The 57,671-nt window shown below is 64.7% G+C and carries 43 protein-coding genes and 2 rRNA genes (2 of these 45 cut by a window edge); 20 read left to right on the forward strand and 25 right to left on the reverse strand.

The genetic code is table 11. From position 1 onward, the window contains the following. Positions 1-1,163, forward strand: a 23S ribosomal RNA gene (locus LT988_RS15340) (it extends 1,724 nt beyond the left edge of the window). 99 nt (positions 1,164-1,262) lie between these two features. After that, positions 1,263-1,378 (forward strand): 5S ribosomal RNA (gene rrf / locus LT988_RS15345). Between the two features lie 183 nt (positions 1,379-1,561). Here rrf and LT988_RS15350 read toward each other — a convergent pair. From LT988_RS15350 to LT988_RS15390, 9 genes are all read right to left on the reverse strand, one after another. Next, the gene (locus tag LT988_RS15350) at positions 1,562-2,959 is read right to left on the reverse strand and encodes an FtsW/RodA/SpoVE family cell cycle protein (protein WP_232406418.1); all 1,398 of its coding nucleotides are present in this window, start codon (positions 2,957-2,959) and stop codon (positions 1,562-1,564) included. Next, entirely contained in the window at positions 2,956-4,536 is a 1,581-nt protein-coding gene (locus LT988_RS15355) for a peptidoglycan D,D-transpeptidase FtsI family protein (RefSeq protein WP_232406419.1), read from the reverse strand. Before LT988_RS15355 ends, LT988_RS15350 begins: the two co-directional genes overlap by 4 nt. Positions 4,537-4,668: 132 nt before the next feature. Further along, positions 4,669-5,784 carry an o-succinylbenzoate synthase gene (gene menC / locus LT988_RS15360; RefSeq protein ID WP_232406420.1) on the reverse strand — a complete coding sequence of 372 codons (1,116 nt, stop codon included), beginning with the start codon at positions 5,782-5,784 and terminating at the stop codon, positions 4,669-4,671. A gap of 1 nt (position 5,785) precedes the next feature. Next, positions 5,786-6,676: a 1,4-dihydroxy-2-naphthoate polyprenyltransferase gene (locus LT988_RS15365; protein WP_408648010.1), complete on the reverse strand. Its 891-nt coding sequence runs from the start codon at positions 6,674-6,676 to the stop codon at positions 5,786-5,788. 1 nt (position 6,677) lies between these two features. Further along, positions 6,678-7,514, reverse strand: a complete 837-nt coding sequence (gene menB, locus LT988_RS15370; protein WP_232410597.1) for a 1,4-dihydroxy-2-naphthoyl-CoA synthase — start codon at positions 7,512-7,514, stop codon at positions 6,678-6,680. 48 nt (positions 7,515-7,562) lie between these two features. Beyond that, a complete protein-coding gene (gene menD / locus LT988_RS15375) occupies positions 7,563-9,371 on the reverse strand; it encodes a 2-succinyl-5-enolpyruvyl-6-hydroxy-3-cyclohexene-1-carboxylic-acid synthase (protein ID WP_232406422.1) in 1,809 nt (602 codons plus the stop codon). Next, complete coding sequence (locus LT988_RS15380) at positions 9,368-10,756, reverse strand: isochorismate synthase (RefSeq protein WP_232406423.1); 1,389 nt, start codon at positions 10,754-10,756, stop codon at positions 9,368-9,370. The genes menD and LT988_RS15380 overlap by 4 nt, the downstream gene beginning before the upstream one ends. A gap of 86 nt (positions 10,757-10,842) precedes the next feature. Next, a complete protein-coding gene (locus LT988_RS15385; RefSeq protein ID WP_232406424.1) occupies positions 10,843-11,775 on the reverse strand; it encodes an alpha/beta fold hydrolase in 933 nt (310 codons plus the stop codon). A gap of 15 nt (positions 11,776-11,790) precedes the next feature. Next, on the reverse strand, positions 11,791-13,326 hold the full coding sequence (locus LT988_RS15390; protein WP_232406425.1) for an SDR family oxidoreductase: 1,536 nt from the start codon (positions 13,324-13,326) through the stop codon (positions 11,791-11,793). A 289-nt stretch (positions 13,327-13,615) separates the two neighbouring features. Between LT988_RS15390 and LT988_RS15395 the strand changes: the two genes are divergently transcribed. Continuing rightward, complete coding sequence (locus LT988_RS15395) at positions 13,616-14,383, forward strand: alpha/beta hydrolase family protein (protein ID WP_232406426.1); 768 nt, start codon at positions 13,616-13,618, stop codon at positions 14,381-14,383. 15 nt (positions 14,384-14,398) lie between these two features. On the opposite strand, the gene LT988_RS15400 is transcribed toward LT988_RS15395, so the two are convergent. Next, positions 14,399-14,848 (reverse strand): hypothetical protein, encoded by a 450-nt coding sequence (locus LT988_RS15400; RefSeq protein ID WP_232406427.1) that lies wholly within the window; start codon positions 14,846-14,848, stop codon positions 14,399-14,401. Between the two features lie 63 nt (positions 14,849-14,911). After that, positions 14,912-16,789, reverse strand: a complete 1,878-nt coding sequence (gene treZ / locus LT988_RS15405) for a malto-oligosyltrehalose trehalohydrolase (RefSeq protein WP_232406428.1) — start codon at positions 16,787-16,789, stop codon at positions 14,912-14,914. A gap of 460 nt (positions 16,790-17,249) precedes the next feature. Between treZ and LT988_RS15410 the strand changes: the two genes are divergently transcribed. Genes LT988_RS15410 through LT988_RS15420 form a run of 3 tightly spaced genes read left to right on the forward strand, consistent with a single transcriptional unit; the run spans position 17,250 to position 22,202 of the window. Then, entirely contained in the window at positions 17,250-18,347 is a 1,098-nt protein-coding gene (locus LT988_RS15410; protein ID WP_232406429.1) for an HlyD family secretion protein, read from the forward strand. Continuing rightward, complete coding sequence (gene rbbA, locus LT988_RS15415) at positions 18,311-21,064, forward strand: ribosome-associated ATPase/putative transporter RbbA (RefSeq protein WP_232406430.1); 2,754 nt, start codon at positions 18,311-18,313, stop codon at positions 21,062-21,064. The genes LT988_RS15410 and rbbA overlap by 37 nt, the downstream gene beginning before the upstream one ends. A 1-nt stretch (position 21,065) precedes the next feature. Further along, positions 21,066-22,202, forward strand: coding sequence for an ABC transporter permease (locus LT988_RS15420; RefSeq protein WP_232406431.1), 1,137 nt, complete (start codon positions 21,066-21,068; stop codon positions 22,200-22,202). A gap of 61 nt (positions 22,203-22,263) precedes the next feature. Here LT988_RS15420 and LT988_RS15425 read toward each other — a convergent pair whose 3' ends face one another. Both LT988_RS15425 and LT988_RS15430 read right to left on the reverse strand, forming a co-directional pair. Next, the gene (locus LT988_RS15425) at positions 22,264-23,859 is read right to left on the reverse strand and encodes an ABC-F family ATPase (protein WP_232406432.1); all 1,596 of its coding nucleotides are present in this window, start codon (positions 23,857-23,859) and stop codon (positions 22,264-22,266) included. A gap of 128 nt (positions 23,860-23,987) precedes the next feature. Next, complete coding sequence (locus LT988_RS15430; protein ID WP_007191453.1) at positions 23,988-24,191, reverse strand: cold-shock protein; 204 nt, start codon at positions 24,189-24,191, stop codon at positions 23,988-23,990. A 248-nt stretch (positions 24,192-24,439) separates the two neighbouring features. On the opposite strand from LT988_RS15430, the gene gloA reads away from it, so the two are divergent. Beyond that, positions 24,440-24,823 carry a lactoylglutathione lyase gene (gene gloA, locus LT988_RS15435; RefSeq protein ID WP_232406433.1) on the forward strand — a complete coding sequence of 128 codons (384 nt, stop codon included), beginning with the start codon at positions 24,440-24,442 and terminating at the stop codon, positions 24,821-24,823. Positions 24,824-25,031: 208 nt separating this feature from the next. Here gloA and LT988_RS15440 read toward each other — a convergent pair whose 3' ends face one another. Next, on the reverse strand, positions 25,032-25,433 hold the full coding sequence (locus tag LT988_RS15440) for an HIT family protein (RefSeq protein WP_232406434.1): 402 nt from the start codon (positions 25,431-25,433) through the stop codon (positions 25,032-25,034). Between the two features lie 67 nt (positions 25,434-25,500). On the opposite strand from LT988_RS15440, the gene LT988_RS15445 reads away from it, so the two are divergent. The 3 genes from LT988_RS15445 (at position 25,501) to LT988_RS15455 (ending at position 29,568) form a co-directional block, all read left to right on the forward strand. Then, the gene (locus LT988_RS15445; protein ID WP_232406435.1) at positions 25,501-26,211 is read left to right on the forward strand and encodes a class I SAM-dependent methyltransferase; all 711 of its coding nucleotides are present in this window, start codon (positions 25,501-25,503) and stop codon (positions 26,209-26,211) included. 65 nt (positions 26,212-26,276) lie between these two features. Beyond that, the gene (locus LT988_RS15450; protein WP_232406436.1) at positions 26,277-26,984 is read left to right on the forward strand and encodes a ParA family protein; all 708 of its coding nucleotides are present in this window, start codon (positions 26,277-26,279) and stop codon (positions 26,982-26,984) included. Positions 26,985-27,180: 196 nt separating this feature from the next. Next, positions 27,181-29,568 (forward strand): right-handed parallel beta-helix repeat-containing protein, encoded by a 2,388-nt coding sequence (locus LT988_RS15455; protein ID WP_232406437.1) that lies wholly within the window; start codon positions 27,181-27,183, stop codon positions 29,566-29,568. 556 nt (positions 29,569-30,124) lie between these two features. Here LT988_RS15455 and LT988_RS15460 read toward each other — a convergent pair. Further along, positions 30,125-31,411 (reverse strand): Coenzyme F420 hydrogenase/dehydrogenase, beta subunit C-terminal domain, encoded by a 1,287-nt coding sequence (locus LT988_RS15460; RefSeq protein WP_232406438.1) that lies wholly within the window; start codon positions 31,409-31,411, stop codon positions 30,125-30,127. A gap of 87 nt (positions 31,412-31,498) precedes the next feature. Between LT988_RS15460 and LT988_RS15465 the strand changes: the two genes are divergently transcribed. The 6 genes from LT988_RS15465 (at position 31,499) to LT988_RS15490 (ending at position 39,215) form a co-directional block, all read left to right on the forward strand. After that, complete coding sequence (locus tag LT988_RS15465; RefSeq protein ID WP_232406439.1) at positions 31,499-32,497, forward strand: alpha/beta fold hydrolase; 999 nt, start codon at positions 31,499-31,501, stop codon at positions 32,495-32,497. A 193-nt stretch (positions 32,498-32,690) separates the two neighbouring features. Continuing rightward, the gene (gene bchI, locus LT988_RS15470; protein WP_232406440.1) at positions 32,691-33,716 is read left to right on the forward strand and encodes a magnesium chelatase ATPase subunit I; all 1,026 of its coding nucleotides are present in this window, start codon (positions 32,691-32,693) and stop codon (positions 33,714-33,716) included. Then, a complete protein-coding gene (locus tag LT988_RS15475; protein ID WP_232406441.1) occupies positions 33,713-35,512 on the forward strand; it encodes a magnesium chelatase subunit D in 1,800 nt (599 codons plus the stop codon). The genes bchI and LT988_RS15475 overlap by 4 nt, the downstream gene beginning before the upstream one ends. A gap of 144 nt (positions 35,513-35,656) precedes the next feature. Then, entirely contained in the window at positions 35,657-36,562 is a 906-nt protein-coding gene (gene bchO / locus LT988_RS15480; RefSeq protein ID WP_232406442.1) for an alpha/beta fold hydrolase BchO, read from the forward strand. 75 nt (positions 36,563-36,637) lie between these two features. Continuing rightward, positions 36,638-38,167, forward strand: a complete 1,530-nt coding sequence (locus LT988_RS15485; RefSeq protein WP_232406443.1) for a phytoene desaturase — start codon at positions 36,638-36,640, stop codon at positions 38,165-38,167. After that, the gene (locus LT988_RS15490) at positions 38,148-39,215 is read left to right on the forward strand and encodes a phytoene/squalene synthase family protein (protein WP_232406444.1); all 1,068 of its coding nucleotides are present in this window, start codon (positions 38,148-38,150) and stop codon (positions 39,213-39,215) included. The genes LT988_RS15485 and LT988_RS15490 overlap by 20 nt, the downstream gene beginning before the upstream one ends. A 331-nt stretch (positions 39,216-39,546) precedes the next feature. On the opposite strand, the gene LT988_RS15495 is transcribed toward LT988_RS15490, so the two are convergent. From LT988_RS15495 to LT988_RS15525, 7 genes are all read right to left on the reverse strand, one after another. Beyond that, a complete protein-coding gene (locus LT988_RS15495) occupies positions 39,547-40,347 on the reverse strand; it encodes a DUF4412 domain-containing protein (protein ID WP_232406445.1) in 801 nt (266 codons plus the stop codon). A gap of 105 nt (positions 40,348-40,452) precedes the next feature. Continuing rightward, a complete protein-coding gene (locus LT988_RS15500; protein WP_232406446.1) occupies positions 40,453-41,796 on the reverse strand; it encodes a phenylacetate--CoA ligase family protein in 1,344 nt (447 codons plus the stop codon). Positions 41,797-42,186: 390 nt separating this feature from the next. Beyond that, on the reverse strand, positions 42,187-42,627 hold the full coding sequence (locus tag LT988_RS15505; RefSeq protein WP_093188302.1) for an ACT domain-containing protein: 441 nt from the start codon (positions 42,625-42,627) through the stop codon (positions 42,187-42,189). A gap of 256 nt (positions 42,628-42,883) precedes the next feature. Beyond that, positions 42,884-44,224 (reverse strand): phenylacetate--CoA ligase family protein, encoded by a 1,341-nt coding sequence (locus LT988_RS15510; protein WP_232406447.1) that lies wholly within the window; start codon positions 44,222-44,224, stop codon positions 42,884-42,886. 204 nt (positions 44,225-44,428) lie between these two features. Beyond that, positions 44,429-44,929, reverse strand: coding sequence for an indolepyruvate oxidoreductase subunit beta (locus tag LT988_RS15515; protein WP_232406448.1), 501 nt, complete (start codon positions 44,927-44,929; stop codon positions 44,429-44,431). 21 nt (positions 44,930-44,950) lie between these two features. After that, entirely contained in the window at positions 44,951-46,582 is a 1,632-nt protein-coding gene (locus LT988_RS15520; RefSeq protein WP_232406449.1) for a thiamine pyrophosphate-dependent enzyme, read from the reverse strand. A 140-nt stretch (positions 46,583-46,722) separates the two neighbouring features. After that, positions 46,723-48,021 carry an META domain-containing protein gene (locus LT988_RS15525; protein WP_232406450.1) on the reverse strand — a complete coding sequence of 433 codons (1,299 nt, stop codon included), beginning with the start codon at positions 48,019-48,021 and terminating at the stop codon, positions 46,723-46,725. Positions 48,022-48,283: 262 nt separating this feature from the next. Between LT988_RS15525 and LT988_RS15530 the strand changes: the two genes are divergently transcribed. Further along, complete coding sequence (locus LT988_RS15530) at positions 48,284-48,814, forward strand: HugZ family pyridoxamine 5'-phosphate oxidase (RefSeq protein WP_232406451.1); 531 nt, start codon at positions 48,284-48,286, stop codon at positions 48,812-48,814. Positions 48,815-48,879: 65 nt separating this feature from the next. Here the strand turns inward: LT988_RS15530 and folP are convergent, their stop codons facing one another. Further along, on the reverse strand, positions 48,880-49,716 hold the full coding sequence (folP, locus tag LT988_RS15535; protein ID WP_232406452.1) for a dihydropteroate synthase: 837 nt from the start codon (positions 49,714-49,716) through the stop codon (positions 48,880-48,882). Between the two features lie 233 nt (positions 49,717-49,949). Between folP and LT988_RS15540 the strand changes: the two genes are divergently transcribed. Then, entirely contained in the window at positions 49,950-50,291 is a 342-nt protein-coding gene (locus tag LT988_RS15540; protein ID WP_232406453.1) for a hypothetical protein, read from the forward strand. A 389-nt stretch (positions 50,292-50,680) separates the two neighbouring features. Here the strand turns inward: LT988_RS15540 and LT988_RS15545 are convergent, their stop codons facing one another. Together LT988_RS15545 and LT988_RS15555 are read right to left on the reverse strand one after the other, a co-directional pair. Next, positions 50,681-51,331, reverse strand: coding sequence for a pilin (locus tag LT988_RS15545; RefSeq protein WP_269752051.1), 651 nt, complete (start codon positions 51,329-51,331; stop codon positions 50,681-50,683). A 549-nt stretch (positions 51,332-51,880) separates the two neighbouring features. Beyond that, a complete protein-coding gene (locus LT988_RS15555; RefSeq protein WP_232406454.1) occupies positions 51,881-52,951 on the reverse strand; it encodes an FAD:protein FMN transferase in 1,071 nt (356 codons plus the stop codon). A gap of 641 nt (positions 52,952-53,592) precedes the next feature. Between LT988_RS15555 and LT988_RS15560 the strand changes: the two genes are divergently transcribed. Both LT988_RS15560 and LT988_RS15565 read left to right on the forward strand, forming a co-directional pair. Further along, complete coding sequence (locus LT988_RS15560; protein ID WP_232406455.1) at positions 53,593-57,369, forward strand: efflux RND transporter permease subunit; 3,777 nt, start codon at positions 53,593-53,595, stop codon at positions 57,367-57,369. 60 nt (positions 57,370-57,429) lie between these two features. Next, a protein-coding gene (locus LT988_RS15565; RefSeq protein ID WP_232410599.1) for a DUF29 domain-containing protein crosses the window boundary here: on the forward strand, positions 57,430-57,671 show its 5' portion. 196 nt of this gene lie beyond the right edge of the window; 242 of the gene's 438 nt are visible here — the first part of the coding sequence; its start codon is at positions 57,430-57,432; its stop codon lies beyond the right edge, outside the window.

Consider the following 57,671-nt stretch of genomic DNA (forward strand, 5'->3'; position numbering starts at 1 on the left):
CCAGAGGGGTTGCAGTGACCAGGCCGCTGCGACTGTTTATTAAAAACACAGCACTCTGCAAACGCGTAAGCGGACGTATAGGGTGTGACGCCTGCCCGGTGCCGGAAGGTTAAGTGATGGGGTCATCTTCGGAGAAGCTCTTGATCGAAGCCCCGGTAAACGGCGGCCGTAACTATAACGGTCCTAAGGTAGCGAAATTCCTTGTCGGGTAAGTTCCGACCTGCACGAATGGCGTAACGATGGCGGCGCTGTCTCCACCAGAGACTCAGTGAAATTGAAATCTCGGTTAAGATGCCGAGTACCCGCGGCTAGACGGAAAGACCCCGTGAACCTTTACTACAGCTTTGCACTGGACGTTGAACCGACTTGTGTAGGATAGGTGGGAGGCTTTGAAGCGGTGACGCCAGTTGCCGTGGAGCCGACCTTGAAATACCACCCTGGTCTGTTTGACGTTCTAACCTCGACCCGTCATCCGGGTCAGGGACAGTGCATGGTGGGTAGTTTGACTGGGGCGGTCTCCTCCCAAAGCGTAACGGAGGAGCACGAAGGTACCCTAATCCCGGTCGGAAATCGGGAGTTTAGTGCAAAGGCATAAGGGTGCTTGACTGCGAGACGCACACGTCGAGCAGGTACGAAAGTAGGTCTTAGTGATCCGGTGGTTCTGTATGGAAGGGCCATCGCTCAACGGATAAAAGGTACTCCGGGGATAACAGGCTGATACCGCCCAAGAGTTCATATCGACGGCGGTGTTTGGCACCTCGATGTCGGCTCATCACATCCTGGGGCTGAAGTCGGTCCCAAGGGTATGGCTGTTCGCCATTTAAAGTGGTACGCGAGCTGGGTTTAGAACGTCGTGAGACAGTTCGGTCCCTATCTGCCGTGGGCGTTGGAGACTTGAGGGAAGCTGCTCCTAGTACGAGAGGACCGGAGTGGACGAACCCCTGGTGTTCCGGTTGTCACGCCAGTGGCACTGCCGGGTAGCTATGTTCGGACGGGATAACCGCTGAAAGCATCTAAGCGGGAAGCCCCTCCCGAGATGAGGTCTCCCTAGGCACTCGATGCCTCTGAAGGTCCGTCGAAGACCACGACGTTGATAGGCGGGATGTGGACGCGCGGCAACGCGTGAAGCTAACCCGTACTAATTGACCGTGCGGCTTGACCATATAACACCCAAGCGCGTTGCGCCGGGTGTCGACCTCTCCCGCAACTGCGATCTCACCGAACAGGACGCGTCCCCCGAACGGGGCGCGACCGCCCGTTTTCCTGGCGGCCATAGAACACTGGAACCACCTGATCCCATCCCGAACTCAGACGTGAAACGGTGTCTCGCCGATGATAGTGTGGGGCCTCCCCATGCGAACGTAGGTCACCGCCAGGGCCCTACACCCAAACCCCCGCCTCAACCAGGCGGGGGTTTTTTTTGTGCCCGAGGAAAAGACGCACTACAACGCGCCAGGCGCTGTGGGCGTCGTCTCGCGTGGATCAGGCGGTTTGGCTTCCATCTGCAACGTCGGCATCGATACGGCATAAAACGCTCCGATTCGTTTATCGCCTAATGCAGTCAATCTGCTGAAGGCCTTCGATTCCTACGAACCCCCTTGCCCTGAACCCGAACCCCTTTCGCCTGTTTGGCGATCCGATTCCTCGGAGGTGCTGCGGGTTGACCGTCGGAAACTGCAAGGAGGATGCCGATACCGATAAATCCCGTGATCAGACTGCTTCCGCCGTGACTGATGAAGGGCAAGGGGAGGCCGGTGAGGGGAACGAACTTGGTGACGCCTCCGATATTGAGAAAGGTCTGGGTTGCCAGGATGGTGACCAGCCCGACCCCGACCACCCGGCCATCGTGTTCAGGTGCTCGGGAGGCCACCAGCAGGCTCCGGCCGAACAGGATCAGGAAGAAGAGGATGACGATCGCGCATCCCGCGAACCCCAATTCCTCGCCGATCACCGAATAGATGAAGTCCGACTGGGCGATGGGGGTGTACTCGGGGTTGCCGCGTCCGAAGCCTTCTCCCCAAAGTCCCCCGGAAAACATCCCGGACAACCCCTGCAGGATCTGCCAGCTTCCCCCTGTAGGATCCCGGAAGGGCTCGAGCCACGCCGTCACGCGGCGCTCCCCGTGGGGCAGCACCGTCAAGACGACTCCGGCCATTGCGACCGCGCCGATCCCGCCGAAGAGCAGATAGCCCAACCGTCCGGTCCCGACGAAGAGCATCGTCAGCAAGGCGATACTCAGAATGATGAAGAGTCCGAGGTCTCGCTGGACGACGAGTAGCCCGGCCAGCACCAACCAGAAGCCTGCAAGCGGCAGCAGGGCCCTCCATGGAGGTATCGGCAAGCCCTTCCCCCAAGAGCTGAGTGATTTTGTGTTACGCGAGACAAAGCCCGCCACGAACAGCACAATTGTCACTTTCAGGATCTCGCTCGGCGTGACCAATCCGGCGGCGTAGACGCCGCCTCTAAAGCGCTCGCCGAACATCAGCAGCACCGCCAACAGCCCAAGCGAGAGTGCGGCCCAGAACCAGATCCAATGCCCCTGCAGGATAGCTTGGTAACGTCCCCGCATGAGGATGACGGCGGTTGTTCCCATGAGGACGAGTCCGACCGGGAAAAGGACCAGATTGAGCGAGATCGTTCCCGCGGTATCGAACGATCCCATGCGGTATTGGGCGAGCATCCCGAATCCCGAGAGGAAGGCGACGGCGACCAAAATCAGCTGATCCCCCCGAAACCGGGCCGTCACCAGGAGCAGATGAAGCATCAGCAGCGAAAGGGCATAGAGCCCGAGCGGCAAGAGGTTGAATGTGTCGATCACCTCGCCGCCGACGTGTGTCGAGCCCCAAAGCATCAAAAAGCCGAGCGCGATACAGACGATGCACCACGCCAAGAGTACACGCTCCGGCGCGCGTAGATCCCAGGTGTCTGCGATGTCGATCGGCCCGTTCGCTCGAGTCATTCGATCAACCCCAGATCGACCGCTCGCAGCAAGAGATCCTGCGCGATCGGGGCTGCCGTCGTCGACCCATAGCCACCGTGTTCGACCAGTACCGCCACCGCGAGCTGGGGCCGATCGACGGGTGCAAAGCCGACGAACCAGCTGTGTGCCGCACCATGCGGGTTCTCGGCGGTTCCGGTCTTTCCCGCGATCGCGAGTCGAGGGGTATCGATTCCGCGGCCGGTTCCGCTGGTGACGACCTGCCGCAGCATGGCCGAAAGGCGTTCGGCGACCGACGTGCTCATGAAATAGGCCAACGGCGTGGGTTCGTCCGTCTCGATCAGGCGCGGTCTGACGGCAAGGCCCCGATTGGCCACTGCGCCGGCGATCAGGGCCATGTGAGCAGGCGTCACGAGAGCGGCGCCCTGACCGATCGACATCTGAGCGAGCCCATAACGGTCGGACGCGTCGAGCCGCGGGATCTCGCCCGTGCGCATCGACCAGCTCCCGTAGGGTGTCTCGTGCAGGATCATCCTACGATTGAACTGCATCCGCTCGGCCATGACGTCAAAGGCATGATGTCCGTAGCGTACGCCGAGTTGAGCGAAGAAGACGTTCGAGGAACGAGCGAACGCCGTGGCGAGATCGAGGCGTCCGTGTCCCGGCCAAGTCGAGCCGCGCTTCCTGGCCGCATAGAATTCATGGTCGCGGATCTTTCGGTAGCGCGAGGATGTCGTGAATCCATCCGCAGGACACTCAAGCGTTCCGGAGAACCCCTGCTCCAACGCCAGGGCGGCAAGCAGGATCTTGAAGGTCGAGCCCGGCGGATAGAGTCCCTGCGTGGCGCGGTTCAGCAAGGCCGCGCTCGGGCCCGAATCCTGGAACAGCGACGCTGTCACCCGGTTCGGATCGTACGAGGGGGTACTCACAAGCGTGCGAATCGCCCCGTCGGCCGGTCGTAAGACGACGACGGCGCCGCGTTGTTCCCCCAGCAGGCCGAAGGCCATCCGTTGAAGCTCGGCATCGAGCGTGAGCGTCAGGTCTTGGCCACGCGGACGCTTGTCCTGCGTGACGAGCTGTCGGCCGAGCGTCCCCCAGTCGCCGAGTCCGTCCGGTGCGCCGCCGTTGAGTCGCACGTTCGCCACCGACTCCATCCCAGAAGCCCCGAACCAGGGATGGCTATAACCCACCACATGCGTGAACGCGGGCCCGTCGGGATAGAGCCGGTAGACCTGCCCGAGGATCTCCTCGCTGTAGGCGAGCACCTCGCCGCGATGATCCAGGATCCGCCCGCGCTGGATCCGATGGGCCGGGTTCAGCTCGCGCCTGTCGTGCAGCTGCATGAAGGCGATGAACTCCGGGCGAGAGGCGCCGATCAACTGCCATGTCGCCTGATAGATCAGGATCCCGATGAACACGAGGGTTAAGAGGACGATCGGAATCCGCACCGACCACTTGGGCCGCGGCAGATGCTTCAGCTCGGTGTCCCGGCGGGCGTCGAACATCGACCGAAGGAGATAGGCGGCAGTGAAGAAGAAGCCGGCATGCAGCGCGACGCGAATCAACGACCAGAGCTCCGGATTCAGGTGTGACGTCATTCGGGCACTTCGATCGTAAGGCGACCGGTCTAGGTCTTAGTCGCGTGTCAGAAATAAGTTGAGCACCGAACCGAATCGTTGTCGTCATCGACAAAGACAACCGTGGCGAAAATACTCACTCGTCGAGGTGTCCTATTCATAGTCGGACTGTTCTTTTCGTGACTCCGGGATTGGGTTTAAATCCGCATCCGGATAGAGTTTGAATCCGGATCCCGGTCGGTCGGAGAGCAACAGGCGACCCCCATTCAAGCACGGCGATACCCCGAGATCCTCGGCCAGCCAGTCCGCGGTGGCGAGTCCGTGCGGGAGCCTGCTGCCGGTGGCTGCAGCCAGCTGAGCGGCGGGCCAGAGTCCGGCGGCGCTCTCGACGACACCTGTGATCACCACCTCGATTCCAGCGATAGCCGCACGTCGCGACAGGTCGAGCGCGGATCGAAGCCCGCCTATGACGGCCGGTTTGATGACGATGCGACTCACGCCCAGTTCGGCGAGATCCGCATCGGGAGCCAAGCCCGCCAGGCTTTCGTCCCGGGCCAGCGGAAAGCCTGCTCGCTCCTGAAGCGCGTGCAGGAGGCTCGGATCGGGGATTCGCAGCGGCTCCTCCAGCGACTCGATCGGGAGTCCCGCGAGCCGATCGAGGATACGGCATGCCTCCGCGAAGCCCCAAGCCCCGTTGGCGTCGAGCCGAAGTCGTATGTCGGCAGGCACGACAAGCGCGAGCGCCATGAGGCGCGCAATCTCCGAGGAGGGCTCATCGACCCCGATCTTGAGCTTCACCACCCGGAAACCCGCCGCTGCGGCCTGTTCAAGATCAGTCGCCGTCAAGGTCGCAAGCGCGCCGAGGATCCCGTTGACCGGAACAACGTCCGTTGCATCGCCTGCCAACATGCGCCGCAAGGGAACGCATTCCGCTTGGCTCACAAGGTCGAGCAGGGCGCACTCGAGCGCGCAGCGCGCGGCCGGGGTCGCGGCGAACCCTCTGTCCAGCATCTCCAGGAATTCGCCCGTCGATCTGCCGGGCGCGAAGTCACGAGCATCCAACAATGCGGACTCGGCCGATTCCGGATCCTCCGTTCCCGCGGCGGGAATCGGCGCACAATCGCCGAAACCCACCGCACCATCCGTCTCGGCGGAGACCAGCCAGCCGTGTCGTCGTTCAAATCCGCCCCGAGCGCTGCGCCATGCGCGACGCAGCGGTAGGTCATACGGGCGTATCCGGAGCCGATCGATCCGGAGTCGATCCATCATCCTAGATCCGGCTCAGACCGAATCCGACGAGCAGCAGGACGGTCACGGTTGCCTGGAAGAGACCCGTCTGTCCCAAAAGCGGATTGATCTGTCTTCCGGTGGCGCCACGAACGAGCTTGAATGTCAAGAAAACGCCGAGCGGGACGGCGGCCAGTAGCGGCCATCCGATGACTGGGCCGAAGGTGAACAGCAGGATCGCAACCGATGCCAGCAGCAACAGGCCATACAGGACGCGCGCGCTCGGTCGACCCAGATGGTGGCAAAGGGTACGCCGTCCCGCGATACGATCGGTCTCCAAATCCCGGTAGTTGTTCAGCAGCAAGACAGCGGCGGCCGGCAGCCCCAGTGCGATGCCGACCATCAGCGCTGGCCAATCGACGGTCAAGGTCTGCAGATAATAGCTCCCGCCTACAGCGGCGAGCCCGAAGAACAGCAGGACATAGAGCTCGCCGAACGGGCCGTAGGCGATCGGACGCGGCCCGCCGGTGTAGGCGTAGCCCGCGACGAGGGAGGCGATGCCGATGGCGAGGATCGGCCAACCGCCGCGCACCACCAACGCCAGCCCGATGACGAAGGCGAGCCCGAACGCCAGGTGGGCCGCCCGTTTCACCTGCTCGAGACTGAACCAACCCTCGGCCGTTGCCCTCGGAGGGCCGAGACGATCGGCCGTGTCTGTTCCTCGCTCGTAATCCGAGGCATCGTTGTGCAGGTTGGTGCCGACCTGGATCGACACCGCGGCGATCAGGGTGAGCACGGCCGTGACGGCGGCAAGCTGTCCGGTCTGAAAGACGGCCAGCCCGATCCCCGCCACGACCGGGGCGACGGCCAGGACCAATGTCTTGGGCCGCGCCGCGGCGGTCCAGAGCGCGAGATTCGACCCGGAGCCCGACACGCTAAGGACGCCGCGGGAACTTGCCGAAATCCGGTTCACGTTTTTCGAGGAAGGCATCGCGTCCCTCTTGTCCCTCGGCGGTGGTGTAGAAGAGCGCGGTGGCATTGCCCGCCAACTCCTGGATGCCGGCCAGTCCGTCCGTCTCTGCATTGAAGGAGGCCTTCAGTACACGCAAAGCGGTCGGGGACAGCCGGTTCATTTGCCGGCACCAATCAAGCGTGACGGACTCAAGCTTGCTCAACGGCACCACGGTGTTGACAAGCCCCATCGCGAGCGCCTCCTGCGCATCGTACTGACGGCACAGGAACCAGATCTCCTTTGCTTTCTTCATGCCGACGGTGCGGGCCATCAGGCCGGCGCCGAAGCCGCCGTCGAAGCTGCCGACCCGCGGTCCGGTCTGGCCGAACCGGGCATTGTCCCCCGCGATCGTCAGGTCGCAGATCAGATGCAGCACATGCCCGCCGCCGATCGCATAGCCCGCGACCATGGCCACGACGGGTTTCGGGAGGGTGCGGATCTGACGTTGCAGCTCAAGCACGTTCAAGTGCTCGACTCCGGCCTCGTCGCGGTATCCCTCGTCGCCCCGGATGCGCTGATCGCCGCCCGAGCAGAAGGCCAGATCGCCCGCGCCGGTGAGGATGATGACGCCGACCTGCGGGTCGAGATGTGCGCGACGGAAGGCGTCGATCAGCTCGCGAACCGTCTGCGGCCGAAAGGCGTTGCGCACCTCGGGTCGATTGATGGTGATCTTGGCGATCTGCTCCGCCTGTTGGTACAGGATGTCTTGGTAGAGGTCGCCGGGGGGCGTCTCCCACTCGACGGGGCTCGGTCGCTCGATTTCGGTTTGACCGGCCTGCTGACTAAACGCTGACGACACCTTGGGGCCTCATTCACTCTCGATGATGGATTGCTCGCGAACGCCGTTCCAAAACGCGCGGTGCGTGCGGAGGCTTAGCTCCGCATTCAGGCGAACCTCGATCAGGCCGGCCGGCTCTCCGCGCACTCCCGCGTCCATCGCCTCGTCCCGGGCTTGGATGAAACCCGAGGCGTCTTCGACCGACCGATGCGCGAGCCCGAAGGCGCGTGCCAGGGCATCCGGCTGCACGCGCGAGGGTGTTCGCCAAAGCGGCTCGAATCCCGCCAGTTCGCGCTGCGGCAAAAGGTCGAAGATACGGCCACCGCCATTATTCAAGACAATGCACGGGCGGTCGAGCCTCTCCATCAGCAACAGGCCGCTGAGGTCGTGGATGAAGGACAGATCGCCCAGGAGTCCGGTGACGCCGCGTGTCGGCTCTGCCCGCCCCGCGTTCAGCCCGGCCAGTGTCGAGCTCTGTCCATCGATCCCGCTGGCGCCGCGATGACCGAAGAACCTCAACGGCTTCTCCGATTGCCCCGACCAGGTGTCGAGCTGACGGATCGGCAGCGAATTGGCGCAGAAGAGACCGTCGCCCTCGGGGAGACCTTCCAGCAGATCGGCAATGAGATGGCCTTCGCACCAAGGCGACTGCTCCAGGAAGGTGCGGGTAAATCCCTCGAGTTTCTGTTCCGCGGCAACCCAGCGCCCGATCCAGGTCCCGTCCGAGCTGCGGTTCCCTTGGCCGTTGATGCCGTCGGCCTGCAACAGGCGATACAACCCCAGCGGGTCGGCGGTGATTCGCGCGATGCCGTCATGGGTTGGATCCGTCCAGCGCGCGCCCGGATCGACCAGGATCGACGGTATCCCCTCGAGCCAGCCGGAAAGCGTCTTGGAGACGGGTGTCCCGCCGAATCGAATGACCCAATCCGGTCTCAGCGCCGCCGCGGCCTCGGGATTGCGCAGGAAGCTGTCGTACCGCGTGATCCGAGCGCCTTTCGCCGTTCGGAAGCGAAGGCCCGACAGCGGATCGGCCAAGACCGGGGCGTCGAGCAGCACAGCGCACCTGAAGATGGCCTCCGCCGAGGCACCCGAGAGCGTCATCGGGCCGCAGCAGATAATCCCGTGTCCGGCGAGGAGAGGCGTAAGCTCTCGCGGCCAGTGTAGGGGATCGAAGGGGTGCAACTGATCCGCGACCGAGGGTCGTTGGGCTTCCGAGCCGTCGAGTGGCCGGGCCGCGGGGGCTCCCAGGAGCCCAAGCGGTTCGGCCGTACAGGATGGGTCGGGCACGAGCGGCTCCCGAAAGGGTAGATTGAGATGCACCGGGCCGGGCCGCGGTCCCTGACTCACGCGCGCGGCACGCAGTCCGAGTGCCCGTATCGCCTTGAGTGCAGCCGGGCCTTCTTCGGCCGGACCCGGATCATGAAACTCGCGCGTGAAGCCGCCGAAGAGACGCGTCTGATCGATGGTCTGGTTCGCACCCCAGGCGCGCAGCTCCGGCGGGCGATCGGCCGAGAGCAGGATCAGCGGGAAACCGGACTCGGAGGCCTCGATCACGGCCGGAAACCAATGGGCGAGGGCGCTCCCGGAGGTGCAGACGAGCGCAACCGGTTGAGCCGAGGCCTGTGCGAGTCCCAACGCGAAGAAGGCGGCGCTGCGCTCGTCGAGGATGGGGGTGAGCTCGATGAGGGGCTGTCGTTGGGCCGCCACCACCAGCGGCGTCGAGCGCGAGCCGGGCGAGAGCACGACCCGACGCAGACCGCCGAGGACCAGGCCGTCGAAGAGCGCCAGCGACCAGCGAAGATTCCGACAGCCCTGATCGGGCGTCGCCGTGTCGCTCATGCGAACTGAAGCGCCGTGGACATGGCCGCGAGCTTGTGCTCGGTCTCCTGCCATTCGGAGTCCGGATCGGAGCCCGCGACGATCCCCGCCCCTGCGTAGAGGTCAGCCGTGCTCTCGTGGATTTCGGCGCAGCGCAACAGCACCCACAACTCGCCGGTAAGGTCCGGCGCGATGATCCCGGCCGCCCCGGTGTACCAACCGCGTCGGATCGGCTCGGAGCCGCGGAGCCAGGCGCGCGCCAACTCGCAGGGATGACCGTTGGTCGCCGGTGTCGGATGCAGAAGCTCGGCAAGCTGAAAGACGTCCATGCCGGGGTCGAGCTCGGCGCGCACCAGGCTCCAGAGGTGTTGTGCGTTGTTGAGCTGCATGACCCGAGGCCCGTCCGGCGGTTCGATTCGACGGCTGCAATGGCTGAGCGCATCGGTCACGGCATCGACGACGACCATATGCTCGTGCAGGTTCTTGCGCGAGGTCCGCAGTGCACTCGTGAGCTCGGCATCTCGGTCGGCGCTCGCGGCGCGGCACACCGTCCCGGCGATCGCGTCGACCTCGATACGGTCGCGTTGTTGGGTGAAGAGGCGCTCGGGTGTGGCCGCGACGAAGCTGGTCGCGTGTCTACGGATCGTCACCACCTGACATGACGGAAAGAGATAGGCCAGTGCGGCGTTCAGCCGTGTCAGGTCGAAGCGCCGATGGCCATTGAGCCTGAGTCGCCGACAGACCACCACCTTCTCCAGGCGCGCCTGCTCGATCTGCTCGAGGGCGGAGGAGACGAGGTCCTGCCAGCGTGCCGCATCCGGCTCGGTTGACCCCTGCTCGAGCCGTGCCGGCGTCAGCGGATCGAGCGCAGGCTGATTCAGCCGAGGGATGACCTCCTCCAAGCGGGCCTTCCAGCGCGCGAAGACCTCCTCGCGCCCGACCGGCAGCGCGGTCGAGAGGATAACCGCCGCCTGACCGGCGCGCGAGGAGAGCGCAAGTTCCGGAAGCCAGAGCAGTGCGTTGGGCAAGGTGCCCGGCTCGGCCGTTGCGTCGGCGACAGGCGAGGACGCGAAGCCGAGCATCGCGAACCCCGAGAAGCCGGTCTCGTCTGGGTCGAGATGTTCCCAGTGCGCCGACATCCGCTTGGCGGCCGTGCGCAAGGTTTGAAGACGCGCCTCGCCCTGCGCGGTCCATTCGCCCGCAATCCCGTAGCCGGCCCGCACCTCGCCGCGATGATTATGCGCGAACTGAAACTGCGGGCCGGGGATCTCGGGCGCGATCGCCAGGGCTTGAGGCAGCTCCAGGACGAGGGAGACGAATCCCTCCGAGCGCGCGAGCGGCAGGCTGTCCATCGTCTCGGCGAGGCGCGCGACGATCTGCTCGAGGGTCTTGAGCGGTGCAAGCATGAGTGAGTTTGAAGGGCCGGCGGTCTGGTGTCTCGACCCCGGCACGGCGACATCGGCCGCGCCGGGACAAGGCATCCTCGAAAAGCTCAGGCGGCCTGAGGGATCGACCAGAAGCGATCGATCGCAGCCGCCGTTTGCGCCGGTTGCTCCCACTGGAGCAGCCCGCGTGTCGGCGCGATGCGTTCGGCCCGCCAGTTCGAATGGTGACTCAGGAAGTCCGGGAGCTCATGAAAGTCGATATTCGGATCGCGATCGTAGAGGACCAGCACGGGTTGCGTCACGTTCGCGTAGACGCTTTCGCGTGCGTTCGGGGTAAACAACTGACCGGAGAGGAAGTAGAGCGGCGCAAATTTCGCACCCGGCTGATGCGATGTCGCGTAGGCGTAATCGATCATCTCGGGCGGAATGGCGCCGTGGAAGGCTTGCTTGTAGAAGAAGCGGATGCTCGGCCGCGAGGTTAGCAGGGCGAAGAGCCCGTCGTTCACGACCGGCACGCTCAGCACCTTGTGGGCGCGCTCGGCGGCCTGACCGGTCGGCAGTCGGCGTGCGCTGAATCCGGTCGGGGAGATCAGCACCAAGGACGCAACCAACTCAGGCTTGATCAGCGCCGCCTGCGCGGCGAACTCGCACCCGAGCGAGAAGGCGACCAGATCGCACGGCTTGCCGACCACCTTCTCCAGAAAGTCGACGATGGCATTGGCGAAGAGGCTCGGCGAATAACGCCGGTTGCTGCGATCGGAGTGGCCGAACCCCGGCAGGTCGAGCGCATAGACGGGGCGCTGCGAGCGATACTGCTGGAACAGCGGCTTCATCTCGAAGGCGCTGGGTGCGGCATTGACGCTGTGCACCAGGACCAGCGGGCGGCCGGAGGCCGAGGTGTCCGAGTAGTAATGAATGCGTCCGCCGTGCTCGGTCGCGAGATCGTGCCGTGGTGCATCGAGTGCGGCCGGAAGGGCGACCCTGCCGGTCTTGGCCGCCGCCCGCGGTTGCGAGAGTGCCGATTCCTTACCTGTGTCCATGTCGATAAAACCTCGTTATGTACTGCTTTCGATCGGGTGTGGTCTGCGTTGATCCCGCTCGGCGCGGCGACAGATCTCACGCGTGAGTCCTTTGAAGACAAAGCGGTGAATGGGTTCCAGTGAATACCAGTAGAGCAGTCCCCAAACCCCGGCCGGGTGCCAGTAGGCCGTCGCCGTAAGGCGTGTGCCACCGTCGGCCAGCGGGGTCAGGTCGAATTCCATCACCCCGGCCCCGGGGGCGCGCATCCCGAAGGCCAGGCTGAGGCGTTTCTCCGGCTCGGCGCCGAGCACCTTCCAATGATCGATGCGGTCGCCCGTGCGCACCTCCTGCGGATGGCGCCGACCGCGCTTGAGTCCGGGGCCGCCGACGGCCCAGTCCATCCATTCCCGGATGGACCAGAGCGTATCCAGATAGTAGTAACGGTTGTCTCCGCCGATCGCGGACACCAATCGCCAGACCGCGGCCGGATCCGCGCGGGTCTCGGACGTGCCCGAGGCGCGTTTGGCATAGTAGGCGTAATCGATACGTTGATTGCGCACGGCAAAGGCACCCTCGGTCCAACGCGTGATGGGCTCGCCGCTGCGCTCCAGCGCAAACGCGGCATCGACGGCCTCCCGAAATCCCAGAAGACGTTGGGGGACCAGCCGGCGCGCCTCGGCATCGTCGGCGTAGAAATCGTGCCGCAGACCCTCGATGAGGGCACGCGCCACATTGGTCGGCACCGATGTGATGAAGCGCAGCCAGTGGGCCGAAAGCCCCGGGGTCAGCACGGGGACCGGGATGATCCAGGGGCGGCGTTTGCCCGCCGCGTCGGCCAGGATGAACATCATCTCCGTGTAGGTCAGGGTCTCGGGGCCAGCGGTATCCAGGCTCAACGAGGCGGCTTCGTCCACCCAGGGCAGCCGGACAAGATAGACCAGCAGATTCTCCAGCGCGATGGGCGGTGATTTGGCGCGCACCCAGCGCGGTGTGACCATGACCGGGAGATGATAAACCAGGTCGCGCATCACCTCGAACGCTGCCGAGCCCGGGCCCACGATGATCCCGGCGCGGATCTCGGTCACGGGGACCGATCCGCGGCGCAGGACCTCGCCCGTGTCGCGTCGCGAGACGATGTGCTCGCTCACGGCATCGTCCGGGACCAGGCCGCCGAGATAGACGATGCGTCGCACGCCGGCCTCTGCTGCGGCATCAGCGAAGTTGGCGGCCGCTTCCAGGTCGAGACGCCCGAAATCGCGCCCCGCCGCCATGGAATGCACCAGGTAATAGGCGACCTCGACGTCCTGCAGCGCGGCGGGCAGTGTCTCGGGCGCAAGTGCGTCCGCCGGAACGATCTCCACGGCGGGCCAGCCGCGCGCTTCCAGCGCCTCCCGGCTGCGCGAGCTCGCCCGCACGCGCCGTCCTTCGGCGAGCAGGCGCGGAACCAAATGCCCGCCGATGTAGCCGCTCGCGCCGAAGACGAGACACAGCCCTCCCGTTCCCTCCGGGGCGGGCTCGGTTTGCGCATGCGTCCGGGCCTTGCTTGTGCTCACTGCCGTCGCTTCTACCATCAGAACCCTTCTCCGGCGGTCATCGCCGCCGGCATCGGAGGTTTTTTCCGTCGTCAGTCAGCCGCACTTCACATGAACGGGCGAATCACCCCCGGCCTCGAACCGAGGGCCTCGTATCGTTGCCTATCCTCCGCTAGTCTGCGCGGCTCCGCGTTGATGCGGCGCAACAAATGTCAATTCAGCATGACGGGCCAAGTGTCAAGTGAAGTTTACGGCTATTTTGTGTGTTTGTCTGGTCCTAGTGGGTTGTTTTGGACTGGTCACACGGGAGGACTCACACACGTCGTCGTTGGACAAGGAAGTCGCCGAGGCGTTGCCCGGCGCCTCTCTTTCATCGAACGGCGATGGTGCCGATCGGCACGTCGAAACCGGCGTGGTTGACTCGGCGACCGGTTGTGCATTGCATTATCGCTTGTATCGACCGGCAATAGCGCGGACCGAGGATTTGGTCATCCTCGGGCATGGTTTCCTCCGCAGCCAAGAGCGCATGGTCGATCTGGCGCAAGCCCTCGCCGACGAGGGGATCCCGACCGCGACCCTGGACTTCTGCAACGCGCGATTCTGGGACGGACGGCATATCCGCAACGGACTGGATATGATCCGCGTGGCCGATGCGCTGGATGCGAAACAGGTGGTCTATGCCGGATTCTCGGCAGGCGGGTTGGCCGCCCTCGTCGCGGGTCGCAACGATCCGCGCACGCTTGGCGTCGTTGCCCTCGACCTGGTCGACGCCGGTCGTCTCGGCGAGGGGATGGCCGCGGGTCTGGATCGCCCGCTGATCGGTCTCGTCGGGGATCCGTCGCCCTGCAATGCCCAGAACAACGGTCTCGCGGTGTTCTCCGCCACCGATCGGGCCGCCGTGGAGCGCGTGACGGGCGCGGAGCACTGCGACTTCGAGTCTCCCACCGACTGGCTCTGCAGGCTGGTCTGCGCACGGGATGCGTCCGAGGAGACATCGCCGCGCCGGGACATCATTACGGCAGCCACCGACGCGGTTGCCTCGCTGATCGAGCCACCGTCGGAGGCGCAACACGCGGGTCGATGGGCCGGCGGATGACGTCTCGGTCGTCTCTCAGCGTCCGAGTCCGGCCGAGAGACCAGAATCGAAACGCCCGACCAGGATCAAGCCCGCCAAACCGCCGTAGAAGCAAAGCGAGCCGAGAGGAATGCTCGCGAGCGTCCAGAGCCAGGCGAGCGCCGCCGCCGAGACACAGATCGCCGCAGAATAGCCGATCGCAACCGGCCGCGCGATCGGATGACCGAACCGCCAAGACACAAGTGCGGCCGCCGCCAAGGCGATGATCCCCTTGATCCCGACCATCGCGTGTAGGAGTCGGACCAGATCCGGATCCATCGCACCCGCGGCCGAGAACGGCGCCGTGACTACGGCTGTCACCGCGGCGGTGGCGGCGATCGCGAAGACGAGCGCAATCCTCCGGTTGAGCGGGCGCTCGGGGATCTCCTTCCGGGTCCGGATAACGGCTCGATCAAGGACGGATGTCAACGATGCATACATGCTCATACGATCACCCCGGCGGTTGTCCACAACAGGTCGAATAGCACTCGCAGGCTAGATGCCGACAGCTCAGACTTCAACCCCGCCCGATGCGATTGAGTCCGCCTTCAGATACCAGACGACCGACCAGGCCGGCAGACGGTTCGCGTACAAGTCCGCGCCGGCCTCGGGCGGCTCGAGATGCAGAAGGGTGGCGTCGATGTGCGGCGAGGGCTCGGGGAGTCTAAGCTCGGCGTCACTCAGATTGGCGCCGAGTACGAGCCGGGTGCCGTCGACCAGCTCCCAGCACACCGAGACTCCTTGGTCGCCGAGCCGGGCGAATTCGGCCGCACCTCCACGAATGCGTTCGATGCGCGGGACGATCTCGCGTCGCCGCAGCTCGAGCAGCTTGCGATGGAAGGCGAGCCATTCTCGGTGTCGGGGCTCGCTCGCGCTGTTCCAGTCGAGCTTGCAGCGGGTGAAGGTCTCCGGATCGTTGGGGTCCGGAATGGATCGGCGCACCGCCCGTTCGGCGAAGGCGGCGAACCTTGCGAATTCCTGACGGCGCCCTTCGCTGACGGATCGGGCGAGCTCTTCGCCGAAATCGCAGAAAAACAGGAAGGGGGTCTGTGCCATCCATTCCTCGCCCATGAAGAGCAACGGCGGGGAGGGGGCCAGCAGCAGGATCGCCAGCATGGCCTTGAGTGTTTCGGGGCTCGCCAGCGTATGGAGACGTTCGCCGAAGGCGCGATTACCGACCTGATCGTGCGTTTGCAGCCAGTTGACGAAGGCGTCCGGCGGCAGATCGGCACTCCGCTCGCCGCGCGGCTTGCCGTGACGAAACCGCGAAGGCTCACCTTGAAAAGCGAAGCCCTCGGCGAGGCAGCGTGCCAGATCATAGAGCGGCCGATCGGCATAGTCGGCGTAATAGCCGTCGCGTTCGCCGGTCGCGATCAGGTGCGCGACATGATGAAAGTCGTCGTTCCACTGCGCGGTGTAACGGCGCGGTGCGCCCCTGTCGTCTCGGGCGAGGTAGCCCGCCGCGTTGCTGTCGTTCTCGAGGATCAGATGGATGCACCTGTCACGTCCGGGACCGGCGCGCACGGTCTCGGCGAGATCGGTGAGAACGTCGGGGTGCGAGTCGTCGAGGATCGCGTGGACGGCGTCCAGTCGCAGACCGTCGAACTCGTATTCGTTCAGCCAATAGAGCGCGTTGTGTATGAAGAAGGCACGCACCTCGCGGCTCTCGGGGCCGTCGAAATTGATTGCGGCACCCCAGGGTGTATGGTGGTGCTCGGTGAAGAACTGGGGCGCATAAAGATGAAGATAGTTGCCCTCGGGTCCGAAGTGGTTGTAGACGACATCGAGGAACACCATCAGCCCCCGTCGATGCGCCTCCAGCACCAGACGCTTGAGGTCGTCGGGGCGACCGTAGCTCGCGTCGGGGGCGAAGAGCAGGGCGCCGTCGTAGCCCCAATTGCGCTGGCCGGGGAAATCCGCGACGGGCATCAGTTGGATCGCGGTGATGCCGAGTGCGACCAGATGGTCCAGCCGCTCGATCGCGGCGTCGAAGCTGCCCTCGCGGGTAAAGGTGCCGATGTGTAGCTCGTAGCAGACCGCCTCGTGCCAAGGCCGTCCCTGCCATGCGTGCGTGCCCCAGTCGAAGGCCGCCGGATCGATGACCTCGCTCGGTCCGTGCACGTCCTGTGGTTGAAAACGCGAGGCGGGATCCGGAACCTCGATGCCGCCATCGATACGGTAGCTGTAGAGGGTCCCCTGGCGCGCCTCGGCGGTCCGGCATTCGAACCAGCCGGCGCCGGTGGCCGGCATCTCCAGACAGCGCTCGCCCACGGGATGTTTCAGACAGAGCTCGATCCGCCGTGCGGCGGGCGCCCACAGCCGAAACCGCACGGATCCGTCGCGCTCGACCGCGGCCCCGAAGGGCATCGTCTGTTGCCGTGCTGTCATCCGACCCCCTTGATCCCGATTGCGATTCGAAAGCGCCGTTGGTCGATGTCTTCGACCTCCGAGATCCACCCCCCTAATCCTGTCGCAGCAGCATTTGTCGAGACCGGGTGCCCCATCCGAGGAGAGATGACCCTTGGGGTCTGTCTCGACGGCGGAGTGATTTCAGGATCCTGCGTGCCGAACATCGACTGCTTTCTCGGCCTCGTCAATGCCTATAATACTCAGAGACACCCCGCGGGTCAGGGCAGCGAGGTTCGGCGGAAGTGACCCCCGGCCGCCGAAACGAACGAACGGTTGCCCTCGTCGAGCACGTCATGTTGCCACTGGCGTTCCATAGAGGTGCGTCACGCGTTGCAACACCGACCCGTATGGGCGGCGGTTCCCGTCCAAGACCTCTTGGAGCTACTGTGAGCAACGAGCCGATCCGAAGCCGCTGCCCGGATGATTCGGGTCCTGTTACATGACCCGATCGGGGCGCAAATTGATTGCGGGAGTGGTCCTCGTCCTGCTTCTCGCCGCCGCCATGGCGAGCTGGATGCGCGTCGGCGGCGGGGATCCGAGGGCTCTTCCGGGGTTTCTGCCGGGTGCGCTGCGCGGCTGGCTGGGTGATTCCCCGCTGCCCGAGGGCTTTGCGATGGGCAACGGTCGGATCGAGGCGACCGAGGTGGATGTCGCGACCAAGCTCGCCGGCCGCTTGTCGGAGGTGCGGGTTCAGGAAGGCGACCGCGTCGAGCAGGGGCAGGTCGTCGCGGTGCTCGATACCGAAGCCTTGCAGGCCCATAAACGACAGGCGCGGGCGGAGCTGCGGCAGGCCGAGCAGGAGCGTCAGCATGCACTCGCCGTGGTGGAGCAGCGCGAGAGCGAGCTGGACTTTGCCCGCCGCGATCTCGACCGGCTGCAGCGGCTCTCGCGCACCGATCAATTCGTCTCCGAAGAGCAGGTCGATCAGGCACGCACCGGCGTGCGCAGCGCCGAGGTGGCGCTGCGGGCGTCCCTTGTCCAGGTGGTCGCGGCCGAGGCGGCGATCGAGGCGGCACAGGCGAGCATCGAGCGCGTCGAGGTCGACATCGCCGACAGTGCCCTCGAGGCCCCGCGCGGCGGACGTGTGCTTTACCGTCTGGCGGAGCCGGGCGAGGTGCTGGGTGTGGGCGGTAAGGTCCTGACGCTGCTCGATCTCGGCGACGTCTACATGGTCATCTTCCTGCCCACACCGGCGGCAGGACGGGTCCCTTTGGGTGCGCCGGCGCGGATCGTACTGGATGCCGCGCCCGAGTATGTGGTCCCTGCGGAGGTCTCCTTCGTCGCTCCGCGCGCCCAGTTCACACCCAAACAAGTGGAGACGCAGAGCGTGCGCGAGTCACTCTCTTTCCGCGTCAAGGTGCGCATCGCTCCCGAGCTGCTCGCGCGTTACGAGTCGCTGGTGAAGACCGGGCTCCCGGGCGTCGCCTACGTGCAGTTGCGGCCCGATTTGCCCTGGCCCGAGCATCTGGAACCGAGACTACCGCCCCCGAGGTCATCGCTATGGCCGAGCACGCCGCCGGCCCCGTCGTCCGACTGAGCGGTTTGAGCCACGCCTATCCGGGTGTCGATGCCGTCCGGGGGGTGGCGCTCGAGCTGCCTGCCGGTCGGCTGATCGGTTTGATCGGGCCGGACGGGGTCGGCAAATCGACCCTGCTCGGGATCATCGCCGGGGTGCGCCAGATCCAGTCCGGCCGTGTCGAGGTGCTCGGGCACGACCTGCGGCAGCGTCGCGCGCGCGACGCCGTGATCGAGCGCATCGCCTATATGCCCCAGGGGCTCGGTCGCAATCTCTACCCCAGCCTCTCGGTACGAGAGAACCTGGATTTCTTCGGTCGTCTGTTCGGACAGGACAAGGCGACCCGGGCGGAGCGTATCGCCGAGTTGACGGCGGCCACCGGTCTTGCTACCTTCACCGAGCGTCCGGCAATGAACCTCTCCGGCGGGATGAAGCAGAAGCTCGGGCTCTGCTGCGCGCTCATCCATGCCCCCGAGCTCTTGATTCTCGACGAGCCCACCACCGGGGTGGATCCGCTCTCTCGTCGCCGCTTTTGGGAGCTGATGGAGCGGTTGCGGCGAGGTCGCCCGGACTTGAGCATCCTGGTGTCCACGGCCTATATGGAGGAGGCCGCGCGCTTCGATACCCTGATCGCGATGGACGCCGGCCGGGTGCTGGCCAGCGGCACCGTGCGTGAGCTGTGTGCACGCACGGGCGAACGCGATATGGAGTCGGTCTTCGTCGCGCTGCTGCCCGAGGAGCGCCGCGGCGGTCATCGGCGTTTGGTGGTGCCGCCTCGCAACCCCGAGGGCGAAGGGCCGCCCGCCATCCGTGCGGAAGGTCTGACCCGGCGCTTCGGCGACTTCACGGCCGTCGACCGGGTCAGTCTCTCGATCCACAAGGGCGAGATCTTCGGCTTTCTCGGCTCCAACGGCAGCGGCAAGACCACGACCATGCGGATGTTGACCGGCCTCCTGCCGGTCAGCGAGGGCGAGGCGTGGGTCTTCGACCGGCCGGTGGATGTCGAGAATGCGGCGCTGCGCCGACGTCTGGGTTTCATGTCCCAGTCCTTTTCGCTCTACGGCGAGCTCAGCGTGCGGCAGAATCTCGATCTGCACGCGCGGCTGTATCGACTGCCCGCGCAGCAGATCCCCGCACGCATCGCAGAGCTCACCGAGCGCTTCGATCTCGCGCGCGTGATCGATGCACGCGCCGAGGCGCTGCCGCTCGGGGTTCGCCAGAGTCTATCGCTCGCAGTAGCGGTGATCCACGCCCCCGAGCTCCTGATCCTCGACGAGCCGACCTCGGGGGTCGATCCGATCGCCCGAGATCGCTTTTGGGAGCAGCTCCTCATGCTCTCGCGCGAGCAGGGGGTGACCATCTTCATCTCCACGCACTTCATGAACGAGGCCGAGCGTTGCGACCGCATCTCGCTGATGCACGGCGGCCGTGTCCTCGACGAGGGAACCCCCGCCGCCATCAAGGCCCGGCAGGGCGCGCAGACGCTGGAGGACGCCTTCATCGCCTACATGGAGCAGGGTGCCGCGGGCGCGGGCGAGGAGACCGTGGCCGAGCGGGAGACCGGGCAGGATCCCGTGCTCCCGCGGCGGATGCGCAAACCGCCTCGGTCCACGGGCTTTTCACTTCGCCGGCTCTGGGCCTATGCCCGGCGCGAAGGCACGGAGATTCGGCGCGACCCGATTCGACTCGCCTTTGCCCTGCTCGGGCCGGTGATCATGATGATCGCCATGGGCTACGGGATCTCGTTCGACGTCGACGAGATCGCCTACGCCGTGCTCGACCACGACCGTACCCCGGCGAGCCGCGACTACCTGGAGCACTTCGCCGGCTCGACCTGGTTCTCCGAACAGGCGCCGCTGGCCGATGCAGAGCAGATGTGGCGGCGCCTCGAGAGCGGTCGACTGGCCGTAGCGATCGAGATCCCTCCGGGATTCGGCCGTGCCTCGACCCGTGGCTCGGGCCCCGAGGTCGGCGTCATGATCGACGGGGCCGTCCCCTTTCGCAGCGATGCCATCCGCGGCTATGTCGAGGGCGTGCACCGCGGCTATCTGGAGGCTCGCGGCGCCGATCCGTCCGCGGGCCCGAGCGCATCTCCGGTGAGCGTCGAGACGCGTTTTCGCTACAACCAGGACTTCAAGAGCGTCTACGCCATGGTGCCGGGGATCCTGATGCTGCTGCTCATCATGATCCCGGCGACCATGACCGCGGTGGGGGTGGTTCGAGAAAAAGAGCTCGGCTCCATCACCAACCTCTACGCCACACCGACCAAGGGCGGGGAATTTCTGCTCGGCAAGCAGCTCCCCTACGTGGGTCTCGCGCTCCTGAGCTATTTGATGCTCCTGCTGATGGCGCTCTTTCTGTTTCGGGTGCCGCTGACCGGGAGCCTGGTCGGGCTCACGCTCGGGGCGGTGCTTTTCGTTTTCGCGAGCACCGGCCTTGGACTGCTCATGTCCACCTTCATGCGCACCCAGATCGCGGCCGTATTCGGAACGGCCATCGTCAGCTCCATGCCGACCATCCTCTTCTCCGGCATGTTGGTGCCCGTCTCTGCGCTGACCGGACCTGCGCGGATCATGGGCTATGGCTTTCCGAGTGCATGGTTCAATCACGTGAGTGTGGGGAGCTTCACCAAAGGGCTGACCCCGGGCGACCTCTGGTTGGACTATCTGGTGCTTGCGGCCTTCGGGCTCGCCTTCTTCCTGCTCGGGCTTGCCCTGCTTCGCACCCGGGAGCGCTGAGATGCGGCTCGCAAACGTCTATCGTCTGGGGCTCAAGGAGCTGATCAGCCTACGCTACGATCCGGTCTTGGTCTTCCTGATCATCTATTCCTTCACCTTTGCCATTATCGCCCCGTCCCGCGGGGTGAAGCTCCAGCTCGAGCATGCCTCGGTGGCGGTGGTGGACGAGGACCGCTCGCAGCTCTCGATGCGCCTGTCGCAGACCCTGCTCCCGCCCTATTTCCAGGCACCCGAGCAGATCGGATTCGAGGAGATCGACGCGGCCATGGACGCGGGTCGTTACACCTTTGTGATCGACATCCCGCCGCGCCTCCAGGCCGATGCCTCGGAGGGGCTTCGTCCTGCCGTGCAGGTCATCGTGGATGCGACGGCCATGGCGATGGCCGGTGCGGGGGCGCGCTATCTGGAGCGGGTGCTGGCCGAGGAGCCGCTACTCTATTTCCGAGGCGATCGCGCGGAATCCTCATTGGTCGAAGCGCCGGCCGTGGCTTCGGTGATCCGGCTCGCCTTCAATCCGAACGGCGAGTCGGCCTGGTTCATGTCCGTGATGCAGATCGTCAACATGGTGACACTGCTCGGGATCGTGCTCACCGGGGCGGCGCTGATCCGGGAGCGCGAGCACGGCACCATCGAGCATTTGCTGGTGATGCCGCTCGGCGCGGCCGAGATCATGCTCGCCAAGGTCTGGGCCAACGGCCTGGTCATTCTTATCGCCGGTAGCTTTGCGATGGTCGTGGTCGTGCAGGGGCTACTCGGGGTGCCCAATGCGGGCTCGCTCGGGCTCTTCGTGCTCGGCCTCGGGGTCTACCTCTTCTCGATCACGGCGCTCGGCATCCTACTTGCCACCCTTGCTCGGACCATGCCGCAGTTCGGGTTGCTCTCCATCCCGGTGTTCCTGGTGATGTACATGCTCTCGGGCGCCAACACCCCGCTGGATGCTATGCCCGAGCTGCTGCAGCGGGTGATGCTCGTCTCGCCGACGACCCACTTCGTCGCCTTCATCCAGTCCGTGGTCTTTCGAGGCGCCGGATTCGATCTGGTTTGGACACACCTGGCCGCGACTCTGGGGCTCGGGGCCATCGCCTTTGCCGTCGCCCTGGCCCGCTTTCGGCAGACGGTGAGCCTCAGCCGGTTGTGATTCGGCATGCCGCCGGGGATCGTTCCCTCCGATGTAGGGTCCGCTGCGCGGACCGACGACATCACGCCGCAGCGCCCTCGCGCTCCACATAGTCTTCGTAGTTCCCGCGGAAGTCGACCACGCCTCGGGGTGTCAGCTCGATGATCCGGGTCGCGAGAGAAGAGATCAGCTCGCGATCGTGACTGACGAAGATCAGGGTGCCCGGGTAATCTTCCAGCGCCGTGTTCAGCGACTCGATGGACTCCATGTCCAGATGGTTGGTCGGCTCGTCCATCAGCAGGATATTGGGTTTCTGAAGCATCAGCTTGCCGAAGAGCATGCGACCCTGCTCGCCGCCGGAGATGACGTTCACGGGCTTCTTGATCTCGTCCTGCGAAAACAGCAGCCGGCCCAGGGTGCCACGGATGACCTGTTCGTCGTCGCCGGGCTGTTTCCACTGGTCCATCCAGTCGTACAGGGTGGTCTTGTCGGCGAAATCGGCCGCGTGGTCCTGGGCGAAGTAGCCCAGGGTGCTGTTCTCCGACCATTTGATCTCGCCGCCGTCGGGCGTGAGGTCGCCGGCGAGGCTGCGCAGCAGGGTGGTCTTTCCGATGCCGTTCGGGCCGATGATGGCCACGCGCTCGCCGACCTCCACTGTCAGGTCCAGACCGCTGAAGAGCGGCGTGCCGTCGTAGCCCTTGACCAGCGAATCCACCTCGAGCGCCAGGCGATAGAGCTTCTTGTCCTGGCCGAAACGGATGAATGGATTGACCCGGCTCGAGGGCTTGATGTCCTCGAGCTTGATTTTTTCGAGCTGGCGCTGGCGGGATGTGGCCTGCTTCGCCTTGGAGGCGTTGGCCGAGAAACGGCTGACGAAGGTCTGCAGCTCGGCAATCTGCGCTTTCTTCTTGGCGTTGTCCGAATAGAGCCGCGTGCGCGCCTGACTGGCAGCGGTCATGTACTCGTCGTAGTTGCCCGGGTAGACGCGCAGCTCGCCGTAGTCCAGGTCGGCCATGTGGGTGCAGACGCTGTTCAGAAAGTGGCGGTCGTGCGAGATGATGATCATGGTGCTGTTGCGAGCGTTTAGGACCTCTTCGAGCCAGCGAATACTGTTGATGTCCAGGTTGTTGGTGGGCTCGTCGAGCAGCAGTATGTCCGGATCGGCAAACAATGCCTGGGCGAGCAGCACACGCAGCTTCCAGCCCGGCGCCACGGCGCTCATGGGTCCGTCGTGCTGTTCGAGCGGGATATCCAGGCCGAGCAGCAGCTCGCCTGCACGCGCCTCGGCGGTGTAGCCGTCCAGCTCGGCGAAATGCACCTCCAGGTGCGCGACCTCCATGCCGTCTTCCTCGCTCATCTCCGGCAGCGCATAGATGCGATCGCGCTCCTTCTTGACCTGCCACAACTCCTCGTGGCCCATGATGACCGTGTCCAGCACCCCGTGTTTCTCGAAGGCGAACTGGTCCTGGCGCAGCTTGCCGAGGCGTTTTCCGGGCTCGACGGAGACGTTGCCCGCACTCGGCTCCAACTCCCCTCCGAGGATCTTCATCAGGGTAGACTTTCCACAGCCGTTGGCGCCGATGAGGCCGTAGCGATTGCCTCCGCCGAATTTCACGGAGACGTTTTCGAACAACGGCTTGCCGCCGAACTGCATGGTGATGTTGGCTGTGGAGATCAAAACAGGGTTCCGCAAGAGACGAAAAAGGGCAGGGGTGGGCCGCCGACAGTCGACGGACCGATAACGCAAAAAGCCCCGCAGGTGGCGGGGCTTTTTCAGCTCAGGTGACTGGCACCTGAAGGCTGTTCTTACTTCGGTACGACGTTGGTCGCGCTCGGGCCCTTCTGGCCTTGCTCGACGTCGTAAGAGACGCTTTGTCCCTCGGCCAGCGACTTGAAGCCACTGCCTTGGACGGCGCTGTGATGGACGAAGACGTCCTTGGAGCCGTCGGAAGGAGCGATGAAGCCGAAGCCCTTCTCGTCACTGAACCACTTAACTGTGCCTGTAGCCATTTACGGTATTTCTCTGTATTGAACGAAACGTGTGTACACATGCAGGCGACTGTCGGGAGATTACGGAAGGATCTGCCACGTCACGCGGAGAGGAGGAACTACCGAAATACTACAAGGAAGCACTGCACGAGCCGTATCATGCCCAATACCGAATCGTTCTTCAAGGTTTTTTTCTACGTTTTTCTGTAGGCACGGGTCGATGCGAGAATATCGGCATCGGCTCCACGACAACCCAAGAGGTCATCCGGATGAGAATCCTTCACACCATGCTGCGTACCGGCAATCTGCAGCGCTCCATCGATTTCTACACCGAGATCCTCGGGATGAAGCTCCTGCGTCAAAAGGACTATCCCGGTGGCGAGTTTACGCTTGCCTTTCTCGGCTACGGCGACGAATCGGAGCAGACCGTGATCGAGCTGACCTACAACTGGGGCGTCGAGCACTATGACCTGGGCAGCGGCTACGGCCATATCGCGATCGAGGTCGACGACGTCTACGCGGCGACGGATCGGATCAAGGCGAAGGGCGGCAAGATCATCCGCGATGCCGGGCCCATGAACGCCGGCAGCACCATCATCGCCTTTGTCGAGGACCCGGACGGCTACCCGATCGAGCTGATCGGCGCGCGATAGGCGGTTTGGGCTCGCCCAGACAGCGCGGCCACGACGCGGAACGGAACCTTAGGTTTGGGCAAGCGCAGCGCAGTCCACCGGCGCCCGCGCAGGTCTCGGTGGACTTCGCTTTCGCTCGTCCACCGTACCGCCATGTGTGATCAACACGGCCGCGGGTTTCGGGTGCGAGCGGTTCATCTTGATCCGTTGCGCCGACCCGCGTGGTCGCTCAGTCGTTGACAAGCCCTGCTCGGATCGCGTCGATCTCGTCCGGGGTGTACTCGTGCGCCTCGGTGAGGTGCCCCCAAACGGGCTTGGGCCAGCAGGGGTCGGTCGGGCTTCGGCCGATGACATGGACATGCAGTTGCGGCACGAGATTGCCGATCCAGGCCACGTTGACCTTGTGGTATCCCAGCACCGCTGTCAGATAGTCCGAGACGTGCGTGCAGTCCGCGAGGACCGCATCGCGCTGCGCGATCGTTAGGTCCAACAGATTGCCCAAGTCGGTCTCCGGCACCAGGATCAGCCAGGGCACGGCCGCGTTGCGATGCAGGAGCAGGTGGCTCGCCGACAAGCGGCCCAACCGATGACAATCGGCAAGGAGTCGGGGATGCAGGGTAAAGCCGGTCATGACCATCGGCCTCCGATCCAGTGGCGGCAAACGAACATCGTTTTTCCAAAAGGAGTTACGGGACATCATGCAGATCAACGATCCGAGCGCCTACCGTCGTTGCGAGGAGACCGATCTCATCGGCGAATTAATGGATCTGCGCGACCGTCGTGTTCTGGAACTGGGGTGCGGCGCCGCCTACACGACCCGAATGCTGGCGACCCGGTTCGGCGCGGCCCGGATCACGGCGACCGAGGTCGATCGTATCCAGCACGCCCGCAACCTCGCGATCCCGGATCTGCCGCAAGTGTCCTTTCGCTACGGCGGTGCCGAGTCGATCGCGGATCCGGATGCCAGCTACGAAATCGTCGTCATGCTCAAGTCGCTCCACCATGTCCCGATCGCGGCCATGGATCAAGCGCTGCGCGAGATCCATCGCGTGCTGCTCCCGAGCGGTCTGCTTTATGTCTCCGAGCCCGTCTACTGGGGCGATTTCAACGCCATCATGCGCCTGATCGACGACGAGCGTTTGGTCCGCGAGGCCGCCTTCGAGGCCCTCCGGAACGCCGTCGCTGCAGGACTGTTCGAGCTGGTGGCAGAGGTCTTCTTCGAATCCGAAGGCACCTACCCCGACTGGGAAAGCTTCGCCGCACGGTTCATCGACGTGACCCACAGCGAGCGAAACCTCGACGCGGAACGCTTGGCGGAAATCCGCGCGGCTTTCGAGCGCCATCAGACACCCCACGGCGTGCGCTTGTGGAAGCCGCATCGGGTCGACCTGTTGCGGCGGGTCGACTGAACTGACCCGGAGCCGACCATGATCCGATCGTGCGATCCGGACCGCATCGACCGAGCGGGAGCGCCATGAGCAAGGCCCTCGTGGTCCCGCGACGCATCGCCTTTTGGCATCGTAAGGGCGGAACGGGCAAGACCAGCCTCGCCATCGGCTGCGCAGTCCGTCTGGCCGGCGGATCCGCGCCCGACACTTACGCCGAAGGGCGCTTGCCCGCCCGTGGTGCGCGGGTGTTGCTCCTGGATACCGATCCCCAAGGTACGGCAGCGGCCTGGGGCGAGCGCTTCGCCGACCGCTTCGGAATCGCCGCGCGGGCGGACAGCGGGTTAGCGCTCTGGCGCGACTGGGCCGAGCGCGCCAACTGCTTCGATGCCGTCCTGGTCGATTGCCCGCCGACCGTCAGCACCGAGGTGATGGAGATCCTGGCGGGTGTCGATCGGCTCCTCGTCCCCACCCGCCCGGCTTGGCCCGATGTGTGGGCGCTGGAGTCCGTTGCCGACCTCGTCGCGGATCTTCATCGGCAAGGGGCGCGACTCGCGGCCAGCGTCGTCTTCAACCAAGTCGGCGGCGAGGCGCTCGCACCCTTCGCGGCCGCGATCGCCGACCTGGGTCTCGATCTTTTTCCCGATGCCATCCCGCGCGAGGACGCCTGGCCGGCGCTCTTCGGCGGCGGGGAGCCGCCGGACAGCCTTGCGCCGCTTGTCGGGCAGTTGGTTCGATCAAGCGGGAATCCGAACGACCTGAACCGATCGGCTCGGTCGTGTCGGGAGGATCGATAACACCCGCACAGCCGAGGGCGCGTTGATCGTTCTGACCTTGTACGCCAACAGGCCCCGGCGCTCATGTTCGCTTCAGCGCTCGCCCTCGCCAGGGCCATAAGCCCGTTCGTAACGTCTTGACCGCTCTTCTTTCCTCCACTACCTTGACTTTAATGAAATGGATTTAGGCGTGCAGGTCTGCTTGGATTTCCTACCCGTGAATTATTCCATCCGCCGGAGCACATCCTGTTCGCTGACAGCCGCAGTGGGCCTCCTGAGTTTCTCGTTGGGGGTCTCGGGGGCGGATTTCTGTGTTGGCAACAGCCGTGACCTGCAAAATGCCCTAGTTGCGGCAACGACTAACGGTGAACGGGACCGGATTGCGCTGGTCAGAAGCACTTACGCGGGCAACTTTCGCTACGAAAGCGCGGAAGGTCAGGCGCTTGAGTTGCTCGGCGGCTATGATCCAGGGTGCAGGAGCCGTACTGTGGACCCCACCAACACCAAGTTGATCGGAGCCGGAAACGGTGAGGTATTCACCTTCACCGGCGGCCCCGGTGCGGGGTTCACCCTCGAAGGTGTCACCGTGAGCGGCGGCAATCCCACCTCCGAGTATTTAGGCGCAGGCCTGAACGTCTTCACGAGCAGTGAGCCACTTGTCGAAGTGCTCCTCAATCAAAACCGTTTCGCGGACAATAGTGGAACAGGCGCCTATATCGATGCCGATGGAGTGATCGTTTCGAATAGCAGTTTCGAGGACAATGCCGGAGGAGGAGTCTCCGTTTCGGGTGGCATCGTAGGGGTAAACATCGCCAACAACAGCTTTAGCCGCAACCAAGGTACTGGGATCGGTATCTATGCGTCTTACGGATACGCCATCCTGACCGGCAATCGTTTTTCGGACAACGGCGGCGGAGCTTCCGTCTCCGGGTTTGGCTGCGGCGCCACCTTTTCCGACAACAGCTTCATGGGTAACGGAACCACCGAATCCTCGGGACACGCCATCTCCGTGGATTGTTATCGAGGCTCCGCCGTACTGAACAGGAACCGGCTCGTCGGCAACCAGGGTGGCGGGGCGTACGTGGATGCCGGCGGCGGAGGCACAGCCACCCTGATCGGCAACCGTTTTTTTAACAACGCGGCAGCGGAGTACGGCGGCGGCGCCTATGTGACGACCTGGGCCGGCAGGTCCACGATCACCAACAATCGCTTCGTCGGCAATGTCGCCACCATGGGTGGCGGCGCGATTTACGTCGAATCCGCCTTTTTCACCACACTGACCAACAACCGTTTTGTCGACAACGAGACTGCGGGCTTCGGCGGCGGGGCCTATTTTTCCGCCTACACCGACGAGAACATCCTGACCAACAACAGCTTCACCGGGAACCTCGCAGGTGACGGCGGGGGGCTCGGCCTTTACGTCCAGTCCAACAACACCGTTCTCTCCAACAACCTCTTTTGGAACAACGCGGCCACGGGAAATGGTGACGATCTCTGGATCGACAACGACCCCGACGGGGATTTGCTGCCGTCCCAGCCGGTGCTCATGCACAACGCGTTCGACCAAGCCATTCCGGCCGGTTTCTACGTGACTGATCCGATTCGCCTCGATCCCAGCAACCTGGATGCCGTGGATCCAGTGTTCGGGGACGAGGACCAGCATCTGTCGGCCCGTTCGCCGATGATCAATGCCGGCGATCGGAGCGCACCGGCCCTGCCCATGGCCGATATAGACGGCGATCCGCGCATCGCCGGCAGGACTGTCGACATCGGCGCTGACGAGTACGTCGCCTTGACGGTGGATTTCGGTGCCGACGGTCTGTGGCATTACGACGAGACCTGGAGACAACTGACAAACTGGGATCCCGGAGCCGCCGGCGTTACCGGCTGGACCAATGGTCTGGCCGCCGATTTCGATGACGCCGGCCTGTGGGGCTGTGAGGGCATGCTCACGAGCCGGGATCCCGGAGACGTCATCGAAGGCTGGTCCGGGGGGCTCGCCGTGGACTTCGACAGTGACGGACTTTGGAGTTACAACGGCGCCCGCTGGACTCGACTCACCACTTGGGACGCCGAGGAAATGGCTTGGTGGTCCGATGGATTGGCGGTCGATTTCGGCGCCGATGGTCTGTGGATTTATGTTGGATCGGATTGGTCGCGCCTCACCACCTGGGACGCCGGCGACGGAGGCATGAGCGCATGGTCCGGTGGCCTCGCCGTTGACTTCGACGCAGAGGGCCTGTGGAGCTATGACGGAACGAAGTGGAGCAGGCTCAAAGCGTGGGATGTCGGGTCAGGCGGCATGAGCGCATGGTCCGGTGGCCTGGCCGTGGACTTCGATGCAGATGGCCTCTGGAGCCATGATGGCGCCCGCTGGACCCGGCTCACCACCTTCGATGCCCGCGATGCGCTGAACGGTTGGCAGGGTAGCCTGGCAGTCGATTTCGACGCGGCCGGTCTTTGGAGCTATGACGGCTTGGTCTGGAGGTGGCTCAGCGCCCGGGACGCCGATGCGATGAGCGATGCGGATCTGAATCAAGTTTTAACCCCGCACGGCAGACCGGGCGCCACGTGCACGTCATCGCAACGGGTAGAGCTGCCCTGAAAACGTCTGATGGCGGTTTGCCGACGAGTTGGGTCACGCCTGTGGACGAAAAAACGTTGGTCGGAAGTGGAAACCAGGGAGTCAAACCCACGCCTAGCCGGGATTACGCGCCTTCGCATTGCTCTTCATGGCGTGCAGTGGACGATCCTGTCGATAGACTTGGATTTCGGTCTGGATCTCATCCGGGGCCGTCTCTGACACGGGGTCTTGGGTCGGTGTTTGCCGAGCCTCTCGGACACGGCGTGGCATACGATCGAGAAATCATTTCCACCGATCGGAGTCCCCGCAGACTTGAATCGGGTGAATTGGGCTGCGTAGTGGTGGCGGAAGCTGCGGTCTGTCGGGTAGGAGACCGGGCCTTGCCGGGCGAGGGTCTCCATGCGCCGCAGGACCTCGGATTTCCGAGGACTGCGCTCGGTTCGGTTGTCTGAAACGCGCATGGCGAAATCGTTCCGCGGGGTGGATTCGGAAGGGTGCCGTAGTGATTTCCTCGGTTTTTTGGGCGGAGGGTGCCGCAGCCTCCTGCATCGACACCCTCGCGGGCCTTACGCCCCGCTTATCCCTCCGACGAAGACTCCGCCGCCGTCGGCGCGAGCGGTCGCCCGAAGGTCTGCTCGTACAGCTCGGCATAGGGCGCGAGCGTCTCGTAGACGTGGTAGGGCACGACGCGCGACTCGAACTTGGGGAACTTGCTGCGCACATAGTTGAGGTTGCGCAGCAGCTTCATCTCGATGACGGCGCGGGCGAATTCCAGTCCCTTGGGTCCGCGGGTGCGCTGGAGCATGGCGACCAGTTTGCGGATCGGCATCGGCGGGCGTTTCTGTCCAGGCGGGTGACTCAGGCGCTCCATGTAACGGGGCATCCCGCGGTTGCGATCGCCGGACTCGGTCAGCTCGCCGATCTCCAGCTCCGGGCGGAGCATCTCGAAGAGCTCCTCGCCGGTGGGCGTGCGCACCATGACCCACTGCCAGCCGAACGGGGCGCCCATGTAGCCGATGGTGATGTCGCTGAGCGTGTTGGCGTAGTCGAAGCAGGAGAGGCAGGACGAGGGGAAGATGCCGTGCAGCTTGTCCATCGGAAAATCGATGTAGTTCAGTCGCTCGACGTGCCCGTCTTCGTGGCGCATCCAGAGGCTGAAGTCCTGCATGAACTCGTGATGCACGACGGTCTCGGGTGATTTGGAGACCTGGGTCAGGAAATATTCAAGATCCGGATAGCTGACGTTGTCGCTGCATGGGATGCCGATGACGTAGAGGCGCTCCAGGCCCAGCTCGGCCTCGGCGGCGCGCAGCTGATGGACTTGGCAACCGGTGCCCACGACGGCGAGCCGCTTGATCCCCTGATCGCGCACCGCGTCGATGAGGCCGAGTGCCGGCGAGAGGCAAGGCTTGTTCCCGGCGGTCGCCAGGACCTCCTGCGGGGTGCGCGCCAGGATGGGCTGTGCCTTGAAGCGCGTCCCGGGCGCGGCGGCGGTGGTGATGACGGCATCGACCTTGTCTTGCTCGAGCAGGCGCGCGCCCAGTGCCGTGACCATCCCGGTCCATTGGGCATGGGGGTTGGGGCGTGCCATCCGCGCGGCATACATGGCACGATAGATCCCGAAGCGGCCTTCTTCGCCGGCCTGACGGCTGCGCCCGTGCAGACGCTGCTCGATTCCGCGGGTCTGGTTGCGCACGAAGGTGCAGGTCTGCGACATTAGGAGCTTGAGGCTGCTGTCGCAGAAGCCGCAGTCGCTACACAGACGCGGACGCCCCTTGAGCCGCTCGTCGCTGCTGAGCAACGAGATCTGGTCGAGTCCCTTCGAAGGACCCTCTTCCATCGGCGCAATTTCGGTGCTCGTCATTCGCTTGCCCCCGAGCGGTCGCGCCGGGGCGCATGCGCGGCGACGAGCGCCCCGCGCGTTGTCGGACTCGTCATAGAAGGAACGGACATGCTTCGAATTCTCCTCAGGGTGCTGGCTGGTCTTGTTGTACTTGTCGTCTTGGCGGTTGTTGCAGGCCCTTTCCTGATCTCAGGGAAGCCGAGCGACGGGGTCGCCTCCGGCGCCGAGGCGGCGGAGCCCGAAAGTCGTTTCGTGGTGATTCCGTTCGCGGGGACCGCGGGTCTTGCGATCCATTACCTCGAGCCGCCGTCCTCGGCGTCGTCCGACCCGACGGCCTTCCTCCTGCTGCACGGCTTTACCTTCAACGCCTGGACCTGGCAGCCGGTGCTCGACGTCTTCGCCGCTCGGGGCCGGGCTGTCGCCTACGATCAGCTTCCCTACGGCCTCAGTGCCAAGCCGACGCGCACGGATTGGGAGGGGCCGAATCCCTACTCGAAGGAGGCCGCAATCACGCAGCTCTTTTCGGTGATGGATGCGCTCGGGCTCGAGCGCGCGGTCCTGGTCGGCAATTCCTCGGGCGGGACGCTCGCTCTGGAGGCGGCGTTGGCGCACCCCGAGCGGGTGTCGGCCTTAATCCTCGTCGCGCCTTGGGTCTACGCCACGCGTCCGACCTTGCCCGAGTGGCTCGCCAGTCTGCCGCAAATGCGTCGCCTGAGTCTATTGATCGCGCGCAAGTTGGGCGAGAATGGCTCACTGCTGGATCTGTCCTATGCGGATGCGTCCGGGATCACGGAGGAGCGGCGCGCGCGGTTCGGGGTTCACACCCGCGTTGCGGGTTGGGATCTCGCCTGGGGCGAGCTGCTGGCCTTGTCGCTTTCTGCGCCGGTCACGGTAAGCGCTCATCTGGAAGAGGTAACCATTCCCGTTCTGTTGATCAGCGGTGAGAACGATCGGCTGGTGCCGATCGAGGACAGTCGGCGGGTTGCGGAGGCGCTGCCGGACGCGACCTTCGCGGTCATCGAGGGTTGCGGTCATGTCCCCCAGGAAGAATGCCCGGATGCATTTGAAACGGTCGTGAGCGCGTGGCTGGATGCCAGAGGCTTGTGACGACCGTTCCGATGCGGGCGCGCTCGCGGCGACGCGAAAAGCGCGTCAAACTCGCTCGATTCGGGCCAAATCGACTTCGCCTTGACCGAGTCCGCTTGACCTGACTGAAGTCGGGGCGCTAGGGTCGCGCCCCGTATCCCTTCGGTCCACAACACACTGCACTTCAATCTCACTGCAACCAGGTTCGCCGCGTATGCCCATCCCCTTTCCGTTTTCCGCTGTCGTCGCCCAGGAGGAGATGAAGCGCTCCCTGTTGATTGCGGCCATCGATCCTTCGATCGGCGGCGTCCTCGTCTTCGGTGACCGCGGGACGGGTAAGTCCACGGCGATTCGTGGTCTCGCGGCGCTTCTGCCGAAGATGCGTGCGGTCGACTGCGTCTATAACTGCGACCCGGAGGCGGGCGAGGACGCGCTTTGCGCCGAGTGCCGAACCAAGCGCGCCAAAGGTCCGCTGAAGAGCCGGATGGTGCCGGTTCCGGTGGTCGATCTGCCGCTCGGTGCGACCGAAGACCGCGTGATCGGTGCGCTGGATCTCGAGCGTGCCTTGACCAAGGGCGAGAAGGCCTTCGAGCCCGGACTCCTGGCGCGCGCCCATCGCGGCTTCCTCTACATCGACGAGGTCAACCTGCTCGAGGACCATCTCGTCGACTCGCTCCTCGACGTGGCCGCCTCCGGCGAGAATCTGGTCGAGCGCGAAGGTCTAAGTATCCGTCATCCCGCCCGCTTCGTGCTGGTCGGCTCGGGTAACCCGGAGGAGGGCGAGCTGCGCCCGCAGCTCCAGGACCGCTTCGGTCTCTCGGTCGAGGTCAGGACCCCGCAGGATCTGCCGACCCGCATGAAGGTCGTGCGGCTGCGCGACGAGTTCGAGCGCGACCCGCCGGCCTTCGTGCAGAGGTGGAAGCGCCAGGACGGCAAGGTCCGCAGCCAGATCCAGAAGGCGCGTGATTTTCTCCCGACCGTTGATGTCCCGGATGCGACCCTGGAACAAGCGGGGCGGCTCTGCATCAAGCTCGGCACCGACGGTCTGCGCGGCGAGCTGACCCTGATCCGCGCCGCCCGCGCCTTTGCGGCACTCAAAGGTGATGCCGAGGTGAAGGATGCGCATTTGGTTCAGGTCGCGGCCTCTGCGCTGCGGCACCGCCTGCGCCGTGATCCGCTCGACGAGTCCGGCTCGACCAGCCGGGTCGAGCGTGCGGTCGGGGAGTTGTTCGGGGAATGAGCAATCCTGCGGGGATGCCTCAGTCGGAGCCCGAGCGTCCGCGCGGCGAGTCCGGGGTTTCGCGCTGGGAGGATGCTGTGCTCGCGGCGGCCCTCATGTCCGTGGACCCGGTGGGAACCGGCGGTGTCGCGCTGCGCTCGCTCGCCGGCCCGGTGCGCGATCAGTGGCTGACGATCATGCGCGACCTGCAACCGCCCGGCACCCCGATGCGGCGCATCCCGCTGCATGTCTCCGACGGGCGTCTGCTCGGCGGTCTGGATCTGGCCGCGACCCTGAGCGCCGGCCGACCGGTGGCCGAACGCGGTCTGCTGGTCGAGGCCGACGGCGGGATCGTCGAGCTGGCGATGGCAGAGCGGATTGCCGCCGGCACCGCGGCACGCCTCACCATGGCATTCGATTCGGGCGAGGTGGTGCTCGAGCGCGATGGTCTGGCGATGCGCTCGCCGGCGCGATTCGCCGTGGTCGCCCTGGACGAGGGTGTCGGCGACGACGAGGGTCTGCTCAACGCGCTGCTTGACCGTCTGGCCTTCCACCAGGATCTAACCCATATTCGTGTCCACGAGGCGGTCGCCTGTGACTACGACGCGGACGAGATCCTTGCCGCTCGCGCTCTGCTCCCCGGAATTCAGGTCAGCGAGGACCAGATCGAGGCACTCTGCAGCACCGCCTTGGCCTTGGGCATCCCCTCGCTACGTGCATCCATCTTTGCCGCCCGAGCCGCCTGCGCCGCCGCCGCGCTCGAGGGCCGTACCGAGGTCACCGAGGAGGACCTGGCCGTCGCCGGTCGATTGGTGCTCGCGCCGCGCGCGACCATGCTGCCGCCGTCGGAACAGCCACCGGACGAGCCGCCTCCGCCCGAGCCGGAAGAGCCGGATCAGGAGCAGGACAAGGGCGAGGACCAACAAGAGCCGAAGGAGCTCGAGGATCAGGTGCTCGAAGCCGCCAAGGCGGCGATTCCGGCGGACCTGCTCGCGCAGCTGCAGCTCGGCAAGCTGCGCCGCTCGCGTGCCCGTGCAACCGGCAAGGCCGGTGCCGTACAGAATGCGCCCCTGCGCGGGCGCCCGGCCGGTGTCCTGCGCGGCGAGCCGCGAGCCGGTCTGCGTCTCAACGTCGTCGAGACCTTGCGTGCCGCGGCACCTTGGCAGCGGCTGCGTCGCGAAGAGGTCGCAAGGTTCGGCGGGCAATCCAACCGCATCGAGATCCGTCAGGACGACTTCCGCATCACCCGCTTCAAGCATCGCTCCGAGACCACGACCATCTTCGTCGTCGATGCCTCGGGCTCCTCGGCACTGCATCGTTTGGCGGAAGCCAAGGGCGCGGTCGAGCTGCTCCTGGCGGACTGCTATGTGCGTCGCGACCGGGTCGCGCTGGTCGCCTTTCGCGGTCAGTTCGCCGAGGTGTTGCTTCCGCCGACACGCTCGTTGGTCCGGGCCAAGCGCTCGCTGGCCAGCCTGCCGGGCGGCGGAGGTACGCCGCTCGCGTCCGGGATCGACCTGGGCATGATGTTGGCGGATTCGGTCAAACGCCGCGGCGGTACGCCGATCCTCATCATCATGACCGACGGGCGGGCCAACGTGGCGCGCGACGGGACCGGCGGGCGGGCGCGGGCCAACGAGGATGCGCTCTCCGCGGCACGCTTGGTGCGCTCGGTCGAGATCACCTCGTTGGTGATCGACACCTCCCCGCGTCCGCAGCAGCAGGGGCGCGATCTGGCCGTCGAGATGGGTGCGCGCTATCTGCCCTTGCCGCATGCCGACGCGACCTCGCTGTCCCATGCCGTGCGCGCAGCAGGATGAGCTCGGGGGCGCGCTGATGACTCTCGAAGGCGCCCAGCCCAGGATCGTCGAGTTGTACTCGACTCTTCGGCAGCGAGACAGGAGCACCGCGTCGCTTACCACTCCACCGCCCCGTGAGCGGATCAGCCTTTTGGGCAGCGCCTGATGGCCGATACGCCACGGTGGGACATCGAGGGTCGGGACTGGCCCAATCGTGAGGTCAGCCGCTTCGTCGAGGCAGGCGGCCTGCGCTGGCACCTTCAGCAGATGGGCTCGGGGCCGACCCTCCTGATGCTCCACGGTACGGGGGCGGCGACGCACTCCTGGCGCGCCTTTGCCCCGGCGCTCGCCGATCGCTTTACCGTTATCGCGCCTGATTTACCAGGCCACGGATTCACCGGCGTGCTGCCGGCGAAACGCATGTCCTTGCCCGGCATGGCCGCGGCCGTTCACGCCCTGCTTCGTGAGCTCGACTGCAGGCCCGATCTCGTTCTCGGGCACTCGGCGGGAGCGGCGATCCTGATTCGGATGACGCTCGACGGATTCATCCAGCCGCGTGGTCTGGTGAGCCTGAACGGTGCACTCATGCCTTGGCGTGGACTCCCGGCGCACATCTTTTCACCCGCCGCCAAGCTGATGGCATCGAATGCCTTGGTCGTGCGTCTCTTTGCCGGGCGCGCGGCCGATCGGCGGGTGGTCGAGCGGCTGGTCGAGAGCACCGGCTCGACTCTGGAGCCGGCCGGCGTCGACCTCTATCATCGCCTCGTCCGCAATCCATCGCATGTCGGCGCCAGTCTCGCCATGATGGCCAACTGGGATCTGGCCGCGCTTGCTCCCGAGCTGGGCCGTCTGCGTCCACCGCTCTTTCTAGTTGTCGGCGAAGGCGACCTGACGGTGTCGCCGTCCGAGGCCCGCCGCGTGCGCGAACGTCTCCCGAGTGCTGAGGTCATTTCCTTGCCGGGCCTCGGGCATCTCGCTCACGAGGAGCGGCCCGAAGAGGTTGCGGATCTCGTCAAGGGCCTCGCGGACCGGTTGGGTCTCTCGGATAGCACGAGTTTGTCTCCGACTTGATCTAGCAGGGGCTGACAAACGCCGGTTCCTGCTATAATGTCAACCAACATTGACATTACATAAGGTCATGCAGACTTGACACTCCCGGCATCACAGGTCTCCGAGCGCAACTCAGGTCGCAGCAAGCCGCACGCGGTCATCATCGGCAGTGGCTTCGGCGGACTGGCTGCCGCGATTCGCCTAGGGGCGAGGGGGTATCAGGTTACAGTGCTGGAGCGCCTGGACGCGCCCGGCGGTCGTGCCTATGTCCACAAGATCGACGGCTTCACCTTCGATGCCGGTCCGACCATCATCACCGCGCCCTTCCTGCTCGACGAGCTCTGGGGGCTGTGCGGTCGCAACTTCTCCGAGGAGATCGACATCCGCTTGATGGATCCCTTCTACCGGATCCGTTTCGACGACGGCAAGGTCTTCGATTACAACGGCGACGCGGACGCGGTTAAGGCCCAGATCGCAAAGTTCTCGCCGCGCGACGTCGAGGGCTACGATCGCTTCATGGAACACAGCCAGGCGATCTTCAAGATCGGTTTCGAGCAGTTGGGTCATGTTCCCTTCAACTCCTGGACCGACATGCTCAAGATCGTGCCGGATATGATCACGCTCGGCAGCCATCGCAGCGTCTATGCGATGGTCTCCAAGTACATCAAGGACCCCTATATCCGGCAGGTTCTGTCCTTCCATCCGTTGCTGATCGGCGGCAATCCCTTCTCTGTGACCTCCATCTACACGCTCATCTCCTTCCTGGAGCGTAAATGGGGCGTGCACTCGGCCATCGGCGGAACAGGCGCACTCGTGAAGGGGATGGTTAGCCTCATCGAAGGCCAGGGCGGGACGATTCGCTACGGCGAAGAGGTCGAGCAAATCCTGGTGAAGGACGGCACGGCGACTGGTGTTCGGCTCAAGTCCGGCGAGGCGATCGCGGCGCCTGTCGTCGTCTCCAACGCAGACGCGGCCTGGACCTATCGCTACCTCTTGCCGGCCGAGCATCGCAGCCATTGGACGGATCAAAAGATCGATCGCGCCCAATACTCAAACGGACTCTTCGTTTGGTATTTCGGTACCAAGCGTCAATATCCCGAAGTTGCCCATCATACGATCCTGCTCGGGCCACGCTACAAAGGACTGCTGGACGATATTTTCAAAAACAAGCGTCTGGCGGACGACTTCAGTCTTTATCTGCATCGCCCGACGGCCACGGATCCGGGCTTGGCGCCGGAGGGTTGCGATACCTTCTACGTCTTGGCCCCGGTTCCGCACCTAAAAGGGAATGTCGACTGGGAGAAGGAAGCCGAGCCCTTCCGGGCACGGATCGCCCGCTATTTGAGTGAAACCGTCCTACCGGGGTTGGAAGACGAGATCGTCGCCTCGCTCGTCACGACGCCGCGGGATTTCCAGGACAGGCTTCTGTCCTACAACGGGGCCGGGTTCAGTCTTGAGCCCATCCTCTTGCAGAGTGCCTGGTTCAGACCGCACAACGCGAGCGAAGAGGTGAATGGCCTTTACTTGGTCGGTGCGGGGACGCATCCGGGTGCAGGTGTGCCCGGTGTCCTATCGTCGGCCCGTGTCCTCGATACGGTGGTACCCGATGCCTCAACCTATGCTTAAGACCGATCACGCGAGCGCGGCGGATATCGCCGCGTGTCGCCAACTGCTGCGGACCGGCTCGCGTTCGTTCTACGCGGCCTCTTTTCTCTTGCCTCAGCGCATCCGCGATCCTGCCATCGCGCTCTACGCCTTCTGTCGCATCGCCGACGATGCGATCGATTGCGCGGGCGAGGAGCCCGGCGCCCAGACCCGCGCCTTGGCCGAGCTGCACCATCGTCTCGATCGTATCTACGACGGCGAGCCGGTCGATGAATACACCGATCGCGCCTTGGCCGACGTGGTCAGGTGCTTCGGGATCCCGAAGGCGCTGCTCGAGGCCCTGCTCGAAGGGTTCGAGTGGGATGCCGAAGGTCGGCGCTTCGAGGACCTCTCGGGCGTCTACGACTATTCGGCGCGGGTCGCGGGTACCGTGGGTGCCATGATGGCGGCCCTCATGGGCGCGCGCAGTACGCAGCTGGTGGCGCGTGCCTGCGATCTTGGCGTGGCCATGCAGTTGACCAATATCGCTCGCGATGTCGGAGAGGATGCCCGTAACGGCCGCCTTTACCTGCCGATGTCGTGGATGCGCGAGGTCGGGATCGACCCCGAGGCCTGGCTTAAGGAACCCGTCTTCAACGATGCACTCGCCAGCGTGATCGAGCGTCTGCTGCGCGCGGCCGAAACGCTGTATGTGCGGTCCGATGCAGGGATCGCCGGGTTGCCCATGGGCTGTCGAGCCGGTATCAACGCCGCCCGCTATCTTTATGCCGAGATTGGACGTCAGGTCGAGCGCCAGGGTCTGGACTCCATCTCCCGCCGTGCCGTAGTGCCCGGCAGTCGCAAGGTCCAGCTCTTGGCGCCGATCCTCGGAGCCGCCGTGTTGTCTCCACGTTACGTCTCCGCTCCACCGCTCGACGAGACGCGCTTCCTGGTGGACGCCGTGGTCTACTCCGCCCATCGGTCCAGTGAAGAGGAGACCGCAGCCCCCGCCGGTGTGGGCGGTCGCGTGATCTGGGTACTGGAGCTCTTTGAGCAGCTCGAGGAGCGCGAGCGCGCGTTGACCAACTGACGCGCGACACGACCTGAACGTTAAACCGCGCCCAGTGCGGTAGGCGATGTTTTTGAATGGGATCGGGCCCGGCAGGCTTGATGACCGTTGTGGGCTGCGCGGTTTAACATATTAAAAGTATGAAACTCTAAACCGCGTCACTGAGAAGGTCGGAAAAATCCTCGAGCCCGACGCAACATGACAATGACGCATTTCACTCTGGACGCGGTTCAGGTCCGAATCCGGGATCACGCGGGGGGATGAGCGAGGCCCCGGCCGAAGGCAACACTCGGGGTTGCTTGGTCCGGGGCGCGCCGGTCGGACGATGTGCGCTCGACCGGTCTTCGGAGGTTTACGGGTGTCCGCTTCCCGGCGGTGGCATCTGCATCGTCATGTCGCGTTCGCCGTAGCCCTGCGGGATCTCGAAGATGTCCGCCGGGATCGCCTCCTTGCGGATGACGGTGACCTCCGTCTCGGTCTCCATGGTGGTGCCCATCATCTCCATCTTGGTCTTGGTCAGGATGGGATAACCCTTGACCTTGCTCATCTCTTCACGCTGCGCGATGCCGGCCGGTGAATTCGCCAGCATGCCGCCGGGACCCGAGAGGCTCATCATGTCGGTGTAGCGGGTCACGTCGAGGTCCACGTCCTCGGTCGCCCAGATCTCCTGATCCACGCCCATCATGCCGGTCTTGGTGACTCGATACTGTTTGGTGTCCCAGTCCCCGATCTTTTTGGTCTCGCCGGTTGCTTCGACCTTCACGGTCATCTCGCCCATCATGGCGCGCATCTGCTCGGCGGCCGGCCCGGACATGCTCTCCATCACGGACTTGACGTCGATCGGGAGATATTCCTTCTCGGCGTGATTGATGAAAACGATGGTTCCGGCCGTTGGATCGATGATCATGTCGGTGGCGTCGGGCCCCTCGTTGACCACCTTCATCTTGTCGTATGCAATGTAGGTCTTGGACAAGTCTTCGGTTGCCGCTTCCCCCATCACACCCGAGCTGCGATTGATCGTCTCGATGTAATAACCCTCTTCGTCCGCGATCGCGGCGGACACCGGCAGCAGTGCCGCCAAAGCGAGGGCGAGCCCGAGACGACGGGTCATGACCGGCTGACGCCCGATGCTCGAGCCTTGCTGATTCATCATGCTTGTTCCTCTGCGGTGACTGGATTGTTTTGATGCGCCGAATCGACGGCGCAGGCGCCCAAACGCGCGAACAGGGTAATCGATGGAGCGCGCGTCGGGATAGGTCTATTCGCCGAGATTGCGCCGGTCGAGCACCCGCTTGGCCTTCCCCACGAAGCGTTCGATGGTGCGGGGCTCGACCAGGTCGACATGGGCGCGGATGCCGGCAACCGTATTGATCTCGCGGCTGATGCGCTCGCGGAGCGTCTGCATGCGGTCCATGCGATCGGAGAAGATCTCGGGACGGATCTCGACCTTGACGTGGACCTCGTCGAGTGTTCCGGGTCGGGAGACCTCGATGAGATAGTGCGGCGTGGTGCCCTCCACACGGAGCAGCGCCTCTTCGATCTGGGAGGGGAAGACGTTCACGCCGCGGATGATCAGCATGTCGTCGGTGCGCCCGGTGACTCGGCTCATGCGTGTCGTGCGTCGTCCGCAGGCGCAGGGTTCGCGGTAGAGTCGGGCGATGTCGCGGGTGCGATAACGGATCAGCGGCATGGCCTCGCGGGTGAGGGTCGTGATCACCAGCTCGCCGGGCTCGCCTTCCGGGACCGGCTCCAGGGTCTCGGGATCCAGACATTCAACCAGGAAATGATCCTCCTGGATGTGCATCCCGGTGCGCTCGGGACACTCCCCGCTGACGCCCGGACCGATGATCTCGGAGAGTCCGTAATTATTGAATGCGGCGATGTCGAGCTGATCCTCGATCTCGCGGCGCATGTCCTCGGTCCAGGGCTCGCCGCCGAAATGGCCGAAGCGGATCGGCAGTGAGCGCGGATCGATGCCCAGCTCGCGGGCCGAATCCGCGATGGTCAGGGCATAGCTGGGGGTGCAGATCAGCACCTCCGGGTCCAGGTCGCGCATGATCTCGATCTGGCGCCGCGTGTTGCCGGCCGCCGCCGGGATGATCGCCGCACCGACCCGCTCGATGCCGTAATGCAGTCCGAAACCACCGGTGAAGAGTCCGTAGCCGAAGGCGACTTGCGCGGTGTGCTCGGGCCTGAGCCCGCCGGCGACCAGGAAGCGTGCGCAGAGGTTCGACCAGATCTCCAGATCGCGCGCCGTATAGGCGACGAAGGTGGGCCGCCCGGTCGTACCCGAGGAGCCGTGGATGCGCGCCAGCGCCTTGCGCGGAACGGCCAGAAAACCGAACGGATGCTGACGTCGCAGGTCGTCCTTGGTGGTCAGCGGGAGGCGACGCACGGCGGCGAGCGAGCGGATGCTGTGCGGGCCGATCTCGCGATGGGCAAACTGATCGCGGTAAAAGGGCACCCGCGCGACTCGCGTCACCAGCTCGCGCAGACGCTCCAGCTGCAACGCCTCGAGACCATCGCGCGGCAGGGTCTCGGCATCCGGATCCCAGATGCGGTGCTCGGTCTGCCGATGGGCCTCATCAGTCTTCGCGGCCATAATCCTCGATCCGTTGATAAGTGTGCCCCGGCGCGGAGCCTGCCGAGCCGATGCTCGATATGCAAGTCCGAAGCTCGAGCCCGGGTGCGCGCGACGTCCGCTCATCTCCGTGCCACCGTCCGGCGGGCCGTGTCTTATATCTGAGGCCATCGCGGCACTTGGCGCAGAGCGCCAGAGGGGATGCGTGACACCGCGGAGCGGGTGTCACGAGTCGCTAAACGTTGGTGGCCGGTCTCATGAACGCGGGTGTCCGATGGGCTGCGCTGCGCTTGTTCACCCAACATCATCTCGCAATCGACCGAACATCCTGAACCGCGTCCACCACTGTGGCGGCAGACTCACGCAAGCGCGACCCCAACCGACGAGACAGCATATCCAAAGGGACGCGGTTCAGCCGGAGACCACGCTCAACAGCTCATCCCCATCCACCACATGCAGTCCCTTCTCGAGCAGGACGGCGATCGCCCGATCCGGATCCTCAAAGCGGAAGATGAGGATCGCCTTGTCGCCGCGCCGCAGCGAGAAGGCATACATGTACTCAATGTTCAGTCCGGCGCCCTCCAGCACGGCCAGCGCCTCGGCCAGGCCGCCCGGACGATCGAGCACGTCGACCGCCACCACCTCGGTGAGGTTGACCACCCAGCCCGCGTCTTCCAAGACCTGCTTAGCCTTGTCCCATTCACGCACGATCAGACGCAGGATGCCGAACTGGGCGGTATCCGCGAGCGACAGCGTCAGGATATTGATCCCCTCCTTCGCGATCGCCTCCAAAGGCGCACCGAGACGTCCCGGGCGGTTCTCGAGAAAGAGCGAGAGTTGTTGCAGTTTCATGGTTTCGAGTCCTCGTGGTGCTCGGTTGGTCTCTTGCAGCCTCCAGCCGCCAGCTTCCTACCTCCAGCTATCCGCTGTCCGCGCTGAGCTGGGTTTTCTGCCGCTGCAGGGGTTGAGCCAAGTGGGTTCGGATCCTCACAATCGCTGGCGGCTGGCGGCTGGCGGCTGGCGGCTGGCGGCTGGCGGCTGGCGGCTGGCGGCTGGCGGCTGGCGGCTGGCGGCTGGCGGCTGGCGGCTGGCGGCTGATAGCTGACCGCTATTCCCCCTCGTTGCGCCTGTCGATGACCCGCTTCGCCTTCCCCTCGCTGCGCGCGATGCTGCGCGGCTCCACCAGGCGCAACCCGACGCGGATCCCGAGGATGTGCTCGATCGCCTTGGCCAGCCGCGCGCGCACATCCTCGAGCGCGCGGATCTTGTCGCTGAAGACCTCGGACGTGACCTCGACCTCGACCGTCATCTGGTCCAGACCCTGATCGCGGGTGAGGATGATCTGGTAGTGCGGGAGCGTGCCCTCGACCGCCAGAAGGGCCGCCTCGACCTGAGAGGGAAAGACGTTGACGCCGCGAATGATGAACATGTCGTCCGAGCGCCGACCGATGCGCCGCATCCGCCGAATGGTGCGCCCGCATGCGCAGGGCTCGCTGATCAGCGAGGTGATGTCGCGGGTGCGGTAGCGGATCATCGGCATCGCCCTTTTGCTCAGGGTGGTGAGCACCAGCTCGCCTTCCTCGCCGTCGGGCAGGGACTCGCCCGTCTCCGGGTCGATGATCTCGGGAAAGAAATGATCCTCGAAGATGTGCAGACCCTGTTGGGCCGAGCATTCGCTCGCCACCCCGGGGCCGATGATCTCGGACAGACCGAAGATGTCGTAGGCCTTGATGCCGGCGGCGGCCTCGATGTGATCGCGCATCCCGTCGGTCCAGGGCTCGGCTCCGAAGATGCCTGCGCGCAAGGGCAGTGCGCGCAGATCCACGTCCAGCTCGGCGGCGCGCTCGATCAGGTAGGTGAAATAGCTCGGGGTGCAGCAGAGTGCGGAGACGCCGAAGTCGCGGATCAGCATGATCTGTCGGTCGCTGTTGCCGCCCGAGATCGGAACGACGGTCGCCCCGAGCGCCTCCGCGCCATAGTGGGCGCCGAGTCCGCCGGTAAAGAGGCCGTAACCGAAGGCGTTCTGCAGGATGTCGCCGCGGTGCAGTCCGCAGCAGGCGAGGGTGCGCGCCATGACCTCCGACCAGACCCCGACATCCTCGCGGGTGTAGGCGACGACAATGGGTTTGCCGGTGGTGCCGGAGGAGGCATGCAGCCGGACCACGTCGCTCATGGGCGTGGCGAAGAGGCCGAAGGGGTAGGTGTCGCGCAGATCGGCCTTGACCGTGAAGGGGAGCTGCTGGATGTCTTCGAGCCGCTGAATCGAGTCCGGAGTCAGGCCGCGCTCCTCCATCCGGGTGCGAAAGAGGGCGACGTTCTCGTAGGCGAGCGACACGACCGCGCGGAGCCGGCGCAGCTGTACCTGCTTCAGCGCCGTCTCCGGCAGGAAATCGGGCGCGCTGGCTGGGTGGAAACCGCCCGCGGCGTCGTTCCAGAGCTCTGTCAGCATCTTGGTCCTCGCTTAAACCGCGCTCGGCGCGGTTTGTGATGGTTTTGGATGGGATCGGCCCCGGCAGACCCGACGATTGATGGAGTTGGCGCGGTTTAAGATTTTAAAAAATATAATATTCTTAAACCGCGTCTCCACCGAGGTCGGTGAAATCCCCAAGTCCGAATACAACATGAAAACGACGCATGTCGCTCTGGACGCGGTTTAAGGGTGTTGAGCGAGCGGGCCCTCGAGCGCGGCCTCGCGACCTACAGCGAAGGCTTGGTCGTTGACCTTGTGGAGCTTCTCGGCCAGGTTGGCGTAGATGGCCGCCATCCAGTGCTCTTGGGGGATGTCCAGCACCGTGGAGACGGCGCCGAGCAGGGCGACATTGAGGCTCTTCTTGTTCTTGAGCGCGCCATCAGGAAGCAGGCCTGGACCGATCAGGACCCCGCCGGCGCGCAGCATGGGGCGATTGATCTCGATCTGGGTCTCTTCCAGGACCAGGAGGACGTCCGCCTCGCCGGCCGGGACCATCGGGCTCAGGACCTGCTCGCCGTAGCGCACGTCGCTGCTCACCGAGCCGCCGCGCTGGCTCATGCCGTGCAGCTCGCTCTTCTTCACGTCGAAGCCGGCGCGAAACGCGGCCTCGGCCAGCATGTCGGAGGCCGTCAGGACCCCCTGGCCGCCGAGTCCGGCGATGACGATGTTCTTCACCTTCTCCATCAGTGTCTCTCCGATCCGAGTTCAGTCCGCGACCGCCGCGGAGCAAGTGTGCCCGCGCGCCGATTCGGCCGCGGCCTTGTCGTAGAAGCGGATCTTGGGTGCGGCCAGGACGCAGGGCTGGCGCGTGATCAGGAGCGAGGTCTCAGGTTTGGCGAGCAGCTCGGCGATCACGTCCTTCAGCGAGAGGCTCTTGTCCGTGGTCTCGACGACCTGCACGTTCTGCACGCCCATGGCGCGCGCGATGCCCTCGAAGCTCAGCTTGTTGGTCGTGGAGTGATCGAGCAGGCGCCCGGTCCCGGGATGCTCCTGCAGCCCGGTCATCGCGGTCGTGCCGTTGTCGAGGATCATCACCAGATGACCCGTCGCCGGCGGGTTGTAGACCATCTCGGCGATCCCGGTGAGGCCGGAATGCACGAAGGTCGAATCCCCGATCACGCTGACCACGCGGCGCGCCTGATCCTCGGGCAGCGCATGACGCAGGCCCAGCCCGACGCCGATGCTCGCGCCCATGCAGACGCAGGTGTCCATCGCCGAGAAGGGCGGCAGCACGCCGAGCGTGTAGCAGCCGATATCGCCCGCGACGATGCAGTCGAGGTCCCGGAGCGCTTGGAAGACCTCGCGGTGCGCGCAACCCTGACAGAGCTCGGGCGGCTTGCCCTTGGGCGGGACGGGCTCCGCGCTGGTGTCACCGGCGAGGATACGGCGCACGCGCGCCACATCCAGCTCGCCGAAGCGATACATCTCCGGCTTGCCCTCGGCATCGATGCCGGCGGTGCGTAGGTCATCGACAAGGACGGGATCGCCCTCTTCGACGACGAGGAGACGCTCCACCCCGGCGGCGAAGGCGCGGATGCGCTCCATCGGCAGCGGATAGGTCATGCCGATGGTCAGATGGCTCGCCTCTGGTGCGGCCTCGCGGGCATGCACGGCGCTGATGCCGGTCGTCACGACCCCGAGGTTGGCGTCCCCGGTTGTCTCCTGGATCGGGCCCTCGGCCTCGTTCCAGGCGGTGATCTCGGCGAGCTTGGTGCGCAGGCGATGATGAGCCGGCTTGGCATAGGCCGGGATCATGACGCGCGCGGGGATCTTGTGCTCGAAGGCGGGCTCGGCCACACCCGAGACCGGCCCGCGCGGGATCACGATGGTTTTGGAATGGCAGACCCGTGTGGTGATCCGCAGCATGACCGGGATCTTCCAGCGCTCCGAGATCTCGAACGCCAGCATCGTGAAATCGTAAGCCTGCTGGGAATCGACGGGCTCGAGGGTCGGAATGGCTGCGGCGCGGGAGTAGTGCCGGTTGTCCTGCTCGTTCTGACTGGAGGCCATCCCCGGGTCGTCGGCAGAGACGATCACCAGTCCGCCCTCGACATCGGTGTAGGTGGCGGTGAAGAGCGGATCGGCCGCGACGTTGAGCCCGACGTGCTTCATGGTGACCAGGGTCCGCGCCCCGGCGAAGGCGACCCCGAGTGCGACTTCCAGCGCAACCTTTTCGTTCGGCGACCACTGCGCATGTCCGCCGAGGCGGTCGAAGGTTTCCAGGATCTCGGTCGATGGGGTGCCGGGATAGCCGGTCCCGAGCCGTACCCCCGCATGCAGCGCGGCCAAGGCCACCGCGTCGTCTCCGCTCAGTAATTGCCGTTCCGCGCTCGTCATCGTCGACTCACTCTCTGTCAGGGCGTCACCAATTCCACATTATCCGCATCATTGTTGCTCTGCAGCAAGCCGAGTCGGTCAATCGCAGGCCGCACCCCTGCTCGCAGCGAAAAGGACGCATGGGGATTTCCGAGTCGTCGCTAATCGGGACGCGCCAGCAGGGTCTGCCCGTCGTCCGTCTTGAAGATCAGGGCACCCGTGGGGTCCAGCTCGAAGGCTCGAATCCGAACGAGCAGATCCAGTACCTTGCGCTCCTGATGCATCAATGCGGGCGCGCAGGCCATCATGGTCGTCGCCGAGAGCGTGAGTGTCAGACTCTCGCCGGTCAGGGTGTATTCGCCCTGATAGGTGTTGCAGGAGGCCCGGCCCCAAAGACGGCCGTCGGCACCGAAGTTCAGTGTCACGCGGGACCGATCGATAATGCCGCCACCGCCGATGTCCTCGACCACCCATTCGGGCCCTTGAAGCAACGTGGCCGGATCCCCGCCGCAACCTTCGAGCCTCCGATCGTCGAGCTGGATCTCGACCGTCGCGGGGTGCGGCATGCCGCTCATGGTGTCGACGCAGGGCCGATCGAAGATGCTGACGACGAGGTTGCCGTCTTCGATCAGATTTCGATAGCGACGGCCGTCCTCGAGCAGCTCTTGCTCGGTCAGTGCGACATTGATCCGGGTCTCCCCGAGATCCGTGTTCAGCTCGACACGCTTGTCGGTAAGCTCCAGGCTCCAAAAAGGCTCGTTGCCGGTGGCCCGGAATGGGGTCTTCGCCGCCTCCGCCGGGATGCATTCCGGATAGGCCGTGCCCGCGATCTCGAGCATCCCGCGATCTCCCTTGTTCCAAAAGGAGGTGGCCGGATCCGCGAGTGCGACATAGCGGGCGCCCGAGCCCGAGACCGCTTGTCTCAGATCGAAGGTGCGATCGCCGACCTGAAGGCGCATGCGATCCTCGAGAAACCCGACGCGGATCGGCTGGTCCCCGCACACGAGCTCGCTCGCGAAGGGGATCGGCTCGTAGGGGTCCATCATGACGGTGCCGAGATCGAGCGATTCGACCGACGGATCGAGCGGCACCTCGTCCGTGATCCAGACCGCCAGACCGCCTGACAGGACCGCGCCGCGGATCGAATAGGACCGGTGCGGGCTCTGCTCCGCGCGTTCGACGACCAGCTCGAAGGGGATCGGAACCTGGCGCCCGTCCAGTGTGATCCGCTGCTCGGCGACCAAGCGCCCGCCCGGCACGCTCGGATCGCGGAGCTCGACGATCGCGAGTGCGTCCGGCGGCAGGGCGATCCGTGCCCTGTAGCTCAGGGCACCGGTGATGCGCAGGTTCGATGCGTCACCCAGGCCCTCGGGCGTCTCTGCAAAGGGGGTCTGCGAACCGATCATGAGGGCCAGGCATGATGCGGGGAGCGGGAGCGTCGTGCGACGGATCAGCGACATCGGGCAGTCTCCTGGACGAAAAAATCCGAGCTCGGCCGGCGGTTAAGGTGCTTGACGCGAGTCTCGGTTCGGATGGATCTTTCCGAGCGATGCGGTCGTGCGGCGATGACGGCGCCCTCCGCAGCGCGATTCTGCCCTTGATGTGCCGGCGGTTCCAGGGCGAGAGTGCCGATCGGCGGCGGGCGTTCGCCGGTTCCCGCGACTGCCCAGACGGCACTCGGCCACGCCGTTTCGACCTCCACCGGCGAGTGACACCCCGACCATGCCCAGCGAGCCGAGCATCGATGCGCCATCCTCCTCACCCGATCTCGACGCGATCTACGAGGAGCTTCAGCGGTTTCGCGCCGGATTTTCGACGCTCTCGATGGCGACCTGCGGCCCGGACGGCGAGCCCGAGGCGAGCTACTCGCCTTATCTCGAGGTTGACGGAGACCTCTATGTCTTCGTGAGCGCGCTTGCGACACACACCGCCAATCTCATGGCAACCCGCCGGGCCAGCGTCCTCTTCATCGAGGACGAGGCAACGGCTGCACACCCGTTCGTGCGTCGACGCTTGACCTTCCAATGCCGGGTCGAGGAGATCGCCCCCGAGAGCGATGGGTACGCGGGTATCCTGGATCTGTTCGAGACCCGCTTCGGAGGCTTGGTCGCAACCTTGCGCACCTTGACGGATTTCCATCTCCTGCGATTGCATCCTGAGCGCGGACGCTACGTGAAGGGGTTCGGCAAGGCGTTCGCCATCGACGACGTCGAGATCGCCCGCATTCGGCACATCCGCGAAAGCGGCCGCTGAGTCGTTCCGGGGGTGGATTCCGCCGTCCGAAGCCCGTGGGGCGCAACGCGATTGCGGTTCGCCGTTCAGCCTCGAGCGCAGCGGATCGACCACGCCACGTCTGCCGCTTGTCGGTTACCGGCGACATCGTGTACCCGGAAGACCTTCGCGCCGGCCATCACGCCGAGTGCTGTGGTCGCACAGGTTGCGGGCATCAGCGCGGTGAGAACCTGCTCCCGACAAATGGCGCCGAGGAAGCGCTTGCGGCTTGCCCCGAGCAGAAGGGGCGGCCCGAGATCGACCAACTCCCCCAACCCGGCCATCAGCGCAAGGTTGTGCTCGAGCGTCTTGCCGAACCCGATGCCAGGGTCGGTCAGGATCTTGTCCTGCGCAATCCCCGCGGCCAAGGCCGTTTCGATCCGCTCGGCGAGAAAGTCGCGAACCTCGCCGACCACGTCGGCGTAACGCGGGTCTTGTTGCATTGCCTCCGGCATCCCTTGCCGATGCATCAAGACGATCGGCACGCCTCGATCGGCCGCCAGAGCGAGCATCGCCGGATCGTCGCGTCCGGCAGAGGTGTCGTTGATCCAGTCGGCACCCGCCTCGAGCGCGGCCTCGGCCACCCGGGCAGAGGTGGTGTCGATGCTGATTGGGGTGCTGCTCGGTACGCTTTCGCGCAGTCGCATGATCACCGGGATCACCCGGCGCTCCTGCTCCGGGGCGGGGACGGGCTGCGAGCCGGGCCGTGTGGACTCACCGCCGACATCGATTAGGTCGGCGCCCTCGTCGATCATCTCGAGGGCGTGTTGCACCGCAACGGCGGTGTCCGAGTAGCACCCGCCGTCTGAAAAACTGTCCGGGGTCACGTTGAGGATGCCCATGATGAGGGGCGGCGTGTCCTGCCCCGACGGTGTGCTGTTCATCTGTCTGACTCCGGTCGATTGGTTTTGACCTTGCGCGGGGGATGCGTGCATGATCCCGACGCGTTGCGCCGCCGTTGAAGGATCGCCCGGGGCCGTGTCGGGCGGGATGCGCCCGCAGATCTCCCCCGAAGGATAACCCTGACTCGGCCTTGCGCATCTATCGGGACCTCGGACCGGGATCGGAACGAAGCCCGCGTCGACGAGCAAACGGAAAGGGTACAGAAATGAGGAGTATGAGGCTTGTTTTGATCGGCGCCTTCGCGAGCGTCTCGCTGGTCGCCGGATGCGCGACCGGTGGACAGTCAGGCAATTTCCCGACGGTGACGAACCCGTCGGAAGCGGCAAACATCACGCTCTACCGAGACGGTTCGTGGGCAGGTTGGTTCGCCACCGTGCGGATCGACCTCGACGGCGAGGAGATCTATCGTATCGGCCGCGACGAGGCGTTTTCGCTCACGTTGGATCCGGGGCAATACCTGCTGATCTATACGCTCGGTTTCAATGAGTGCCGAAGGATCATCTGGGCCGAGCCGAGACAGAATCAGCGGATTCATTTGTCGCCCACCTGTACTTAAACCGCGTCCCCTTGGCTACAGTCTTGGGTTGAGCGGGGTTCACCGTTGGTGGGTTCCCTAAGGGCTGCGAGGGACGCGGTTTAAGAAGAATAATACGAATGAGTCAGGCTGTATTCGGCGAACTCGAGCGACGTCGGCGGCGTCGACACTAAGCCCGGCCCGGCTTCGAGGGGCATTGGATCCGACGGGCCGGAAGCAACGCCGCTGGGCTCGACGACTTGCAGTCGTCTTCTTAGGCCGCGCTCACGGCCAGAGAGATCGCGGGCGCGACTCCGCGATTCCGGAGACCGTGAAGCCCGTGATTAGGTGACGGACTGGGGGGTTGCCCTGTCCTGCTGGTTTCGTTATGCGCCGAAATTATCGCCGGTTCCAGGCGACGCGTATCTTTACTATTTGCAGCCCGGCCATTCGGGATGGCAGCACGCGGTTTCGCCTCCACGTTTCCCCGGTTTCGACAGCCATCCGCTCGGGCAACTGCCATCGGGTGACTCGCAGAAACTACCCTTTGACCGGAACCCATCAGGACAAACTCCTTTCTCCGGGATTTCTGGTTTGGGTGGCTTCGGGCTCGGCTCGGGCGCGGGTTTCGGTTCGGGTTCCGGCGCTGGATCTGGCGCTGGATCCGGCGACGAAGCCGCACCTCCGCACCGCGCGCTATCCCGACAAGACGCCGGCAGATACCGCACTTCGATATCCGGACTGTAACAACACCAATCGATCGCACCGCCGCGGTCCATCGCGGCCAGCATGACGCTTTTATCCGCGAGTTGCGGGATGGTGCCGTTGAAGGTGACTCGGATATTGCCGCCTTCTTCGATCTCGACGGACTTGACGTATTGGCTTTCGAACTCTCCCGCGTCGGAGAGTCCTGCTTCGGCATTGCTGGCGGGCAAGTCGCTGTTGCTATAGGCGGATACCACCGCGACCTTTGCGGCGGAGGCGAAGCCGAGTCCCTCGCTGACCTTGCTGCGGACCGTATAGTCCTGATAGGCGGGCAGTGCGATGGCGGCGAGGATGCCGATTACGGCGACGACGATCATGATCTCGATCAGGGTGAAGCCCCGGATCGGCGTCTTGCTGCTCATTCCATTCGTTCCGTGCATGTCTGCAGGCTCCTCGTGAAAGCGGGGCATCGTTCGTCATCTTGGCCAAAAAACGTTTGCGCGGTTTGCGGGGTCGTCGAGTCGAGCGCGACCTCGCTGGCCGACAGGCCGGTGGAAGAAGACGACTGCAAGTCGTCGATCCCGGGGTGTCGCCGCTTCGCGACGTCGGAACCGTGCTCGTCACCTCGGGTGTGCCACGACACCGCATCATCGCTGAGGCAAGAATGTAACCAAGATCGCGGTCGCGCGCAGGTTTGGTGTGCAGTCCGCAAGAGCCGGGTGGACGAACCAGGGCGAAGCCCACATAGCCCCGCGCCGGCGCTGGTGGACTGCGCTGCGTACGTTCAGCCTACCCTTTCATCGGCGACATGGCCGGGTTGGGGCGCGATGCCTGTCGGGCCGTTTGTGAGAGCCTACGGCACGGGCGTCCGACGTGCGGAGGATGGCGGAAAAGGACGTTTCTCGGCCGTGAGTGTCGCTCGCCGGTCAGTCCTCAAGGTGACTCACGCGCAGGCCCTTCTCGCTGACCGACGCCTCGAAGGCGGTTGTCGCCGAGTGCGCATAATCGTCGCCGACGCGGCTGACGAAGAAGGCGCCGATGCCGAGCGATTCGGCCAGTGCCAAACCGCGCTCGGGCCCGAGCACCAGGAAGGTGGTCGCCAGTGCGTCGGCGGTCGCGCAATTCTCCGTGATGACGGTGACCGAGGCCAATGCGTGCGCGACCGGTCGACCGGTGCCGGGGTCGATGGTGTGTGAGTAGATCTGCCCGTCTTTCTCGTAGAAGTTTCGATAATCTCCGGAGGTGGCCATGGCGTCGTCCTCGAGCGTGACGATCCGGTAAACGGTCCGCGAGGTCGCGTCCGGCCGCTCGATGGCGATGCGCCAGGGCTGACCGCCGGGCTTGTTCCCCCTGGCCATGAGCTCTCCGCCGATCTCGGCGAGGTAGGCGGTCGCGCCGAGTCGGTCCAGAAGATCGGCGAGCTGATCCACGCCGTAGCCTTTGGCGATGGCGGACAGGTCGACATACAGCTCGGGGTGATGCTTGCGCAGTGCCGGCGGTTGATCGCGCACATCGAGCTTGTCGTGGCCCACGCGTGCGCGGACCTTCTCTATCGTCTGCGGGTCCGGAACGCGAAACGGGTGGGCGTCCGGCCCGAATCCCCACAGATTCACCAGCGGGCCGACGGTGATGTCGAAGGCCCCGTCGCTCAGCGCGCTGATGGATTGAGCGCGGGCAACGAGGTCGGCCAGCTCCGGGTCGACCGGAAACCAATCCGTCGATCGGCTCGCATTGAAACGCGACAGTTCCGAGTCCGGACGATAGGTCGACATGAGCCCGTTGACGGCGTCGAGACGTGCATCGAGCTGCGCTTTGAGCGTATCGGCCGTCAGGCTCAGGGGAAGCTCGACGAGCTTGATGCTGTAGGTCGTCCCCATGGTGCTGCCGTGGATCTCGACGAGCGTATCGGGGTCGCTGCATCCGCTCGCGAGTAAAACCGCGAGGAGCATGAGCAGGCAGGTCCATACTCGGATCGGTGCTGACAGGCTCCAGCGCATGAGATCAATTCCGGGTGGGGGCCGTTGCAGCATGCTCCAAACAGGGCAGGGAGATGCCTCGGTCGGCCGGGATATGCATCATAACCCCGATGCCCCGGCGTGCATCGGGTGTCGGACCCGGAGCGCCGGATGTGGTCAGGTTGGGCTCTTGATTGTGTGGACTGTCTGCGCGGCGGAAGAGGACGACTGCAAGTCGTCTATCCCGGATGTGCTGGCGCTTCGCGCCGATCGCCGGCGTCGCTTCCGGCCGGTGGTGTGAACAAGGCCCGGACGTCCCGAGGCTGCGAACGCGCCGGCGAGGGGGATCAAGTCTCCAGGCAAGGCCGAGGAGCGACACTTTGGTCGCGTCCCCGGGGTTCCGAAACCGACGGATCCTGATCCGGTTCGACCGCGATGATCTCGCGACGGAACAAGAGTGGCATCAGCAGATAGGTCGAAGCGACAGCGATGCCGACGAGCGTAAGGTTGTCGATATACATGGCAATGAAAAACGATTCAGGCGCGAGTGATATTGCTTCAGTACTTTAGCAAACACTAACGCACTGTCAATGCTTCGCTTGTTGGCGCCGAGCTTGTGGGATAGATTCACTGAACCAATTCAGAAAATAGATAAATGTCATGGACGACGGGAGTGGTGACTGATGGCCGATCCTAGCGCCCCGCATTCTCCCGAGTCCGCTGCGTCGTCTACCCCGAACGCGGCGCAGCCGCTCGGAATCTCCGGCCGTATTGCACGTACCTTCATCAATACGCCGGTCACGCCGATGCTCCTCTTCGGCGCGCTTTTCCTCGGCATCCTGGGTCTGCTGTTTACGCCGCGACAGGAGGATCCGCAGATCTCGGTCCCGATGATCGACATCTTCGTGCAGTATCCCGGCGCCTCCGCGCAGCAGGTCGAGCGTTTGGTGACCGATCCGCTCGAACGGATCATGAAGGAGATCAAGGGCGTTCGGCACGTCTATTCGGCGACCCAGCGCGGGGCGGCCATCGTGACCGTGCGCTTCGAGGTCGGCGAGGAGATGGGCGCCTCGATCGTCAAGGTCCACGACAAGCTCCAGTCGAACATGGACCGCATGCCCCCGGACGTTCAGATGCCTCTGGTCAAACCGGTCGGTGTCGACGATGTCCCCGTCGTGACCCTCACCCTGTGGTCCGAGGATGTCGAGGATCATCAGCTGCGAAAGCTGGGTCTCGACCTACTCCAAGCTGTCGGTTCGCTGCCGGACGCCGGCAAAGGATTCGTGGTCGGCGGGCGGGAAGATCAGATCCGCGTCGAGGTCCTCATGGAACGCCTGGCCGGGCACGGCATTACGCTCGATCGCATCGCCAACACCATTCGTACCGCCAACTCCGAGCAGACCACAGGTGTCAGCGAATCCGGCGACACCGCCTTCAACGTCTATTCGGGCTCCTTCCTGCGCAATGCGGAGGATGTCGGTCGGCTGGTGATCGGCAACCGCGGCGACTATCCGCTCTATCTGCGTGATATCGCCACCGTCGAGCATGTTCCGCAGGACACCAAGCAGATCGTCAACCATTTCACCGGGCCGGCCTACGAGGGCGAGCATCACGCCGACGGGGCCCAGGCCGTGACCGTGGCGATCGCCAAGAAACAGGGTACCAACGGGGTGACGGTGGCGCTTGAGATCCTCGAGAAAGTCGAGGAGCTCAAGTCGACGCTCATCCCGTCGAACGTCCATGTCGAGGTCACGCGCAACTACGGCAAAAGCGCCAACGACAAGGTCAACGAGCTGCTGCAGGCGATGTTCGAGGCGGCCGTGATCGTGGCCATTCTCTGTCTGGTCGGGCTGGGTGCGCGAGCCGCCTTCGTGGTCATCACGGTCATCCCGGTGGTGATCCTGCTGACCATCTGGTGGGCCTGGATGGTCGACTACACCATCGATCGGGTCAGTCTCTTCGCGCTCATCTTCGCCATCGGCATCCTGGTCGACGATGCCACCGTCGTGGTGGAGAACATCTTTCGCCACTGGCTCGAAAGCGGCAAGACGACCATCGAGACTGCGGTGCGGGCGGTCGACGAGGTGGGCAACCCGACCATCCTCGCCACCTTCACCATCATCGCCGCGCTCTTGCCGATGGGTTGGGTCAGCGGCCTGATGGGGCCTTATATGCGGCCGATTCCCGTGCTTGGATCCTCGGCCATGTTCTTCTCGCTGGTTGCCGCCTTTGTCTTCACGCCTTGGTTTGCGTTGCGCGTTCGTCCGCGGCTTGCGGCACTCGAGAAAGCGGAGCGACGGGAAGAGCAGACGCGCCGCTGGGTCAGTCGCTTCTATCGGCCCTTGGTGATGCCGCTGATCCGTAACCGGAAGGTCGGCATCGCCTTCTTGGTCGGAACCATCCTCACCACGGCCGGAGTCTGCGTACTCTTCTACACCCAGACCGTCCCGGTGAAGATGCTGCCGTTCGACAACAAGCCCGAGTTCAGCGTCGTCGTGAACATGCCCGAGGGAACGGCGCTCCCGGTGACCGCGAACGTGGTGCACAGACTCGCCGAGAAGGTGCGCACCATGCCCGAGGTGACCGCCGTTCAGACCTATGTCGGTACCGCACAGCCCTTCAATTTCAACGGTATGGTGCGTCACTACTATCTGCGCGAGCGACCCTGGGAGGGTGATCTCCTGGTCATGCTCAAGGATAAGAACGAACGTGCGCTCGGCAGCCACGCCCTGGCGGTCGCCGCGCGAGAGATGCTCACGCCACTGGCGCATGAGCTCGGCGCACGGATTGCCGTGGTGGAGATGCCTCCGGGTCCGCCGGTGCTGCAGACGGTCGTGGCCGAGGTCTACGGGCCCGATGCCGAGACCCGCCGCCGGGTTGCGGCCGATCTGACCGAGATCTTCGAGGAGGTCGAGGGGATCGTCGATGTGGACAGCTACGTGGCCGAGCCTTACAGCTACTGGCACTTCGAGGTGGACGCCGAGAAGGCCGTTCGGATGGGGATCTCGGTCGACAGCATCAATCGCAACCTTTCCATGGCAATGGGCGGTTTCAAGCTCGGCGACGTCAAGCGCGGCGTGGTCCAGGAGCCGACCTACATCGTGCTCCAGATCCCGCTCGCGAACCGGGCCGAGATCGGCAGTCTGGCCAGCCTGCCGATCCAGTCCGAGATGGGCGGTCAGGTGCCGCTCGGCGAGCTGGGGCGCTTCGACCAGCGGGAGGAGGATCCGCTCATCTATCACAAGGATCTGCGGCCGATGGAATACGTGGTCGGCGAGATGCAGGGTCGACTCGGTGCGCCAATCTACGGGATGTTGGAGGTCGAAGAGCGCCTCGAGAACTATCGCGCACCCGACGGGGTGCAGATCAGCGGGATGCCGCGGGGTCTGATCGGACCGCCGTTGACCGACCGGCAATCCGGATTCGAATGGTCCGGCGAGTGGACCGTCACCTACGAGACCTTCCGGGACATGGGGCTGGCCTTCATCGCCGCGTTGGTGCTCATCTACGGACTCATTGTCTGGGAGTTCCGCAATTTCAAGATCGCCGGGCTCATCATGTCGCCGATCCCGCTGACCCTCATCGGGATTGTGCCCGGCCACCTCGTCATGGGGGCCGAGTTTACCGCGACCTCGATGATCGGACTGATCGCGCTCGGCGGCATCATCGTGCGGCAATCGATTCTGATCGTGGAGTTCGTCAAGTTCGAGGTCGCCAAGGGCAAGACCGTCAAGGAGGCGGCGGTCGCCGGCGCCGAGATCCGGATGAGACCCATCCTCATCACCTCGCTGACCCTGATGGCCGGCGCCTGGGCCATCATCGACGACCCCATCTTTCAAGGGATGGCCGTCAGTCTGCTGTTCGGCGCCGGTGTCGCGACCCTGATGGCGGTGATCGTGATCCCGCTTGGGTGTATCAGCCTGTGCCGCGAGTTTTATCTTGTGGAAACGGCGAGCGGGGAACGGGCACTTTCGGCGAGCTACGGCGCGATCGAGGGTGTCCCGATGCCCGATCCGCCCGAGCCCGATCCCTCTGCGTCCGGTGTGGCCCGAGCGCGGCCTGCTGGCGGGACTCCGTTGTTGCTCCCGCTTTGGAGCGCACTGATCGGCGCCGTATTCAGCGTGATCGAAGGTGTCGGGAGACTCCTTGCCTGGTTGCGACAGCGCCGATCCGTCAGGTCAGGCCAGGCTGCCGATTCGGCTTCGGGCTCGGCGTCGAACGTCGTCGTCGCTGAACCGGACGCGGCCTCCGGTGGCTCGGTGGCCGAGTCGCGTGCGAAGCCGGTGAAGCAGCCCGCGGCCGTGAAACGATCCACGGCTGCCGCCCGCAAGCCGGCGCGAGCGCCGAGAAAGGCGGCGACCAAGGCGGTCGCCGACGATGCGAAGACCGTGAAAAAGCCACGGGCCAGGCGGGAGACGAAAAAGACCGCGGACAAGCCTGAAGACTCGGGCGATCGCTGATCAACATCGGTAGGATATCAACATCCACCGGAGTTTTTTATCGAGGTATCCGTCTTGAACGTGACGTACGACCAGGATCTTGTGCGTTGGGCTCGCGAGACCGCCGAGTTGATTCGGAAAGGGTCTTGGCAGGCGGTGGATGTCGAGCATCTTGCAGAGGAGCTGGAGGATTTGAGCAAGAGCGAAAGAAGGGCCATTGCGAGCCAGCTCGTGCGCCTGCTGTTGCACCTCCTGAAATGGCAGTATCAATCCGAAAGACGCTCCGATAGCTGGATCGATTCGATCACCGATGCCCGGCTCCA

Source organism: Thiocapsa bogorovii (genome assembly GCF_021228795.1).
In the GTDB taxonomy this organism is placed as follows: Bacteria; Pseudomonadota; Gammaproteobacteria; order Chromatiales; family Chromatiaceae; genus Thiocapsa; species Thiocapsa bogorovii.

Excerpts from the sequence above, each read along its gene's own strand:
- LT988_RS15350 (WP_232406418.1), bottom strand. The coding sequence starts at position 2,959 with ATGACTCGAGCGAACGGGCCGATCGACATCGCAGACACCTGGGATCTA.
- LT988_RS15355 (WP_232406419.1), bottom strand. The coding sequence starts at position 4,536 with ATGACGTCACACCTGAATCCGGAGCTCTGGTCGTTGATTCGCGTCGCG.
- menC (WP_232406420.1), bottom strand. The coding sequence starts at position 5,784 with ATGATGGATCGACTCCGGATCGATCGGCTCCGGATACGCCCGTATGAC.
- menD (WP_232406422.1), bottom strand. The coding sequence starts at position 9,371 with ATGAGCGACACGGCGACGCCCGATCAGGGCTGTCGGAATCTTCGCTGG.
- LT988_RS15380 (WP_232406423.1), bottom strand. The coding sequence starts at position 10,756 with ATGCTTGCACCGCTCAAGACCCTCGAGCAGATCGTCGCGCGCCTCGCC.
- LT988_RS15385 (WP_232406424.1), bottom strand. The coding sequence starts at position 11,775 with ATGGACACAGGTAAGGAATCGGCACTCTCGCAACCGCGGGCGGCGGCC.
- LT988_RS15390 (WP_232406425.1), bottom strand. The coding sequence starts at position 13,326 with ATGGTAGAAGCGACGGCAGTGAGCACAAGCAAGGCCCGGACGCATGCG.
- LT988_RS15400 (WP_232406427.1), bottom strand. The coding sequence starts at position 14,848 with ATGAGCATGTATGCATCGTTGACATCCGTCCTTGATCGAGCCGTTATC.
- treZ (WP_232406428.1), bottom strand. The coding sequence starts at position 16,789 with ATGACAGCACGGCAACAGACGATGCCCTTCGGGGCCGCGGTCGAGCGC.
- LT988_RS15410 (WP_232406429.1), top strand. The coding sequence starts at position 17,250 with ATGACCCGATCGGGGCGCAAATTGATTGCGGGAGTGGTCCTCGTCCTG.
- rbbA (WP_232406430.1), top strand. The coding sequence starts at position 18,311 with ATGGCCGAGCACGCCGCCGGCCCCGTCGTCCGACTGAGCGGTTTGAGC.
- LT988_RS15420 (WP_232406431.1), top strand. The coding sequence starts at position 21,066 with ATGCGGCTCGCAAACGTCTATCGTCTGGGGCTCAAGGAGCTGATCAGC.
- LT988_RS15430 (WP_007191453.1), bottom strand. The coding sequence starts at position 24,191 with ATGGCTACAGGCACAGTTAAGTGGTTCAGTGACGAGAAGGGCTTCGGC.
- gloA (WP_232406433.1), top strand. The coding sequence starts at position 24,440 with ATGAGAATCCTTCACACCATGCTGCGTACCGGCAATCTGCAGCGCTCC.
- LT988_RS15440 (WP_232406434.1), bottom strand. The coding sequence starts at position 25,433 with ATGACCGGCTTTACCCTGCATCCCCGACTCCTTGCCGATTGTCATCGG.
- LT988_RS15445 (WP_232406435.1), top strand. The coding sequence starts at position 25,501 with ATGCAGATCAACGATCCGAGCGCCTACCGTCGTTGCGAGGAGACCGAT.
- LT988_RS15450 (WP_232406436.1), top strand. The coding sequence starts at position 26,277 with ATGAGCAAGGCCCTCGTGGTCCCGCGACGCATCGCCTTTTGGCATCGT.
- LT988_RS15460 (WP_232406438.1), bottom strand. The coding sequence starts at position 31,411 with ATGACGAGCACCGAAATTGCGCCGATGGAAGAGGGTCCTTCGAAGGGA.
- LT988_RS15465 (WP_232406439.1), top strand. The coding sequence starts at position 31,499 with ATGCTTCGAATTCTCCTCAGGGTGCTGGCTGGTCTTGTTGTACTTGTC.
- bchI (WP_232406440.1), top strand. The coding sequence starts at position 32,691 with ATGCCCATCCCCTTTCCGTTTTCCGCTGTCGTCGCCCAGGAGGAGATG.
- LT988_RS15475 (WP_232406441.1), top strand. The coding sequence starts at position 33,713 with ATGAGCAATCCTGCGGGGATGCCTCAGTCGGAGCCCGAGCGTCCGCGC.
- bchO (WP_232406442.1), top strand. The coding sequence starts at position 35,657 with ATGGCCGATACGCCACGGTGGGACATCGAGGGTCGGGACTGGCCCAAT.
- LT988_RS15490 (WP_232406444.1), top strand. The coding sequence starts at position 38,148 with ATGCCTCAACCTATGCTTAAGACCGATCACGCGAGCGCGGCGGATATC.
- LT988_RS15495 (WP_232406445.1), bottom strand. The coding sequence starts at position 40,347 with ATGATGAATCAGCAAGGCTCGAGCATCGGGCGTCAGCCGGTCATGACC.
- LT988_RS15500 (WP_232406446.1), bottom strand. The coding sequence starts at position 41,796 with ATGGCCGCGAAGACTGATGAGGCCCATCGGCAGACCGAGCACCGCATC.
- LT988_RS15505 (WP_093188302.1), bottom strand. The coding sequence starts at position 42,627 with ATGAAACTGCAACAACTCTCGCTCTTTCTCGAGAACCGCCCGGGACGT.
- LT988_RS15510 (WP_232406447.1), bottom strand. The coding sequence starts at position 44,224 with ATGCTGACAGAGCTCTGGAACGACGCCGCGGGCGGTTTCCACCCAGCC.
- LT988_RS15515 (WP_232406448.1), bottom strand. The coding sequence starts at position 44,929 with ATGGAGAAGGTGAAGAACATCGTCATCGCCGGACTCGGCGGCCAGGGG.
- LT988_RS15520 (WP_232406449.1), bottom strand. The coding sequence starts at position 46,582 with ATGACGAGCGCGGAACGGCAATTACTGAGCGGAGACGACGCGGTGGCC.
- LT988_RS15525 (WP_232406450.1), bottom strand. The coding sequence starts at position 48,021 with ATGTCGCTGATCCGTCGCACGACGCTCCCGCTCCCCGCATCATGCCTG.
- LT988_RS15530 (WP_232406451.1), top strand. The coding sequence starts at position 48,284 with ATGCCCAGCGAGCCGAGCATCGATGCGCCATCCTCCTCACCCGATCTC.
- folP (WP_232406452.1), bottom strand. The coding sequence starts at position 49,716 with ATGAACAGCACACCGTCGGGGCAGGACACGCCGCCCCTCATCATGGGC.
- LT988_RS15540 (WP_232406453.1), top strand. The coding sequence starts at position 49,950 with ATGAGGCTTGTTTTGATCGGCGCCTTCGCGAGCGTCTCGCTGGTCGCC.
- LT988_RS15545 (WP_269752051.1), bottom strand. The coding sequence starts at position 51,331 with ATGATCGTCGTCGCCGTAATCGGCATCCTCGCCGCCATCGCACTGCCC.
- LT988_RS15555 (WP_232406454.1), bottom strand. The coding sequence starts at position 52,951 with ATGCGCTGGAGCCTGTCAGCACCGATCCGAGTATGGACCTGCCTGCTC.
- LT988_RS15560 (WP_232406455.1), top strand. The coding sequence starts at position 53,593 with ATGGCCGATCCTAGCGCCCCGCATTCTCCCGAGTCCGCTGCGTCGTCT.